The following is a 57,181-nucleotide window of genomic DNA, read 5'->3' on the forward strand; positions in this document are numbered from 1 at the left end:
CCCCTGCGCCACGCTGCGCCAGGAAATTATTGCCAAAATCAAGCCCGATGCGCCACTGCTCACCAACCAGGGCGGCGTGCTGAATAGCGGCGTCGACACCGAGTTGGATGAGTTGCGAGCCCTGGCTTTCTCGGGCAAAGACTACTTGCTGCAGTTGCAGCAGCGCGAGCAGCGCAATACCGGCATTTCGTCGCTGAAAGTGGCCTACAACAAGGTTTTTGGCTACTACCTGGAAGTAACAAATGCGCACAAAGACAAAGTGCCTAGCTCCTGGATTCGCAAGCAAACCTTGGTGAACGCCGAGCGATACGTGACCGAGGAGCTGAAAACGTATGAGGAGAAAATCCTCAACGCTGAAGAGCTACTGTTCGTCATTGAGCAGCGCATTTATAACGACCTGGTGCTGGCGGCGCTCGACTTCGTGCCCCAGATTCAGCAGAATGCCCGGGCCATTGGCGTGATGGACTGCCTGGCCAGCTTTGCCCTCACGGCGCGCCAGCAGCGCTACGTGCAGCCCGTAGTGAACGACGGCACCGTGCTCGACATCCGGGCCGGGCGCCACCCCGTGATTGAGCGCCAGCTGCCGCCCGGCGAAAGCTACATCCCCAACGACATTTGCCTGAACCAAGACGAGCAGCAGATTGTGGTGATAACCGGCCCCAACATGGCTGGCAAGTCGGCCCTGCTGCGCCAGACTGCCCTCATCGTGCTGTTGGCCCAAATTGGTTCTTTCGTGCCTGCCGATGCGGCCACCGTGGGCATCATCGACAAGATTTTCACCCGCGTCGGCGCTTCCGACAACCTGAGCAAAGGCGAAAGCACCTTTATGGTGGAGATGACCGAAACGGCTTCCATCCTCAACAACCTCTCCGACCGCAGCCTAGTGCTGATGGATGAAATTGGCCGCGGCACCAGCACCTACGACGGCATCAGCATTGCCTGGGCCATTGTGGAACACCTGCACAACAACCCCAAAGCCAAGGCCAAAACCCTCTTCGCCACCCACTACCACGAACTCAACCAGCTGGCCGACGAGTGCCCGCGCGTCCGCAACTACAACGTGGCCGTGAAGGAGGCCGACGGGCGCATCCTGTTCCTGCGCAAGCTGCAAGCCGGTGGGTCGGAGCACAGCTTCGGCATCCACGTGGCGCGGCTGGCGGGCATGCCCACCTCGGTGGTGCTGCGGGCCAACGAAATCATGCACCACCTGGAAGTGGAGCGCACCAGCGCGGGCGCCGACGACAGCCTGCCCACCGAGTTTGACGACGTATTGGCGGGCATTGATGGCAACGGCAGGCAGCAGGCCGTTGCGGTAGTCCCGCCGCCCGCCGCTCCCAAGCCCCGCGCTACCTCGGCCGTAGCCACTGCCCCGCGCCCCACGGTACAGCTCAGCATGTTCGAGCCTTCGGACCCGGCCTTGGAGCGCGTTCGGGAACTGCTCGAGCACCTCGACATTAACACCCTGACCCCAATCGAAGCCCTGATGAAGCTGAATGAATTGAAGCTGACGTTGGGGAAAGCGTAAATTTTTCGGCCTGAAAATGAAGCAAAAAGGCCGCCGCTGCGACAAATTCCGCACCCAGCACTTGCATTGCCCAAAAAACGCCTTACCTTTGTCGCACCATTCAGCGCTATGAAAGTAGCAATGAACCTCCCGCGAGAGTAGCTCAGTTGGTAGAGCGCGACCTTGCCAAGGTCGAGGTCGCGAGTTCGAACCTCGTCTCCCGCTCCAAATAGTTAAAAAAGACGTTGCTTTACCGCAACGTCTTTTTTGTTTGAACCCGCTGCTGCGGGCGCTTGCCAGAGTGGTGTAATGGTAGCCACGAGGGACTTAAAATCCCTTGTCTTCACGGACGTACGGGTTCGAGTCCCGTCTCTGGTACAACGAAAAAGGCCGCTGCTTCTGGGAAGCAGCGGCCTTTTTCGTTGCTTACATCGGCTCGGCGCGTAGCAGCACTTGGTCAATCACGTCAAGCACCTCGGCGTCTTGGGCAGTGTCAAACTTTCGGGCGAAAAGCTTGTCGGAATGGGTGAGCTTCTCGACGTCGGCCAAGGTCAGAGTTTTGGGATTCGGCAGGCCCTGCGACCAGTCCATGAACCGGCAGTTGTCGTTGATGATTTGGTCTTTCAGCGGCGAATTCATCAATATGGTGTGAATCATGAATTCGTCGGAGCAAAAAGTGAACCGGCCGAACCAGTTCACGCCCGGGTGCTCGTCCATAAACTGCACCACGTACGCCGCGCATTCGGCGCTCATAGTCCACCAAGCGCCGCCAGGACCGCCATAGAGCGTGTAAGAAAGCGGGAATTTGCGTTTGGGCAGCAGATTGCTAACAAGGCGCTGCACCCGGAATTGGCCTTTAAACTCGAAGTAGTGCGAGTGGTACAGTTCCACCCGCCCAGCGGCTATTTTCCACCAGTCTGAACCCTCCCGCTCGAAGGAAAGAAAGGAGTGGCCAATGTTTTCGGACAGAAACCGATGTATCGTATTAACGGGCTTGATGGGGTAGTCCTGGCCGCTCAATAGATTAATAAAATCGTACTGTACCCCAGTAGCTAAGATTTCACGAAACCCCTGGACCGAAGCCTCAGTGAATTGGTGCGAAGCCCAGCGCGTGGCTAGGCGCTTGCGTACGAACTGCACTCGTGGAAGGCGGCCCAGCGTAGAAAAAATCATGGCATCCGACCGTTTGTCGAGATGGATGTAGAAGTCGGCGTCCTCGTGCGCCAAAGCCCCAATCAACCGCCGTATTTGCTCCGGGTGCTTATGGGCCATGATAAGGTGCGCAATTCTCATACGGGTGATTTTTACGAGTCTTGGCTAAGCAGCAAGTTAATATAATGCCAATATGGGTAAACTACACCGGCGGTAAACCCAGAATAATTTAAATTTTGTGTCATAATATACGAAGCATAATTGCTGTTAGCACCATTTTTAGGGAGTTGCACAAGGGAATAATCGACAAGCTAGTTGAATACTACTGTACTGCCTCTTATAATTAATTAGCAAATGGCGAGGCGTTGAAAAGTAAGATAGTGCCGAAAATTGCAGGGCAAAAAACGAGAACGATTGTTTCGTTGGAATGAACTGGCCCGTGAAGTCAGTCCCAAGATTACACCCCCGCTTACGGTTCCGGCGCCTGTATGAAGGCCCGCTTCTAGCGGCGCTCTTCCTGCGGCCCAAAACCGGCTTGGAACAGCACATACAGTGCTGCCACGGGCAGTGGGCTTACCACGAAGTCGAGCAAGTGACGGGCAAGGCGATAGGCCCAGAACGCATCCCCAGCGAGTTTGCCCAGCAGCACGAGGGCCACGTATATGACCAGCGCACCGGCGTAGAGCTGCAAGGCCAGACGCCAATGGGCGGGGGAAGGCAGCAGCAGGCGCAGCAGCAGCAGGCAAATACCCAGGTAGAGGGCGGCGTAGGTGGCCACAGCCGGCAAGAAGCGTTTGGTGATGCCGCCGTTGATGCCGGCCTGCACGGATTGGGCCTGTTGGCCTAGCCCCACGGCTGCGAGCACCCCTTGCCACAGCCGCGTAAATGCTGCCAATACGGGCTCGTCGTAGACGCCCAACAGCAGCAGAACCACAATCAAAGTCCCAACCAAGGGCCAGTAGCGCGAACCGAAACGAACTTGGCTAAGCACTAGCTACGCTTGCGGAATGCTGGGTGGAACGAGGTACTGAGGGCAGGGCCAAGCGCCGGGCCCAGAGCATCCACAAGCCAAAAATGAAGGCGTACACCACGAAGGTGAACGTGTAATGGTGGTTGAAATCGACGGTTTGGTGGGAGTAGTGCTGGTTGAGGGCCAGCGCCGCCACCCGCAACACGTTGAGGCACCAGATGAGCAGGCTGCCCGCCGGAATAAACCACAGCTTGCGCTGCCATGGCCCCGGAAATGCCAGCACAAAGCCCCCAAACAGGGCGTACAGCACCAAGCCGTTGCAGGGCGGCCCTACCACCACGGACTGTTGCCCGTTCATGAGCACCAAATTGGGATACGTGGGGTCGATGGTGGCCGCGAACCCGCACAGGCGCAAGAGCGCCACACCCGCCCCGGTAATCTGGTTGCAAAGGGCGGCGTCGAGGCGTCCGTCCTGGGCCAGCCACTGTTCGTACCCAAAAAACCAGCCCAAATACATGAGCCCGGCCATGAGGATGAAGCGGAACAATAGCCGATTGCCCGAAGCGGGCGCACCGATGGGAGCCGTGGTTTGCATGAGCCGAGAAATGTTGGGTGCAAAAGTGCAAAAAAGGCGGCTCATCCCCTAGGGTTGGCCGCCTTTCTCCTTCTTAACCAGAAGGTGGTTATGCTTTTTTGCGACGATTGCGCAAGTGCTTGATGCCGTATGCCACGCCGCTGGCCAACAACAGCGAAACGCCGCCATCGAGGGGCACGGCTGTGGGGTCGGGCGGGGTGCCGGGCTGAGGACCGCCCGTGCCCGGTTGGGCCAATACGGTTTCACCAAAAGCCACCAACAGGGTCAACGCAGGCAGCAAACGAGACAGGAGAAATGATTTCATACAGGAAACGGGGGCGTAAAATGGATGGTAGGGCTCAACGCAACTAATGTAGACCCTGCTCGCAGTCGAAATGGTGGCCGGGCACTGACGCTTGCCAGCCTCACGATTAGCAAGCGCCCATGCTCGACAATTACGGGTTTGTTCCTCATTTGGTTTTCATAGATAAGCCGTCTCTCTCGACCCGCGGCTAGCTTGGGAACGAAACACCTCATCGGGCTGTAGAGTCCGGTAGCGGCGGCAGGCGCGGGGCTACTTCAACACGCGGCACAACCGCCAGATGCCTACCTTGCAACGGCTGTTTTGCCTGTTGTTTCCTATGCTGCCTGCCTCCGACGCTTCCTCGCCCTCCACCGCCCCGGTCGATTACCATCCGCTCATCCGCCAGGTTTTTGCCGAGATGGGCAAAGTGGTGGTGGGGCAGCAGCCGCTGCTCAGCCGCTTGCTCATTGGCCTGTTCACGGGCGGGCACATCCTGCTCGAGGGTGTGCCGGGACTGGCCAAGACCCTCACCATTTCCACGTTGGCCAAGGTGTTGCACCTGCACTTTCAACGCGTGCAGTTCACCCCCGACCTGCTGCCGTCGGACTTGGTGGGCACGATGATTTACAACCAGAACCAGTCGGTGTTCGAGGTGAAGAAAGGGCCCATATTTGCCAACCTGGTGCTGGCCGACGAAATCAACCGCTCGCCGGCCAAGGTGCAGAGCGCCCTGCTCGAAGCCATGCAGGAGAAGCAGGTCACCATTGGCGAAACCACCTACCCGCTCGACTTGCCTTTTCTGGTGCTGGCCACCCAAAACCCCGTGGAGCAGGAGGGCACCTACCCGCTCCCTGAAGCCCAAGTTGACCGGTTTATGATGAAAGTGCACGTTGACTACCTCAAGAAGGCCGACGAGTTGGAGGTAATGCGCCGCATGGCCAACCTCAGCTTCGTGGAAGACGTGCAGCCTGTGCTCACGCAGGCCGATATTTTCGGCATTCGCCAGCAAATCAATCAGGTGCAGATTTCGGAAACGCTGGAGAAATACCTCATCGAATTGGTTTTTGCCACCCGCCGCCCCGCCGATTACGAATTGCCAGAGTTCGCCCAAGCAGTGCAGTTTGGGGCCAGCCCGCGGGCCAGCATTGCCCTGCACCGTGCTTCGAAAGCCGTGGCCTACCTCGAAGGCCGCGACTACGTGCTACCCGAAGACATCAAAGAAGTAGCCGCCGACGTCCTCAACCACCGCATCCTGCTTACCTACGAAGCCGAAGCTGACGGCATCCGCACCCAAGACTTGATTGAGGCCATCCTGCGCAAGGTGCCCATCAGCTAGTTCGCCCTAGCGGGAGGAACAGGGCTAGTACAACATAAAAAAAGGGCTGACCATTTGGTCAGCCCTTTTCGGTTGGGAAGCGGGTAGGTTACTCAACCACCACGCGCTTCACCACGAGGTCATTGCCTGACTTCAGCGACAGCGAATACACGCCGGCGGCGAGACGGCTCACGTCGAAATCAGCCTTGCCACCAGCGGCGGGCAGGTTCAACTGGCGCGTCTGCACTACTTGGCCCAGCGCGTTGATGAGCGTAGCCGAAGCCGTGCGCAAGTTGCCAGCGGGCACGCCTAGCGTGAAAGTGCCATGCGCTGGGTTCGGCGACAGGCTCACGGTAGCGGCCAGGGCTTCGTTGCGGGTGGCGGTTGCTACGGCGATTGTTACGGCACCAAGGTTGAAGCGACCCAAATTAGAGCTAGCCACATCTAAAAGAGTAGGTCCAGTGTTGATTTGATAGAACGTGGCCGCACGGGTAGGCACCTCGGCTTGCGAGCCCAAGCTAGCTCCACCAGCCAAATTCAATCCGATAATGAAATCGCCCACGCCAATGCTGACCGGAGTTGCCAGCGTAAAAGTAACCACGGTTCCAGCATCAGCTGTAGTCAAAGTGCGAGCGGCCGAACGGCCTAGCTCAGCACCCGTTCCACTGAAAAGAACACCTGTTGCAGTTCCAGTGCCATTGGCAATAAAAGCTTGAATGCTTACTACCTGACGAGCTGTGGTTGTTGTGAATCGTGAACCTACATTACCAGTGCCCGCCGCGCCAAAGCTGAGGGCACCTGTATTAGCGGTAGTGGGCGAAGCATAATTTACCGTAGTTGTCGATACCACTTGGTTTAGCGTTTGCGTGTTATTGGCGGAATTATCATCGGCTGCCGAACTCACAGTCACGCTATTTGTGCCTGCATTGGCCATAGTTGCAGCATCATACGCGGGGAATACCACGGTTGTTGAAGCACCTGCTGCCAGTGCCGTTACAGTTTGTGTAGTTGTAAAGAGGGCTGTAGCACCTCGACTTACTGTTAAAGTAGTCGTGCCGGTGTATGCACTCGTGCCCACATTACTAACTCGCACTCGCACTACATGGTTTGGGCTAAAAGTAGCTAACTGCCCTTGCGTGTAAATTGCCTGTACAGCGAGGTCGTTGGCGTAAACAACCGTCGGTGCGAAGCGAAAGGTACGGCCCGCATCTGGGCGGACAGTGCCACGATAGTTGAATGCACCAGTGGTTTGAGTGTAGAAGCCAGTAATGAATACTGCTGTGCTCCAAGCAGTAGTACCAGTTCCGCCTTTGTTAACTAAAACAGTTTGACCGCTGGCTGAAGAAGAGCCTTTTAGCCCTACAATGGCAAAACGATAGTCGTCGGGGTTGGTTCCTTGAACAGCGGTATCGTAAACAAACTCAATATTTCCGGTCGTCTCGTATAACTTCACTTGGAAGCTAATGGAGTTGTATTGCAGGTCGTAAAGTACTGTTTTATCTGCCACATTCTTCCACTGAATAGTACAAACCCTATTTGGTGAAATACCAGTTGTCACTACCCGATATTCTGTGCCACCAGTAGCCGTTCCAGCACTCAAATCCATGTTGAAAGGGGCCACGATATTCACATCAGCCGCATTCGTACTGGAAATCGGATTAGGTATCGTGGGAGTGTTGCTTTCTTGAAGGAACAAAGCTGCAGCAGAAGGTGCTGTGGTTCCCAGCTTAAGAAACCCGTTGGTGTTCAATACAAAATCGGTGAATGCCGTGCCGTTGTAATTAAATGTGAAGCCAATAGGCGTCGCGGCCGAGTTAGCATCGTCGGTACTTGCGGTGGCAATGGCTGTGCCAGTAGTCCCTAAATCGGTGTAGGTGCCCGCTACGTTGGTAGCGTTTGCAGGGGCGTAATTCAGTTGTGCCTGCGCGGCAAATGGCAGCAAGGCCAATGGCAGCAACCGGCTGGCTTTTTTCAGCCGGGTTGGTAAGGATGTTAACATGAAGAGAGAGGAAAAGTGAGGAATAGAAAAATGAAAAAGGCGGGTGGTGGATAAAGGGGCTGCTCGCAAGTAGCCGAAAAGCTTCTTTCAAAGCTGCAAAGAAATTATGACATTGTTGGCCAGTGATGTAAACTGGGCGGTAGATGGGTCAGATTCTTAGCGGAAAAAGGGGCGATGTAGACGCAGCCCGCAGCAAAGTGGCGGCGTTTTCTTCGGGGTTGCACGAGGCCACGGGCACAAATGTGCGGTCGGGCTCGCCGGGGCGTTGGGCCAAGCCGTAGGTATAGGTCTTATCATAATAATCGAGCACCAGCTCCACCATCAGGGGGAAGTCCTTGGCCTCTATGGCAGCCAGGGCTTGCTGGGTGGCCAGGCCGCCCAGGCGCTTGTGCAGCCGCTCGATGGCCGCGGCCAGTCCGGCTGGGTCTTCGGCGCCGTACTCAGCCGCCAGTTTTGCTACGCGGGCGGCGCGGGGCACTTCCAGCACCCAGCGCGGGGCCGTGCGCAGCTGGGCAAACAGCGCGGGCGGAATGGTGAGCTTGCCAATCTGCCGGCTTTCGTCTTCCACCCAGATGGGGGCATCGGTGGGCAGTTCGGCCAGCACCGCGGCTAAGTTGTTCTCAAATTGCTCCTGCGTGGGCTGGACCGGCTGGCCAATGGACCCGAAAGCCGAGCCTTTGTGGTGGGCCAAGCCTTCGAGGTCGAGCACAAGCTGATTATGCGGAGGGGCGGCCAGTTGGTGCAGGACGTCGGTTTTGCCACTGCCGGTGAGGCCGCCCAGCACTCGCCACTGGCGGGGCTGCTCGAAAGAAGCCAGCACGGCCCGGCGGTAATCTTTGTAGCCTTGGTCGAGCAGGTGCACCTTGAAGCCGGCCAATTCCAGCAGCCACAGCACCGCGCCGCTCCGCATGCCGCCGCGCCAGCAATGCAGGCGCACTTCTTTGCCGGGCACCAGCTTTTGGGCCTGTTTCACCATGGCCGACATCTTTGGGCCGAAGAACTCCAGACCCAGGTGCACGGCGCGGTCCTGGCTTACCTGCTTGTAGGTGGTGCCGATGCGCGCCCGCTCTTCGTCGGTGAACAGGGGCAAGTTGAGGGCGCCCGGCACGTGCCCTTGCGCAAACTCAATGGGCGCCCGCACGTCGAGAACCGGGTAGGGCAGAGCCTGAAATTCGGCTAAGGGGTGGCGCGGCATAGCTAGTTCATTTAACAGTTAACATTTATCGTTTAACAGACCGTTAAATGGCATGCTTGCAGCAGTTCCAGTCCAAGTTCTACTCCCAAGGTACTGCCGGTGACAAACGCTAAATGCTATTCAGTTGAATGACTTCAACTGCCTTTTGTAGAGTTGTACGGTATTTTCAAGGCCCAAGTAGATGGCGTCGCACACCAGCGCGTGGCCAATGCTTACTTCGGCCAACTCGGGCAGCTGCTGGTGCAGCCAGGCCAGGTTGTCGAGGTCGAGGTCGTGGCCGGCGTTCACGCCCAGGCCCAGCTGGCCCGCGCGGGCCGAGGCGGCCCGGTACGGCGCCACGGCGGCTTCGCGGTCGGCGAGGTAGCGCTGGGCGTAGGCTTCAGTGTACAGCTCAATCCGGTCGGTGCCGGTGGCCACGGCCGCTTCCACCAAGCGGAGGTCGGGGTCCAGGAAAATGCTCACCCGGCAGCCCATGCCCTTTAGCTCGGCCACCACGTCCTGCAAGAAAGCGTGGTGGGTAATCACGTCCCAGCCCGCGTTGGAGGTGATGGCGTCGGGCGCGTCGGGTACCAGCGTCACTTGCTCGGGGCGCACCTCCCGCACCAGGTCCAGGAAATCGGGGGTGGGGTTGCCTTCCACGTTCAGTTCGGTGGTCACGATGCTCTTCAAGTCGCGCACGTCCTGGTAGCGAATGTGGCGCTCGTCGGGGCGCGGGTGCACCGTGATGCCTTCGGCGCCAAACTGCTCGATGTCGCGGGCGGCTTGCAAAATGTCGGGGCGGTTGTGGCCCCGGGCGTTGCGCAGGGTGGCCAGTTTGTTGATGTTGACGCTCAGCTTGGTCACGGAAAAAATCAGTAGGAGGGTGAAACGAGCAGGTGCGAACGAGGCTGTACGGCGTCTTACGCAGGGTTGCGCCAAAACGGCGCCGGGTGGCGCTTGCGGAACAGCCGCCGTAGCTTCGGGGCGAAATTACGCCGGTTGCCGCCGCTGCTTCGGAGCAGCGGCTCCCGCAAGCTGCACTTTACAACCGCCAAGCTGTTGCTGACCTTTGCCGAACCCAGGGCCTTCGCCGGGCCGTACGGAAGGCACGGTCCGGCTCGGCCGTAGCCACGCTCTGCCACCGGTTGCAAGTCTTCAGGGCCAATTTTGTTTCAGTTTTCCCACGCGCTACCGCGCCTATTTCCCCCGCCATGCTCAAAGACACCATCGACGCCGCCATCAAGCAAGCCATGCTGGCCAAAGACAAAGTGCGCCTCACCACCCTGCGCAGCATCAAGTCGCAGATTATGCTGGCCGAAACGGCCGAAGGTGCCCACGGAGCCGCCCTCACGCCCGACGCCGAGCTCAAACTGCTCAACAAAGCCGCCAAGCAGCGTCGCGACGCCGCCGCCATCTACAAAGAGCAGTTCCGCTCCGAGCTTGAGGAAAACGAGCTTGCCGAACTGGCCATTATCGAAGAATTCCTGCCCCAGCAGCTTTCCGAAGCCGATTTGGTGGAGAAGCTCGTGCACATCATCCAGCGCGTGGGCGCTCAAGGCCCTTCCGATTTGGGCAAGGTGATGGGCGTGGCTGCCCGGGAACTGTCGGGCCAAGCCGATGGCAAGCGCATTTCCGACGTTCTCAGCCACCTGCTCAACAACACCAACCTTTGATGTGCTGATTGGTCGATGTGCTGATGTGATGAGTGACGGTGTTTAAGTTAGTGCCCACCACATTAGCACATCACCACATCAACCAATCAGCACATCAACCCATCAGACAATTAGCAAATCAACATGACTGCCCTCGACATCTTGCTGTTGCTGCCGCTCGGCATTGGCGCCGTGAAAGGCTACCGTCGCGGGCTGGTGCTGGAAGTGGTGTCGCTGCTGGCGTTTGTCTTGGCCGTGGTAGGAGGCTTAAGCCTCCTGTCGGCGGCCGTGCCGCTGGTGCGGCACTACGTTGGCAGCGCATTTGGCCTGCTGCCACTAGTGTCGTTTGCCCTTGTCTTTGTGCTGATTATGTGGGGCGTGCATTTGCTGGGCGGCGTGCTCAAAACGGCCGTGCACCTCACGCCGCTGGGAGTGCTCGACAATTTGTTGGGTGGCGTCGCGGGCGTGCTCAAGTGGATATTGGGTTTGAGCCTGTTGCTGCATGGCACCCGCTTGGCGGGCCTGCATTTGCTTTCGCCTTCGCTGGTGGCGGGGTCGCAGGTGCTGCCCATCGTGCAGCAAGCCACGCCCATGGCCTTGCAAATCACCGGCTACGTGCTGCCTTTCGCGCAGGACCTGTTGGTGCGCATGCGCACGGCATTTGTCAAGTAATTATGAGTTATAAATTATTAATTATAAGTTCAGTGCAGGGAAATTCGAATGATAAATCTCCATTTATAACTCATAATTTTTAATTCATAATTCTCTCCCATGCGCCTGCTGTTGCTCGACAGTTTCGATTCGTTTACCTACACGCTGGCCGACAACTTGCGCCAGCTGGGGGCCGAAGTGTTGGTGCGTCGCAACGACGTGTCCTTGCCTGACCTACAGGCCCTCGACTTTGACGCCATTGTGCTGTCGCCCGGGCCCGGTACGCCCGCCCAAGCCGGCGTGATGCCCGCCCTCATTCAAGCCTTTCACCAAACCAAACCCATGCTGGGGGTATGCCTCGGCCATCAGGCGCTCGGTGAGTTCTTCGGCAGCACCGTGGTGCGCGCCGCCCGGCCCATGCACGGCAAGGTGGCCGAAATGCACTGCGCCCCCGACGAGCCACTTTTTGCCGGCCTGCCGCCCACCCAACTGGTTACGCGCTACCATTCGCTCATTCTGCGCAACCCCTTGCCGCCAGCAGTAGTGGCCCTGGCGCACACCACCGGAGAACAGCCCGAAATAATGGCGCTGCGGCACCGTTCGTTGCCGCTCTACGGCGTCCAATTTCACCCCGAAGCCCTGCTCACTCCGCACGGACTGGCAATTTTGGCCAATTGGCTTCGCTGTTGTATCATTGCCAAAACCGCCGGGAATTGACGAGAAACGAGATGGAATTGCGCCGCCAGCACCAGCAAGGGTACGAATACGTGGACGAGGGCCAAGGGCCCGTGCTCCTGTTGCTGCACGGCTTGTTCGGCGCGCTCAGCAATTGGCAGGACGTGGTAGACGAGTTCTCCGCCGACTACCGCGTCGTCATCCCCCTGCTGCCCATCTACGACATGCCCCTGACCCAGGCCGGTGTGCCGGGTTTGGTAGCCTACGTCGAAGGGTTTGTAGCGGCCCTAGAGTTACCGTCCACTTTCACGGTACTCGGCAACTCGCTGGGCGGGCACATCGCCTTGGTCTACACCCTCAACAACGCCGCCCGCGTCAGCCGGCTGGTGCTCACGGGCAGCAGCGGCTTGTTCGAAGACGGCATGGGCGGCTCGTTCCCCAAGCGCGGCAATTACGCCTACGTGCAGGAACGGGTCGGCTACACTTTTTACGACGCCTCCATTGCCACCCAGGACTTGGTCGACGAAGTGTTCAACGTCACCAATTCCAATTCCAAGTGCCTGCGCATCATTGCCATCGCCCGTTCGGCACAGCGTCATAACCTGAGCAAGGAGCTGGCCAAGATTGACATTCCCGTGTTGCTGGTGTGGGGCCTGAACGACACCATCACCCCGCCGCCGGTTGCGCACGAGTTTGCCCGTCTGTTGCCACAGGCCGAACTCCGCTTCCTCGACCATTGTTGCCATGCCCCCATGATGGAGCGCCCGGCCGGATTTAATGCTTACATGCGCCGGTTTTTGCGTGCCACGGAAGCCGCGCCGGCTTTTGCTGCGTAGGTTTGGTATCATTCTGCCGGCTCGATTGTTGCTACTATACCCATCGCCCCGGATGGCCTGTTATGCCCTTTTACCTATCCTTTCCGCTACGTCCTCCGTTACCCATTCGACATCCGTAACTACTTAAGCATATGCCTGCCCTGCTCGCCGAAGACTTACTCAACGAAATGATTCCGCCCCTGAAGGGCACCGATTCGGCGGGCAAAGCGGCACGCTGGCTCGATGAGTTTCACGTGGCCCAACTGCCGGTGCTCGATAATCGGCACTACCGGGGCCTGGTCACCGAAGCCGACTTGGCCGACTTCGACGACCCCGAAACCCTGCTCTCGGAATTGCCCTTGGGCTTCGCCGACACCTTCGTGCGCCCCGACCAGCACTTTTACCGCGTGATGGAGCTGGCCATTGAGAACAAGATTCAACTGGTGCCCGTGGTTGACGAGCGGCACGAGTACGCCGGCGTGGTCACCATCGCCGACGCCTTGGCCGCTTTCGGGCAGCAGCCGGCGGGTGGCCAGGGCGGCATCATCGTCCTCACCATGGAGGAGCGCGACTACTCGCTCACCCAAATCAGCCGCTACGTCGAGGAGAACAACGCCAAAATTGTCAGCGCCCTCGTGGCCCAGGACGAAATCGACCCCTACCGCATACGCCTCACCCTCAAGTTAAATACCGACAACCTGGCCCGCATCACGGCCACCCTCGAGCGGTTTGGCTACGTGGTAACGGCCCAGTTCAGCGGCACGGCCGTGGCCAGCGAAGACGAGCAGGACCGTTACGACGCCCTGCTCCGGTACCTGAGCGTGTAAGGGCGGCGGGTGTTAGGAATTTTATTGCCGTTGCGGGTGCTGCTGGCCAGCCTGAGCTTATGGCAGGCTCCGGCCGATACCACGTTGCCCCGCCGGCCCTTGCTCCCCGTGGTTGCGCCAGCCGACACGCTGGTGCGCATTGCGCCCTGCCCCGGTGCAGCCCGACTGGCCGTTGGGCCCTTGATTTTTGCGGGCAACAACGTCACCAAAGAGCGCATCCTGCGTGCCGAGCTGGATTTTCGCGAAGGCGACACCTTGGCAGTAGCCGACCTGCCGGCCCGGCTCGAAGCCAACCGCAGCCGCCTCTTCAACCTCCAACTGTTTCATGCCGTGGTGGTGCAGGCCAGCTGCGTAAGCGGCCGGCTGGCCATCGTGTTTGGGGTGCAAGAGCGCTGGTACACCTTCCCGGTGCCCATTGTTTCCCTGGCCGACCGCAACCTGCGGTCCTGGCTCGACCGGCCCGACCGGTGGCGTCGCCTCGACTACGGCGTGCACCTCACCCGTACCAATTTTCGGGGCCGCAACGAGGAAATCAACGCCAACCTGCAACTCGGCTTCAATCGCAAATACGAACTGTTTTACGAGGCGCCGGGCCTGGGCCGCTACCGCCGGCTGGGCTTTGGCGTAGGGGCGTCTTTTTCCCAAAGCCGGGCCCTGGACTACGTCACCCGCACCGACCGCCTCTTGGCGTTGCGGACCGATACAGGGTTTCCCATCCAGCGCTTTTATGTATTGGGCGGGCTGCGCCTGCGCCATACGGTTCAGTTCCTCACGGCTTTCGACGTATCGTATCACCGCGAGCGGATTAGTGATTCCGTTAATTATTACAACCCCACTTATTACCTCGGCCGTACGCAGCGCGAATACCTCGATTTCACCCTCACCAGCACGCGCAATCAACGCAACACCTTTGCCTATCCGCTTAGCGGCCAGTTCGTGCAGGCCTCGCTCACGCACCGCGTGTTCCTCGACGCCTTCACGCCCAGCCTCACCACCCTGCGCCTGAGCTATTCGCGGTACGTGCCACTCGGCCACGAGTTCTATTACTCCGTGGGGGTGCGGGGCCAGGCACGCCTCACGCAGCGCTTGGCCTACGCCGACAGCCGGGCCCTGGGCTACAACGATTTGGTGCGCGGCTACGACGAGTACGTAATCGACGGCCGCCATTACGGCTTGTTGCAGCAAGGCGTTTCCTACCGCGTGTTTCATCCGCCACCTGTTCGCGTGCCGTCGCTTGGCAGCCCCAAAATCAACACCATTCCACTCGCCCTCTACCTCAATACCTTTGCCGATGCCGGTTACGTTGCCACGCCCCGCGCCTTGCTTGAGAACCGCCTGCCCAATCGTTTACTCGGCGCCGTAGGGCTCGGTTTGCATCTTGTCACGTACTACGACCGGGTGTTCACGGCCGAATACACGTTCAATAGACTGGGCCAAACCGGTTATTTTTTTCGCGCTGAGTTCCCCATTTAGCAGTTCCGCTGCGTTCAATCGGTTATTTAATTGTTACGTACCCGCCCCGCTGATTACGTAATCTGGTCTCTTTCTGCGCATGAAAATCGCTCTTCTCGGCAAGCCATTCGATGACGCCGCCGCCCCGGCCATCCAAGCCCTGCTCGACGACCTGGCTGCCCGCCGCGCCGAAGTGCGCATCGGCGAAGCTTTCCGCACCTTCCTCGACAACCGCCTTCGCCTGCCCGAAGGCACCACCGAGTTTCGGCGCGGCGACTCGCTGCGCGGCGTGCAATACGTGCTCAGCATCGGCGGCGATGGCACCCTCCTCGACACGGTCACGTACGTGGGCAGTTTGCAAATCCCAATTCTAGGCATTCACACCGGTCGCCTGGGCTTTCTGGCCACCATCACCCCCGACCGCATCGCCCAAGCCATTGACGCGCTTTATAAAGGGCATTTCAACATCGAGGAACGCAGCCTGATTCGCGTCGACACCGACCCCGACGTGTTTGGAAGCCTCAATTTTGGGCTCAACGAGTTCAGCGTCCTCAAGCGCGACACCTCGTCCATGATTGTCGTACACACCTACATTGATGGAGAATACCTGAATTCGTATTGGGCCGATGGCTTGGTGGTGGCCACGCCCACCGGCTCCACGGGCTACTCCCTGAGTTGTGGTGGCCCCGTCATGCTGCCCCAAACAAACAATTTTATTATTGCTCCCGTATGCCCCCACAATTTGAACGTTCGCCCACTGGTGGTGTCCGACCAAAGTGTCATATCCTTCGAAATAGAAGGCCGCAGTACTAGCTATATGCTTGCGCTTGACTCTCGTTCTTTGCCGGTAGAAGCTTCCGTCCAAATTGCTGTCCGTCGAGAAAACTTCAATGCTCGGCTAGTAAAACTTAACCACGTCAACTTTTTGAGCACCTTGCGTAGCAAACTTAACTGGGGCCTCGACCGTCGCAATCCGGCGGGAATCCAATTATGATGGCGGAGCTTTTTTGCCCGAAAAATCAAGTAAAGTTTTTTTAGTTCCCAAAACCGCCTACTTTTGTCACCGTCTGAAACTGCGCATTAACTGCTCTTCTCTCAACACCTGCCCTTCGCATCCTCAATCCTAGTCGCCTTATGAAAAATATTTTCACTTATTCCACGGCATTTGTGCTCGGGTTAGCCTTAGTGGCGACGCCGGAGGCCGATGCCCAACAGTTCAGCAAGCGGAAGCAATATAACTCCGTAGGCTTCAGCCTGAACGCTATGAACTATTTCGGCGATGTTACGCCGGTTACCAACTTTACTAGCTTGCGTTTTGGCGCTACCCGCGTGGGCGCTGGCGTTTCCATCACCCGTCGCTTCTACCCGCGTGTGTCGGGCCGCTTCGGGCTTTCGTACGGCCGTATCTCGGGCGACGATACCAAAGCTGCTGACCCTAATGACCCAGACGCACGCTTCCGTTACAACCGAAACATGACGTTTCGCAATGACATTTTGGAAGCTTCTGCTGTTGCCATCGTTGACCTCATCGAGAACCGTAATAACTATCTCAAACGTCCGGACTTTGTACCGTATGTATTCGCAGGCGTTGCCGGTTTCTATCACAGCCCTAAAGGTTTAGTAGGCCCAAATTCGGCTGGTTTGTCTAGCGGCTCTTATGTGTCGCTAGCCGACTTAAAGACGGAAGGCCAAACCAGCGCGTATGGACAAACACAATTAGCTATTCCTTTTGGCGGTGGTATCCGCTATCGCATTAACCGTAACTTTGACGCTAGTCTTGAAATTGGCTGGCGCAAAACATTCACCGATTACATTGACGACGTAGGCGGTAGGTATGCTGACCGTGCTTCCCTAACGACTGAGGCGCAGAGATATTTCGGGAGTGACATCACGCGTAGCGTTTCCACGCCGGATGCTACTTTCAACCCGGGTAATTTCCCCGGTTTCAATGCAGCCGGTAGCCAACGCGGTGACGAAGGCAATAAAACGGACTGGTACATCGTAACGGGTGTAACTTTGAACTACATCTTGACGCCCCGCATCAAGAACCCCAAATTCCGCTAGCCAGCAGCCGCTGGCTGAAGGCAACCTTTCCAGTCAGCAGTTAGTCTAAATGACAAATTCAGTTTTCCAAAGCGCACTCCTCGTTTGCCTCGTGCAAGCGGGGAGTGCCTTTTTTTGCCCTTCCGCCAACGCGCAAAACACCAGTGAGCTAGGCCTTGGCGTAGGGGCTACCACTTACCGGGGCGAAATTTCCCCCCACTACCGCAGTCAGAACAACCGCCCCGGATTCACGGTCTTCTATCGCAAAGACGTTTCGGTGCCCGTTACCCTGCGCGGGGCCGTGACCGGAGGGTTCCTGCGCGCCGACGACGCCAACGTGGAGGGAGCAAACGGTAGCGCGGCTCCGTTGCACGCCTACCGGCAAGCCAATACCAAGGGTGGCGTACTGGAAGCTTCGGCAGTATTGGAATATAATTTCCTCGATTACCACTACCGCACCGACAAGCTGCACGTTACGCCTTATTTATTTGCTGGCCTTGCTGGTTTTTATGCCAGTACCACCACCGAGAGCAACAACCCGGCGCTGGGGCAGAGCTTCAACCGTGACGGTCCCACGGTAGGCTTTGCGATTCCGGCCGGGGTGGGTTTTAAATACGCATTATCGGAACATATCAATCTGGGCCTAGAAGTGGGGGTGCGCAAGACCTTCACGGACGAAATCGACCATTTGGGCGAGCAAGACCCTTTCCTGGTAAATCCCAACGACCAAGACTGGTACTATTACAGTGGCGTGAGCTTGTCCTACACGTTTTATAAGATACGCTGCCCCGACCAGTACAAGAAAAATAAAAAGCTGCTGAAGTAGTGCTGCGCGCGAAGGAACAGCTAAGGGGAGGCGCAGCAGGGCGCCGTGTGAAGACAAACAACGGCTAAATGCAACCATTTCCGTAACTTGCGGGCTCTTTTAGCGAAACCGCAAAGATGACCGGCAAGGCCGAATTAGATACTCAAAATATTCCTGCTCACGTGGCCGTTATCATGGATGGTAATGGGCGCTGGGCCAAGCAGCGAGGCGGGTTGCGCGTTTTTGGACACCAAAGCGCCATCACTGCCGTGCGCGAAACCGTAGAGGAAGCCGCCGAACTGGGGGTGCGCTACCTCACGCTGTATGCTTTTTCGACGGAGAACTGGAACCGGCCGGCTCTGGAAGTGATGGCGCTCATGCAATTGCTGGTGCACACCATTCGGAACGAGACGGCTACGTTGCTCAAGAACAGCATCCGACTGCAAGCCATTGGCGACATCAGCACGTTGCCGGACAAGTGCCAGCGAGAATTGGCTGAAGCCATAGACCTTACCAAGGCCGGCACTCGCATGACCCTGGTGCTGGCCCTGAGCTACAGTGGACGGTGGGACCTGACCCAGGCCGCCCAGCGCATGGCTGCCGACGTGGCCAGCGGCCGCCTGCAGCCCACCGCAGTGAACGAAAAGACCGTGGCTAACTATTTAGTGACAGCTGGTATGCCCGACCCCGAACTCCTTATTCGAACCAGCGGGGAGCAACGAATCAGTAATTTTTTGCTGTGGCAATTGGCTTATACTGAATTGTATATCACCGATTTGCTGTGGCCTGACTTTCGAAAACAGCATTTTCAAGAGGCCATTCTGGCTTATCAGCGCCGGGAGCGGCGCTTCGGCAAAACCAGTGAGCAACTCACTGTATCTTAAATTTTTGTAATGATTATTGTGCGTAGTTTATTTGTAAAGTTCGTTCTCGCTGTAGCCTTGTTTGGTGGCTTGGCAGTTCGGCCAGCAATAGCCCAGCAAGCGCCGGCGGGTGCCCCCGACGAGCCCAAACGGTACGAGCTAGGGGGCATTACGGTGAGCGGAGCCCGCTACCTGGACCCAAACACTCTTATTGGCCTGACCGGTCTGAAAATTGGGGACGCCATCACGGTTCCGGGCGAAGAAATCGGAAAATCAATCCGCAAGCTGTGGGCGCAGGGCATCTTGGGCGATGTGAGCGTGAGCATTGCGCGCACAGAGGGCAACAAGATTTTTCTGGATTACAACCTCAAGGAGCGGCCGCGCTTGTCAAAATTCACCTTCGATGGCATTCGCAAAGGCCAGACCGAAGAGCTAACCAAAAAGATTGCCCTGATTCGTGGCAAGGTGGTGACTGATGCACTCATCAACAACACCCGGACCCAGGTACGCAAATTCTACGTGAACAAGGGGTACCTTGATGCCAAAGTGAACATCATACAAGTGCCCGATTCGGCTTTGTCGAACAGCGTGGCCTTGCGCATTGATGTGGACAAAGGCTCTAAAGTTCGTATTCACGACATCGCGTTCGAGGGCAACAAGGCTTTTTCGGACCGCAAATTGAAAGGGAAGCTCAAGAAGACCAAGGAGCGCAAGCCGTACAAATTCCTGACAGCGGGCAAGTTCCAGCGTGCGGAGTACGAAGAAGACAAGAAAAAACTGCTGGAATTCTACAACGCCGAGGGCTACCGTGACGCAACCATCGTGTCAGACACCTTGGTGCGCGACGAGCAGGGCCTAGCTTTGCGCATTCGCGTCGATGAAGGGCCGAAATACTACTTCCGTCACATCACCTGGAACGGCAACTACCTCTACGACGACAAGACGCTAGCCAATGTACTCGGCATTAAGCCCGGCAGCCCGTACAGCAAGGAAACGCTTGACAAGCGCCTGAATTACAACCCGACGGGCCAAGACATTTCTTCGCTTTACCTAAACGATGGTTATCTGTTCTTCACCATTGACCCGGTAGAAACCAAGGTCGAGGGCGACTCGATTGACATTGAAATGCGCCTCAGCGAAGGCGTCCAGGCCCACATCAAGGACATCAGCATTGCGGGCAATACCAAGACCAGCGACCACGTGCTGCGCCGTACGCTGCGCACGCTGCCCGGCGACAAGTTCAACCGCGAATTGCTCATCCGCTCGCAGCGGGAAATTGCAACGCTGGGCTATTTCGACCCGGAAAAAATTGGCATCAACCCCATACCCAATCCTGTCGATGGCACGGTGGACATTAACTACACCGTGGTTGAAAAGCCTTCTGACCAGGTGACGCTTTCTGGTGGCTGGGGTGGTTATGCCGGCTTTATTGGCACCGTGGGGTTGGTATTCAACAACTTCTCGCTACGGAAAGCGGGCAACTTCCGGAACTGGACGCCGGTGCCCTCGGGCGACGGCCAGCGCCTGGCACTCAACGTGCAAGCCAATGGGGTGCAGTACCAGGCGTATTCGCTGTCCTTCACTGAGCCCTGGCTGGGCGGCCGGCGGCCAAACTCCTTCTCCTTCAGCTTGAACCACAGCGTGCAGCGCTTGGGCAGCAGCCTAGATGCTAATTCGGACAGCTTCATCAAGGTGAACAGCGCCACGGTGGGCCTGGGCCGCCAGCTGCGGGTGCCAGATGACTATTTTACCCTCAGCAACTCGCTGTCGATTAGCCAGTACCAGACGCAGAACTACGCGTTGTTGCCGGACTTTACGTCGGGTTATGCCACCAACATCACCCTCAACACCACGCTGGCGCGCAACAGCATCGACAACCCTACCTACACCCGTCGGGGTTCGGCGCTGAGCTTGAGTCTGAGCTTGACGCCGCCTTATTCTCTACTCAACCCCGACCATCCTAGCGCGAACCGGTTGATTGAGTTTCACAAGTGGATGTTCGACGCTTCGTGGTTCACCCCCATCGTTGGCAAACTGGTACTGAACACTCGCGCTCACTTCGGCTTCTTGGGCAGCTACAATGCTAACCGGGCGATTGGGCCGTTCGAACGTTTCAAAATGGGCGGCGCTGGACTGGGCGCCAACGGCGCTAACAACTTCCTGGCTGGTACCGACTACGTGGGCCTGCGGGGCTACGACGACCCCGAGCAACCTTTTGCCATCCCAACCGCTCAGCCCAGACAAGCGGGCGCCATTGCTTTCAACAAGTATGTGCTTGAAATGCGCTACCCCGTCAGCCTCAACCCGGCGGCTACGGTGTACGTGCTGGCCTTTGCCGAAGCGGGCAACGCCTACGATTCTTACCGTAACTACAACCCCTATAAGCTGTACCGTTCGGCTGGCGTAGGAGCCCGCATTTTCATGTCGGCCTTTGGCTTGCTCGGTTTTGACTACGGCCACGGCTTCGACAACGTGGTGCCGCAAGCCGGTACCGACCCTACCAGCAGGCGCGACCCAAACCACTTCCACTTCATTATTGGTCAGCAAATTCGCTAGCAGGGCACTTTGCAAGCGGCCTTTCACGTTTCAACGGTATGAAGAATTTTGGTGGCCTGCTGCTGGCCTTATTGTTGCTAGCTGGAGCTTTCGAAGCCCGTGCTCAAAAATTTGGCTGGGTCGATTCGGAGTTTATCATGGCCAAAATGCCTGATTATGCCAAGGCGCAGCAAGAGCTAAACGCGATGTCCGACACGTGGCAACGTGAGATTGAGGCGCAGAAGAAAGACTTAGATAAGCTCTACCGCAACTACCAGGCGGAAGAAGTGGTGCTAACTGAGCCCATGAAGAAAAAGCGCCAGGACGAAATCCTCAAAAAGGAGCAGGACATCAAGGCGTACCAGAACAAGCAGTTTGGCTACGAGGGCCAGCTGTTTAAAAAACGGCAGGAGCTCAACAAGCCCGTTCAGGACAAAGTATTTGAAGCCGTTGAGAAAGTGGCCAAAAAGAAGCAATTGGCGGTGTTGTTCGACAAGTCGGGCGACATGACCATGCTGTATACCAACCCGGCCCACGACTACACGGAATTTGTATTGGAGGAATTGGGTTTGGGAGCAGAAGACCGCAACCAGCCGGGCCCCAAAGGCGCCGTGAAAACGGTAACGCCACCCAAAACCCCCACCGACCCCAATTTCGAGTCCGACTCGGGCGCTCCAGAGCCGGCATCTGCCACCAAGCCCGTTGCCAAGCCGCAGCGTGCTACCAAGAAGAGCCCGAAGTAATTACCTTTGTATCAATAATTTTCTGACCCCTTTTTCTTTTTGATGAATCTCGTGAAAACCTTTCGTCTGACGCTCGCCGCCGCTCTGCTGACCGCCGGAACCCTGGCCGCCACCTCCGCGCAGGCCCAGGCCCCCTTGAAAATTGGTTATACCGACGTGCAGTACGTACTGGCTCGGATGCCCGAAAGCAAGCAAATTGAATCAGACCTCAAAGCGTACAACACCCAACTGGAGGGCCAGCTGAAGAGCAAAGCCACCGAATTGGAAACCAAATACAAGACATATCAGCAGGGCGAAGCCACCATGACTGATATCGTGAAAGCTGACAAGCAGAAAGAACTGCAGAGCATGCAACAGTCCATTCAGGAGTTTCAGCGCAGCGCCGAGCAGTCGCTGCAGCAGAAGCAGCAGACCCTGCTGAAGCCAGCTCTGGACAAGCTGCAGAAGAACATCGACGCCGTGGCCGAAGAAAACGGGTATACCTACGTGTTCAACTCGGACGGCGGCGGCAGCCCCCTGCTGTTGCACGCTCCCAAGGACGGTGACATTTCGGACTTGGTGCTGAAGAAAATGGGCATCAATCCCGCCGCTACTCCGGCGCCGGTTACTTCGGGCCCGAAGGCTGCGCCTGCCGCCGCCCCTGCTGCCTCGCCAACGGCTGGCAAGACCAAAACCAAGACCAAGAAATAAGCGGCGCTTTCCGCCAGAAACCGAAAAAGCCGAAGCACTTGCTTCGGCTTTTTTCATTTAATACATGCACTAGTAAATTAGCCATGGAAAGTAACGAGCTAAGCGCTGACGGCCCCGAAATCGAAGATTTTGATGAGGCCGAGGGTGGCGACGAACTCTACGAGCACCACCGCATTGTGGTAGACCGGGGGCAGGAGTTGCTGCGCATCGATAAGTTCTTGCAAAACCGGCTGCGCAATACCTCGCGCAATAAAATTCAAGAGGCCATTCGGGCCTTGGCCGTGGAAGTAAATGGGGCGCCGGTAAAGCCCAACTACCGCATCAAGCCCCAGGACACGATTACCATTACGTTGCCTGAGCCCCCGCGTGATAACCGCGTGGTCCCCGAGGAGATGCCCTTGGACATTCGGTATGAAGACGCAGAGCTTCTCATTGTCAATAAGCCGGCTGGGCTGGTGGTGCACCCTGCTTATGGCCACTGGCAGGGCACGCTGGTAAACGGCCTTGCTTTCCATTTGGCAAACCTGCCTACGGGGCGTAACGGCGAGATTCGTCCAGGTTTGGTGCACCGCATCGATAAAGATACTTCAGGCTTGTTGGTGATTGGCAAAACCGAGTTCGCGATGACGCATCTGTCGCTGCAGTTTTTCCATCATACCATCAAGCGGAGCTACTTGGCGCTGGTGTGGGGCACCCCGCCCGGGCCAACGGGCACCATTAGCGGCCACATAGGCCGCAGCCTGCGCGACCGCAAGGTGCAAGCAGTGTACCCAGGTGGCGAGCAGGGGAAGCCCGCTGTGACGCATTATGAGGTGCTGGAAAGCTTTGGGCCCGTCACGTTGGTGCGCTGCGTGCTCGAAACCGGGCGCACGCACCAAATCAGGGCGCACATGCAGCACATTGGCCACCCGCTGTTCTCGGATGCCACTTACGGGGGCGACCGTATTCGGGTAGGGCAGAACACTGGGGCGTACCGGGCGTTTGTCGAGAATGCGTTTCAACTAATGCCGCGGCAAGCACTGCACGCGCGTTCCCTGGGATTTACCCACCCAACCTCTGGCGAGCAGCTGTATTTCGAGGCAGAGTTGCCGCAGGATTTTGAACAGGTATTAGAAAAGTGGCGCGCGTGGGCAGCATAATACCTCGCACATGGACCAAAAAAAGCCCCGATGCACTTGCATCGGGGCTTTTTATTTCAGACAGTCGCGTTATTTCTTTTTAACCGTGGCTTTTGCAGGAGCTTTGCTGGGAGTACGGGGCTTAGCCGTCAGCACGTCGATGTTGTTCTTGGCACCTTCGTTGGTGGGGTCCAGGGCTAACACTTGCTCGAAGTTGGACTGCGCAGCGGCTTTGTCGCCTTTCTGGTAGTTGTACACGCCCAGGTAGCCATAAGCGGCCACGAGGCCTTCTTTGAACTTGGCCGGGTCAGCGCCTTCGGCCTTCGACAGCTCGATGTACTTTTCGTAGTGCGTCTTGGCCAAGCCTTGCTTGCCATCGGCGTCACGGGCGGCGTTCACGCGGGCACGAGCCAATACGGCCGGAGCGTAGGTAGGACGAGCGGTTTGGATGATGCCGAATACGCTGTCAGCCTGCGTGTACTGTTTGGCACTGCTAAAAGCAGAAGCCAAACGGAACTGGTCGGTAAGGTCACCGCCATTCTTCAGCTTTTCCTTGAAAATCCGAATGGCGCCCGTGTAGTCCTTCTTGGCCAGGTAAGCCGTGGCCAAGTCGTTCTGCAATTCGCTTTTCTTGGCTGGGTCGGTAGTGGCCGTGATGGCTTTGTTCAGGATGGCAATGCCTTCGTCGGCACGGCCAGCGCGTGCAAGAATACGGCCCTGGTAAGAGTAATCTTCCGGAATGATTTTCTCCGGAGGAGTAGTCTTCATGTAATTATCCATCGCCGTAGCCGCGGCAGCAAAATCGCCGGTTTCATACAGCAAGTAGGGCTTCAGACGGTTCATGGTGAGGTTTTTGGGGTCTTTCTCAAGAACCTTATTTACCTCGGCCAACGCTTCAGGATACTTTTTGGTCAAGTACAAGAACGACGCGTTCTGGGCATCCGTGGCAGGAGTACGTTCCGCCAATTCCAGGTATTTCTGGAAAGAGCTAGCTGCCAAATCGTACTGACCGGCGTAGTAGTACATGTCAGCCAGTTCGCGGTGAGCCGGTGCATAGCTAGGGTCCAGCTCGATGGCCTTGTTGAGGCTTTCGCGGGCGGCGTTGAAGTTGCGCGAACGCACGCTCAACTGGCCCTTCTTGTAGTGGGCTTGGGCGTAGCTCGGGTTGGCCGCAATGGCTTGGTCGTAGCTGGACATGGCTTGACCACCTCCTTGGTCAGAAAGCAAGAATACGTCGCCACGGGCCACCATCAAAGTGGGGTCCACTTTGCCTTTGCTAGCGGTTTGAGCTGCAGTGATGTACGTCTCGGCCTTGCCCATTTGTTTCAAGTCCGACTCCCCATAGGCTTGGGCAATCATCGTCAGCAACTTGGCATCCTTGTTTTTGGTCGCCTTGGCAGCAGCATCGAATTTAGATTCGGCGGGTCCCAGTTGGCCTTTGGCCAGCAGTGCGCGGCCGGCAGCTACTTGGCCAAACGGCGTCGAGCCAGCAGCTTTGTCGAAATAGAAGGCAGCCGAGTCCGGCATGTCGCGCATCTGATACAAACGGCCCATTTCGAAGGCTGTTTCGGGCGTGGTGCCCGGGCGTAGGGCGGCACGGGCTTCGTTGTACCGGCCCAGTTCAATGGCGCGTTGAGCAGTTTGCACGTTTTGGGCGGTGGCCGCCGTAGTGCCAGCTGCCAGTAGTGCGGCAGTGAGCAGCGGCTGTTTCCAGGGCTTGAAACTCATAGGAAATGAAAAAGATGAAAAGCGAAAATGAAAAATTAATACGCGCACGGGGCGCTTACAGTTTAGGTGTCGTCACGATGCGAGCTTGCATCTGCGCCGGGAGCAAGCCCGACTTTTGAAAAATCAGCTGACCGTTCTTGCCTGCCACAAAAGATGCAAACCCCGTGCCCAACCCGGCGCGTGCCTCGCGGCTGATGATGTAAAGGTTGCGGCGGAGTGGGTAGTTCTGCAAATCCGGGTATTCGGCCAACTGTGCCGGGGTTTTCTCGGCCAAGTATACTTGATACGGTTGAATAAAGTCGTTGGGCTTGGGATTGGGCCGTGCTGTAATGCTTGCCACCCGTACCTTGTTCATGAACTTCATGGCAGCGGGGTCGTCGCGGTCCGAAATCCAGTTCACCCCCACAACCCCAATCGCGCTCGGATGCGTTGCAACATAATCCAGCAGCGCCGGGTTCGACGTGGCCGCAAACACCCGCGGCGTCAGGGTCGTACCGCGCGTTATTGAGTCGCGCACATAACGGGCCGTGCTGCTGCGGTTGGCGTCAAACACCACGTTGATGTTGGCCAGTCCTTTCTTACCGCTGATTTTGTCCCACGTAGCGGTTTTACCCGTGAAAATATCGGCCAGCTGCGCCACCGTCAGCAAGGAGTCCGGGTTGTCGCGGTGAAGCACAATGGCCAGCCCGTCGATGCCAATGTGCGTGGTTCGGGGCACGATGCTCTGCTTGACAAAATCTGCCTTTTCCTCGGCATTGAGCTCCCGTGACACGACGGCCACTTTCACCTTGTCGTTGATAAGGTCCAGCATGACGTTTTCTTCGGGCTGGAACGTCATTTTCACATGGGCGTTGGGATACAGCTTCGAAAAAGTATCAATCTGAGCCTGCAGAATAGGCGCAAACGTCTCATCTACACTTAAGGCCACAGTGCCGCTGGTAGGCGTGTCCTGCGCGCCCGGCGAGCCCGGCCCATTGCATGCCACTACGGTCAGCGCACCAGCCACAACTACCGCGGCACTGGAAACTAACTTGTGGGCTGACTTAATCATGTTCGTCAAGGGTATTGGTTTTACTAAAATTAGTTTGATAGCCTCGGTAGAATCGCACTGCTCCGTACAGGACAAACACGGTCCCCAGTATTATGCGGCCAGTTGGGCCTAGCTGCAGCAAGCCACCACCTGCGGGTTGGGTGGCCGAGTACCACAGCCAAAAGCCCAGCCCCATGTACACCATGGCCATCACCAGGACAAAGTAACGCACTAGTCGCTGAGGCGACTTACCAAGCCGTTCCTCAGTAGTTGGACGATTAAGCATAAATATCAATGATGAGATAAAAAAGCCATTACACCTTCGCAAAGGCTGTTTTAAACCCTCATCACCTGTGTAAAGGTTCGCTGGCTTCGGTGGTGAAGCCGCAAGCAGGCTGCAAAAAAGCCAAGAATTAACGGGTTTTCATAACTGCGAATTGCTTCTATGTACTACTAGCGCGCTTTTATAGTTATAAAAAGAACGATTTATTTAAATGTATGCTGCCTCGCTTGTGGGGGCCTGTATTAAGTTGAACTGCACATAGGCTTGCATTTCACACGCCTGGCGGTGCCTTGAGTTGTTTTTACGTACAGCAATGGCCACCCCAAACGCGCCAGCCTAACTCGTTAGTATGAGTGGATGGAAAATGGGCATTCTTCCTGCGGCTAGCGCAACAAAAAACCCGAACCAAGCGGTGAAGCTTAATTCGGGTTTTAAGTAGAGGCGGCCGGAGCTACGCTCAGTTATTGAATTTTGAAGGTAATCGGTACAGTAAACGACACGCTAACTGCCCGGCCATTCTGCTTGCCCGGAACAAATTTGGGCAGGGTCTTTACCGCCCGAATCGTTTCCTCGTCCAAGCCCGAACCAAGGCCCTTTACCACTTTTACATCCGAAACGTCACCTTGGGCATTCACCGTGAAACTCACGAAAATACGCCCTTCGACTTGGTTACGGAGCGCCAGGGGAGGGTACTTGGTGGCTTTCTGGATGGCTGCTACGATGGCTGCGTTGCCGCCACCACCGGGTAGCTCAGGCATTTGCTCAACGTAGGTGTAGACTTTGTTCTCTACAACTTCCTCAACCACTTTGTCGCCTTCGCCCGAAAGCTCTGACAAATCTACTGCGTCCGTGTTGCCTTTTACGGTTACGGTCGCAACGGTTTTGTCTTTCAGCTCTTCCTGGTCGGGCACTTCCTCCTTTTTCACTTCCTCATCCTTCTTCACCACTGGAGGCGTGAACTTGATGGTCGTGAGTTTGGGGGGAGGGGGTGGTGGCGCCTCGGGCGGCGGCGGAGGGGGTGGCGGCTTGGTGTCGTCAAGAGGCGGGGCCTCCATCAGCACGTTTTCCTGGAGATTCTTTTTGGGCTCCTTCGGCAACCTGTCTTTCAGGTATTGCGAAATGAGCGGGAAAGCAATCAAGAGCAGGAAAACCGCCGTGGCAATAATCAGTGCCCGCGTAACGTGCCGCTGGTACAAGCGACGCAGTACGTAGGCCCCGTATGCCTTGTTGCGGCCTTCAAAAACGATGTCGTTTAAGCTGGCCTTGGCGATTTGCGCGTTATCCATCATAGGGCTGATTCTTTAATGAGGTCCAAGTCGTCTTTGGGTACCTTCACCAGCGCGTATTTTTTCTGGTTCGTGATGTTCATCTCGTCCAGAATGTCCACCATGTTTTTGTACTTGGCGTCCTCGGTTGGTTTGATGAGGATAATGGGCTCAGGGCGTTGGCGCTGACGCTCCAGCAGGACCTGACGGATGCCATTGGCCGAATAGTTGGTCACTTTCAGCTCGGGCTTCGGTACGGTCTTGTCGTTGGGCGTGTTCAGACCGAAGTAGTAGTACGCCTTGTTGTCTTTGCCGAGAAGGATGGTCATGGCTTGCGAGGCCTTGATTTTGGTATCCTCCACGTCGTCGGTCTTCTTCACCGGCATCGTGAGCTGCATCACGTTGGGCTTGGCGAAGGTGGTGGTCAGCATGAAGAAGGTGAGCAGTAGAAAGGCCAAATCTACCATCGGGGTCATGTCGATTTTGGTCGACATTTTCTTGGCCCGTTTTTTCCCACCTTTCCCACCGGAATCGGCTTTTCCTTGAATTTCTGCCATGGGATTTACTGAAGTGAATGAACGGAAGAATGTGTGGCTTGTGCGGCCTGCTCAGAACTACTGAGCAGATGCAACAGGCTTGTTCTCCAAGTCCGTGATAAGGTTGAAACGGTTGATGTCGCGTTCCTGCAGAAGCTTGATTACCTTCTGCACCGTCGGTACGTCGGCGTTGCCGTCGCCTTTGATGGCGATGTAAGTAGGCTTCTTAAAAATGGCCTGGTTAGCACGGCGAGCTTCCAGTACCCAGTCGATGAGCTGGTTGTTGAGCGAGTCGATGGGGACTCCGGGCTGCTGTGCATTCAGCGCCTTGCGCTCCTCCTTTTCAACGTTGAGGTAAGAACCCAGTTGGTTGATGGGGAGACCGAAGTTGGGTAGGTTACCGAACTCCTTGGCCTGCTCCGCAGTGAAGTTGACACCGTATTTGGCGCCGACGCGCTGCAGGGCCTGGATTTTGGTTTTGGGGTCATCAACGCCAAAAAACACTCTGTCTTTTTTTTTGTCGATGGTCAGCGTAATAACGTTGCTCTCGGGCAGTTTGAGTTCCGAGATAGACGATGGCGTATCTACTACCACGGTCTCTTCGGGGGCAAACTTGGTGGTGAGCATGAAGAACGTCACCAGCAAGAAGGCCAGGTCCACCATCGGCGTCATGTCGAGCGACGGCGAGGTACGGTGCGGTTTTACTTTAGGCATTGCGAGGTGGGATTAAAAGGGGGCAATTCGTTTGGTTTCTCTAAACGAACTGCCCCGCATTTTAGTGCATCAGTAATAGACGGAATTAAACCGCCCGAACCGGCTGACCCGTGTTCGCATTGCTACCATGCTGACCAGCGAAGGTCTGGATGATGCTGAAGCCAGCTTCGTCGATGCTGTAGGTCAGCTCGTCAATTTTGCTGGTGAAGTAGTTGTAGGCCACAATGGCGAGGGCCGACGTACCGATACCCAGAGCCGTGTTGATGAGTGCTTCCGAGATACCGTTTGCCAGAGCTACGGCGTCGGGGCTACCGGCCTGCGCCAGAGCGGCGAAGGCGTTAATCATGCCGAACACCGTGCCGAGCAGACCGGTCAGCGTGGCGATAGAAGCCAAGGTCGAGATGATAACGAGGTTTTTCTCCAGCATGGGCAATTCGAGCGCCGTGCTTTCTTCGATTTCTTTCTGGATGGCCAGCACGCGCTGGTCGGTGCCCATGCTCGTTTCGCGCGACATCTCGTTGTACTTCAGCAAGCCGGCTTTTACCACGTTGGCTACCGAACCTTTCTGCTGGTCGCAAGCGGCGAGGGCGCCGTTGATGTCGTTGGCGTTCAGTTTTTGACGCACGGAACGCACAAACGACTCGATGCTCTTGCTGCCTTTGGCCTTGCTGATGGTGAGGAAACGCTCAATGGAGAACGTAATCACGCAGAGCAACATGGTCATGAGGACCGGCACGATAACACCGCCTTTGTACACAATGCCGAGGTAGTCACCGGCCAGGGGGTTGTTCTTGTTGTCGCCTCCTTGGAAGTGGCTGCCGTCACCTAAGACAAATTTGTAAACGACAACGCTGACGATAAAGGCGAGGATGATAACCAGGACGGAGAACAGCGAGGCTCCACCGCTGCTTTGGGCGTCGGCTTTAGCGGCCGTAGCGGCGGGCCGGGGGCTCGTATTCATGGCATTTTTCTGTTCCATTGTTCCGGAGTGTTTGGGGTTGTTGTGTGAAGTAGTTGAATTGAGTGGGTAAATAAAAAGCAAAAAGTTGGTTAGGAGCGCAGGGCGCAGCAAAAGAACAATCGATAATCCCAGAGTGAAAAGGATTAGAAAGTGGCATTTACCGCATACCAAACTACACAACCGCCTTCCTTAGCTGGGCAAACCTAACCAAAAAGCACGGCCTGACCAAAGAAAAATTGGCCGGAGCCAACAGAAAGGCAAGGAAAGTAAGGTATATATATACCAACGCTAATTGGCGTTGTCGGGTTGGGCAGGGCGCTGTTTGGCCTGTTCCCAGTACACGTCCATTTGCGCCAATGTCAGGTCGGACAGCCGCTGATTGTTGGCAGTAGCCGCCGCCTCTAGATACTGAAAGCGGCTGATAAACTTGCGGTTGGTGCGTTCTAAGGCTTCTTCGGGGTTGATGCCAGCGAAGCGGGCGAAGTTGACCAGAGAAAATAACAAATCGCCGAACTCAGATGCTGCTTTATCGGCATCCATTTTCTCCGGATTGCCATGGCTATACTCTTCGCCAAATTCTCCCAACTCTTCGCGCACTTTCTCCCACACCTGCTCGGGCTGCTCCCAATCGAAGCCCGCACCGCGGGCTTTTTCCTGAATGCGCATGGCCTTTATCAGGGCTGGCAACGACGTGGGCACGCCGCCCAGCACCCCCGTAGTGGTGCCTTTTTCTCGGAGCTTGAGCTGCTCCCAGTTGCGCTTCACCGCCTCTTCGTCGTCGGCTTGCACATCGCCGTAAATGTGTGGGTGACGGTAAATCAGCTTTTCGCATTGCGCGTTGAGCACGTCGGCAATGTCAAAAGCGCCTTTTTCGGCGGCGATACGGGCATAAAAAACCAGGTGCAGCATCACATCGCCCAATTCTTTTTTGAGGTCGGGCAGGTCATCGCGCAAAATCGCGTCGCTGATTTCGTACGTCTCCTCGATGGTGAGGTGGCGCAATGATTGCAGGGTTTGTTTTTTGTCCCACGGGCATTCGGCCCGAAGGCGGTCCAAAACATCAAGCAAACGCCCAAAGGCTTCTAGTTGAGCGGGCCGGCGAGCGCTGGTAAGCAGGACGGTAGAGTCGTTGGGGGTGTTTTCCATCGTATCAAAGATAAAACTTGCCGCCGCCAAGCGGTTGATAGTACCTAATTTTGGCCTTTCAAATTTCTACTCCGTGACACTCATAAAATCTATTTCTGGCATTCGCGGCACCATTGGCGGCCCCGTTGGGCAAGGCCTGACTCCGCTTGACGTGGTGAAGTATGCCGCCGCTTACGGGAGCTGGGTTAAAACCCAGGCCACCGACAGCAAGCTCATCGTCATTGGCCGCGACGCCCGTATTTCCGGCGAAATGGTTAGCCGCCTCGTGGCGGCCACCCTCCAAGGCCTCGGACTTGACGTGTGCGACCTGGGCCTGAGCACCACGCCCACCGTGGAAATGGCCGTGCCCGCCAAAAAAGCTGCCGGGGGCATCATCCTCACGGCCTCGCACAACCCCAAGCAGTGGAATGCGCTGAAGCTGTTGAATGCCCACGGCGAATTTATTTCTGACACCGACGGGCAGCAGGTGCTCGCGTTGGCGGAGAGCGAAGGTTTTGAGTTTGCGCCCGTCACCAAGCTCGGTCAATACACCGTCGACACAACCTTCCTCAAAAAGCACATCAAGGCAATCTTGGCGCTGCCATTGGTCGACGTTGAAGCAATTAAAGCACGCAACTTCCGCATTGTGGTAGATGCGGTGAATTCTTCGGGTGGCTTTGCAGTGCCGCAACTGCTGGAGGCCCTGGGAGTAACAACCATTGAAAAACTGCACTGCGAGCCCACCGGCGACTTTGCGCACAACCCCGAGCCGCTGCCCGAACACCTGCGCGACATTGCCAAGGTGCTGGAAAAAGGCGGGTTCGACCTTGGCATCGTGGTAGACCCGGACGTTGACCGTCTGGCGCTTGTAAGCGAGAACGGCGAAATGTTCGGCGAAGAGTACACGCTGGTGGCCGTGGCCGACTACGTGCTGAAAGCCTTGGGCGGTGGCAACACCGTGAGCAACCTGAGCAGCACCCGGGCCCTGCGCGACGTGACCGAAAAAGCGGGCGGCCAATACGCCGCCGCCGCGGTGGGCGAGGTGAACGTGGTGACCAAAATGAAGGAAACCAACGCCGTAATTGGCGGCGAAGGCAACGGTGGCATCATTTACCCGGAGCTGCACTACGGCCGCGACGCCTTAGTGGGCATCGCGCTGTTCTTGACGCACGTGGCCAAGTCGGGCCTCACCATGACTCGGTTGCGCAACTCGTACCCGAAGTATTTCATCTCGAAAAACAAGATTGAGCTAACGCCGGAAATAAACACGGACGACGTGCTGGTGCAGATGGAGAAGCGCTACGCCAAGCAGCCGGTGAACACCATCGACGGCGTAAAAATCGAGTTCGACAAAGAGTGGGTGCACTTGCGCAAGTCCAACACGGAACCCATCATCCGGATTTACGCCGAATCGGATTCCAACGCCACGGCCGATTATTTGGCCCAGAAAATCATTGGCGACATCAAGGAAATTATTTCCGTGAAAGCGTAGTAATCGGTTGGTCGACAAACGACTGAGCCATTGGTGAGCGGTAGTATCGGAGCGGTTACGGCCAATCTATCCGAGCTTTGTATGACGATATTGCGAAACTGCTAGGTGCACCCACACCTTGCAGTTCCGGTCTTCACTTCTGTATATGACGCAAACCACCTCTTCCACCCCTTCATTCGTTTATTTCGACAACGCCGCCACCACCCCGCTCGACCCTGAGGTGCTGCAAGCCATGCTGCCTTTTCTGAGCCAGCACTACGGCAACCCCAGCAGCTTGCACGGTCCCGGCCGGCAGGTGCGGGCGGCCATTGAAAACGCCCGCAAAACCGTAGCCCACCTGCTCAATGCCGCGCCGGCCGAAATTATTTTTACCAGCGGCGGCACCGAAGCCGACAACTACGCCGCCTTCGGCAGTATCCGGACGCTGGGGCTGAAGCACGCCATCACGTCGCCGCTGGAACACCATGCGGTGCTGCATCCCTTGCAAGCACTGGCCAAGTCCGGTGAAATTGAGCTGCACTACGTGCGCCACAACGAGCAGGGCACCCTGGACATGGCCCATCTGGAAGAGCTGCTGGCCGGCCGGTCGCGCACGTTCGTCAGCCTGATGCACGCCAACAATGAGATTGGCAACCTCAACGACATTGTAACCATTGGGGAAATTTGTGCTCAGCACAATGCCGTATTCCATACCGACACGGTGCAGACCATGGGGCATTACCGGCACGATGTGCAGCAGCTGAAAAACCACTTTTTGGTAGGTTCGGCGCACAAGTTCCACGGCCCCAAAGGCGTTGGGTTCATCTATACGCGTAGCGGCGTGCAAGTGAGTCCGCTCATCCACGGCGGCGCGCAGGAGCGCAACGTGCGCTCGGGCACTGAGAACGTGTACGGCATTGTGGGCCTGGCCAAAGCGCTGGAAATTGCCGTTCGCGACCTAGCGGCGCACCAAACGCACGTGCAAGGGTTGAAAAACCGCTTCATCGAAAAGCTGCGGGCCGAAATTGACGACGTGCAGTTCAACGGCTGCTCAGAAATTGCTGATAAAAGCTTGTACACCGTGTTGAGCGTGAGCTTGCCGCCTTCAGCAATCAGTGAAATGCTGTTGTTCAATTTGGACATTAGCAAAGTAGCGGCGTCGGGAGGCTCGGCGTGTACCAGCGGGGCGCAGGCTGGCTCGCATGTACTTGAAGCATTGGGTTGCGACCCAGACCGGGCCACGGTACGCTTCTCGATGAGCAAGATGAACACCGAGGCCGAAGTAGACTATGCCGTAGCGGCGCTGGCCAAGCTGTACCGTCCGGTGACGGCGTAACTGGAGCTGTTGAGGGGCGAATAGTGGTGTCAACCCTCGCAAGCCGCAACTCTTCTAAAACTGCCCGGTAGCCCCACCGCCGCCCGATTGCCCGCCGCCAAACTCGAAGCCGCTGGTGACGGGAGCCTCCGGCGCGTGAGCGGTTTGGGCTTGAATCAGGTTTTCGAGGTTGAAATGGCGCGGCTCGTCGGGCAGGGAGGTGAGGCCGAAGCGGGCCGGCCGTAGCACCCGCAGCAGCCCGCCGGCCAGCACCGTGAGCACAACCCCGCCCACCAGGGCCGCAATTTCGGGCGGCAGCAGCGAGCGGTAGTACCGCAGGGTAAAGAGCGAAAACGCCAGCGCCAGCAGGCCCAGCAGGAGCAGGGCACGGTCGGCCCGGCGCAGTCCCAGCGTCACGTAAAGCAGGGGAATGCCGGCCGTGAGCGCATAAAACATCGGCGCAAACGGAATTTGGGTGGAGGTAAACTGGTGGCGCAGTTCCGCGTTGCCTTCCCGCACCACCAGGTAGTTGCCGGCGAGGTACAGCACCGCTAGCCCCAGCACCTTGAGCACAAGTAGGCAATTGGCGTAGCAGTCGGCGAGGTACGTGCTGGCTAGGCGCCGGGCCAGTGCACGGTACAGCAGCAGCAGGCCCCCGGCGGCGGCCATCAGGAGGAAGGGAAGCAGCATCTGGCCCAACGCACTGTTGAACCCAAGCAGCGCGACTAATAGCAGTGTCACGGTAACGGCCGCTGCCGTCACGATGGCATCGGCGTAGCGTAGGACGGCGGCTCCCAACAGGGCAAGTACCAACAGAAACACCGGGTAGCTGGCCCCTAGACTGAGGTAATAGCGACCGCTCAGGGGCCACAGGTGTTCCGAAAAAGCGTAGTAGATGAGCCCGCCAGCGCTGGTTAGCCCCGCGTATAGCAAGGCATTGTCGACCCCGGCGTGGTAGAAGCGTCGCTCTTTAATCATCAGCTCCAGGATACCGAAACAGGCTGCGCAAAAGAACAGCCCCGCGGCGAACGGCGAATTGCCCCCCACAACCAGAAAGACAAAGCCGCTGCCCAGCGCCAGCCCGATGGCCGCGAAAATAAACAGCCCCACGCGCAGGGGCCAGGCCGGCCGGTAGTATTCCAGTGGGTAGGCCGCTTCGATGGCGGTCAGTTGGTCGGCGCTGACCAGCTGCTGGCGCTGCCATCGCGCCGCCCGGTTCCGCACCGCCGCATTGAAGGCCCAATCTAGGTTGTAAGCCGGTATTTTCATGCTTGCGGAGAGGACGTGGGCGACTTAGGCACGTCGGTTGGTCCGCGCATGATTTTCTTGATGTTGATAAAGAAAACCACCACCAGTATGGCTGACAGCGGAAACTGAAAGAACGCAGCCATGAAAACGAGTTCGGAAGGCAACAGCATCACGACCTGCACCAGCACGTAGCCCACCGCGAAGTAGGCGTAGCCGGCCGCCAGCACCAGAAACCAATACGACTGCGTGCGCCGGGCATACCAGTACAGGCCCGCGCACAGCGCCAGTATCACCACCACGTAGCTCAGCCCCAGTATCGGCTGGTCGTGCAAGGCTGCCTGGACCAGCAAAGTAGCCAGTGCGGCCAGTGCCAGGTTGCTACCCAGCAGCAGGTAGGTGAAAGCAAAATGCGCTTTGCGGTCCCGGTATTCGGAGTAGAAACCCGCCGCCATCAATAGCAGTCCCAAGCCGATAGCTGCCCCGCGAATGCGGTCGTTCCAAAACTCGTTCTCGGTGAGCACGGCCAGGGGCGCCACCGTAAGGCCCACCCACGAGGCCAGCGCCGTGAGGCCCATGGCAAGTACGCCGCGGTGGTCGAATGCATAAGCGAGCGGTAGAAATACCAGCGCAGGTACCGCCGTAGCCAGCCCGTAGCGCGTACCAAAAACGTTGTATTGATACTGCGCGTAGCCTTCCAATACCACAAACAGCAGACAGCCGAGCAGCAGCAGGTAGTCGGCCCCAACGGAAGTGCGCGAACTCATTCCCCAAGTAAAAGGCGCCCGGTGCCGGGCCGCATAGCCGAAGCAGGCAGCCATTAGGGCAGCAATTACTAAGATGATAAAGCCGTGCCCAATGCTATCGATATTCTGGTAAATGAGCACGCCCAAGCCACCCGCCAGCAGCGTGATGCCCAGGTAGAGCAGCGCCCGCAGCTCGTAGTGCAGCGAAAAGGGGCGGGCTTCGTCGGCCGCCGCAATGGCGGCCGCCTGCTCGGGCAGAAACAGGCCCCGGGCCTGCAAATCGGCCAGGTAAGGGTTAGACTCAGGCGAGAACGGCATGGGAGGGAACCGGTTGTTGTGGCACCGGGGCGGCTGCAATTACAGCATTTGTAGGGGCAACTGTGCCGCTACGGCTCCGTACTTTGGGCCGGGCATTAGTAGCAGGCCGTGGAAGTAGGCCGACTATTTTTGCCTTGTTTCGTAAGTCAACGCATCACCCATCATCTGACATGGCCGACATCAATATTCAACGCAAGAAATCGGCTCCGAGTCCGTGGATTCTGGTGCTGCTGGCAGCTATAGTGCTGGCTGCGGCGGCCTATTTCTTTTTACGGCCTAACCCAGCCGATGAAACTGCCCCGGCAGCGACTACCGCTCAGGAGGGAATCGTTGACACCGCCGTAACGGCCACCTCTACCCAATTAGCTATTGATTCTGCAACGGCTGCGCCTGATAGGAACAGCACTTCCAGCGTTGGCGAGTCGGAAACGGCGGCTTCGCTAGCGACTCAGGCGTCGTCGGACCCGTCCGCTCCTGACTACGCGCTCAACGGCCTGCAAAAGCTGACGGGCGTGCTGGTGGCACTGGCCGACCGGGACGACCTTCGCGACCCAACCGTCATCGAGCAGCGCGACAACTTAACCAGTGCCACCAACCGCTTGGGCGAACCCAATGCGGGGCTGCGCGCCGGATTTGTGGCCGCGGCTTCGCTCATCCGCGCCATGCAGCAAAAGGCCTATCCGGAATTGGGCGACGTGGCAGACGATTTGGTGCGCCAGGCCAACCAGCTTTCTGGCCGCAGCGCAACCGCCGCCGAACAGCAGCAGAACAAGCAATTTCTTGCCCAGGCCGCCGACGCCGTGCGCGTGCTGAGCGAGCCTGCCAAATAACGTACCCTTAGGTTATGGATACTCCCGTGCTACGTCGCTTGCGCGACCTGACCGATTTTGAAGTGGCCGACGGCAACCCCGACGTACGCGGGTGGACCGTGCGCGGCGGCGATGGCCAAGCCCTGGGCGTGGTACACGAGCTGATTGTGGACCTTCAAGCGCTGAAAGTGCGCTACCTCGACATCGAGCTAGACACCCGCTTTCACATAAACGAGCACGAAAACCACATTTTGCTGCCCATTGGGGTGGCCTCCCTCGATAGCGACGGCGACAACGTTTTTGTGCCCGCGCTCAATGCGGAGTCGGTGTTGAACTACCCGCCCTACGTCGAAATTCAGATTACGCGCGAGTACGAAACCGCCATGATGCGCGCGCTAGGGTTAGAGCCGGTGCCCGACGGTGACTTCTACGGCAGCCCCGCGCATGATGTAAGTGCGTTTTATCGCCGCCGCTAGGCTCACCGCACGCAACCTTTTGGGTATGAAGTAGCTCTTGCTGCCATGAACCTACTTGTACTCTTTTCATTGGCCGCTTTCTTACTGGCAGGGTGCGCCCGTACGCTGGTGCCTCACACTGCCTATATCCCGCTCACCCGCGACCAAGGCCAAGCCGAGATACGGATTTCGACGGGCACCAACGCCAGTGAATTGCAAGCCGGTTATCAAGTCACCAACAAACTGGTAGTGCATACCGCTTTACTCAGCAAGGGACGCTTGAGCACCGCCAAGGGCTTTCGCTCCGCGGACCTGGGCCTGGGGTATTACTACGAGTCGCCGAATGGCTTGTGGCGACTGGGTGGGCACGCGGGTTTGGCTACGGGGGGTGGCAGCTCGGGCAGCACTGGCGCATGTTTCGAGTGCACTGGCACTGGTTCTGCTACGGAATACCGGGTACGTTATACCTATGGCTATGTCCAGCCCACTGTGATATTAGTAGAGGACAACCGAAGCTGGGGCTTTGGCTTGCGGGTGGGCCGAGCCTATTACCACCGCTTCGAAAGGATGCGCGCTGATACGCTCGGTGGCCCGGTCCAGACCACGTCCTTTGCCGGGCGCCAAATCACCTTTATTCAACCAACCTTTCAATACGGCTACCAGGTGTCGCGCTGGTTTGCGCTTTCCGGCGTCTTGGGCCTGCAAGGGTTCGTCGAGACGCCACAAATTGGAAACGACATGAGCCTTTTTGTGGGGCAGGTGAGCGCACACATAGTGCTAAACAAGCGCGGGACCGAAAAACCTTAGCTGCGTTTAATCATCTCCACCACGGTGTCAACCCACTGCGGCTCGGAGTTTAGGGAGGGTACAAGCTGCCAATGGCCTCCACCTGATTCCTCAAATAGGTCCTTGAATTCCTCGCCCACTTCGATGGTCGTCTCCAAGCAGTCGGCAACGAAGGCGGGGCTGAAAGCCAGCACGTTTTTGATGCCTTTGGCCGGGAATTCCTTCAGTACCTCGTCCGTGTAAGGCTGCAGCCACGGGTCGCGCAAACGGCTTTGCAAGCGGCTCTGGAAGCTGACGGTATACTGCTCGGGCTTCAGGCCCAACTCTGCCGCAACTAAGCGCGACGTGGCAAAGCATTGCGCGCGGTAGCAGTACTGGTTCTGGTCGGTGAGGGTGTCGCAGCAGCTGCCGAAGCGGCAGTAATTGGTCGGGTCTCCTTTCTTGACGTGGCGCTCGGGGATGCCGTGGTAACTGAACACCACGTGGTCGTAGTCGTGCTTAGCCATCTCGGCCCGGCCGCGCGCCGCAATGGTGGCAATGAAGCCCGGCTCGGTGGCAAACTGGCTGATGAAGCTGATGCTGGGCACTATCCACCAGTCTTTCACAATGTCCATCACCTTTTCCTGTACCGACCCGGTGCTGGCCGAGGCATACTGCGGAAACAGCGGCAGCACCACAATGCGCTCCACGGCTGCATCCTGCAGTTCCTTCAGCGCGCTCGCAATGCTGGGGTTCTGGTAACGCATACCAAAGGCCACCACGTAGCCAGGGCCCAGCGCAGCCTGTACTTTCTTCTGAAGGTCAAGCCCGTGGAACAGCAGGGGAGAGCCGCGCTCCGTCCAAAGCTCCTGGTAGATTTTGGCCGACTTGGGCGCGCGCAACGGCACCACCAAGCCCTGAAACAGTGGGTAGCGAATGGCCGCTGGCATGTCTACCACTCGGCCATCGGTGAGAAATTCGTTGAGGTAACGGCGCACGTCCGGCGTTTTCGGCGAGTCGGGCGTGCCAAGGTTGACGAGCAAAACGCCAACGCGGCGGGCGGTAATAGTGGCCGCAGCCGCAGCAGGCGTTGGCGCAGCAGCGGTGTTGGGAGCAGAGGTAAGAGGATTCATCGGTGCAAAGTTCAGCAGCAGCGCGCGGACTACCGGCCGTGCGGCTAAGCAACCGTTTTGGCAGGGCCTTGGTTTGCCTGCTTCAGCAAAGGCCATGTGGCTGCGCTGCCAAAGCCGCGTTTTGGGCACTGGCAGCCGGTGCCACCTCCTGCCTTCTTTGGGGCAGTAATAGCTTTTGCCATGCAAATCTCGTACCTTTGCGGCCCTGATTATCAAACCCATCCATCGTGAACCCCGAAATTAAACCCCATCGTGCCGGCTTCGTGAGCATCATCGGCAAGCCCAACGTGGGCAAGTCCACGCTCATGAACGCGCTGGTGGGCGAGCGGCTCAGCATCGTTACCAGCAAGGCCCAAACCACCCGCCACCGCATCCTAGGGATTCTCAACGGCGAAGATTTTCAGCTCATTTATTCCGATACGCCGGGCATCATTCAGCCGAAGTACGAGCTCCACAACGCCATGATGTCGTTTGTGTACTCCTCGCTCGAAGACGCCGACGTGGTCCTGTTCGTGACGGATATTTATGAAAAGCACGACGAAGAACCTGTGGTGGAGCGGCTGCGCAAAATGGTGGACACGCCTATTATTCTGCTGGTTAACAAAATCGACCAGGCCGACCAAGCAGAAGTAGAAGCCAAGCTGGCCTACTGGAAAGAACAGCTTCCCAACGCCACCGAGGTATTGCCCATTTCAGCCCTCAATGCATTCGGCACCGAGAAGGTGTTGCAGATGGTGCTGGAGCGCCTGCCTATTCACCCCGAATACTATCCAAAAGACGAACTAACTGACAAGCCAGAGCGTTTTTTTGCTGCAGAGATGGTTCGCGAGAAAATCTTCAAGCTGTATAAAAAGGAGATTCCCTACAGCTGCGAGGTTGTCATCGAAGAGTTCAAAGAAGAAGAAACCATCATCCGCATTCGCGGCATCATTTACGTGGAACGCAGCAGCCAAAAAGGCATCATCATCGGTGCGGGCGGCGAGGCGCTGAAGAAAGTTGGCACCTGGGCCCGGGAGGAAATGGAGAAGTTTTTCCTGAAGAAGGTGTTCCTCGAACTCCACGTAAAAGTGAACGAGAACTGGCGCACCGACCCCAAGGCCCTGAGCCGTTTCGGCTACCAGTAAAGTAGCGCGGACTTTTAGTCCGCGACGCAATAGCACTACCACGCGCGGACTAAAAGTCCGCGCTACATCAAATCCGACCATCTATAACCTAAATAACCCCGGGCACTGCCGAATCTAGGTCGGGTCGGCGGCTGGGGCACACAACATGTCTAAGCAAAACACCATCGCCATCGTGGGGCGGCCCAACGTGGGCAAATCCACGCTATTCAACCGCCTCGTGGGCCAGCGCAAGGCCATCATGGACAACGAGAGCGGCGTTACCCGCGACCGCCATTATGGCTACGGCGACTGGATTGGCAAGAACTTCACCGTCATCGACACGGGAGGTTACGTGCACAATTCGGAAGATATTTTCGAAGGTGAAATCAACAAGCAGGTAAAGCTAGCCATTGAAGAGGCCGACGTGGTCCTGTTCATGGTAGACGCGGAAGCCGGCGTGCACGGCCTCGACGAAGAGTTTGCGCACGTGTTGCGGCGCTACATGGGCAAAAAGCCCATCTACCTGGTGGCCAACAAGGCCGACACTAACCTGCGCGCCCACGGCGCTGGCGAGTTTTACTCGTTGGGTCTGGGCGAGGGCGAGATTTTTGCCATCAGCAGCCAGAACGGCCACGGCACCGGCGAATTGCTGGACGCTGTGGTGAGCCACTTCGACGACCCAGGCGTAGAAGAGCCCGAGTCGGAAATCCCGCGCATTGCCGTGGTCGGCCGCCCCAATGTGGGCAAGTCGAGCCTGGTAAACCTGCTGTTGGGCGAAGACCGCAGCATTGTGACCGACATTGCCGGCACCACCCGTGACTCGATTTCGGCGCGCTACAACGCGTTTGGCAACGAGTTTATCTTGGTGGACACGGCCGGTTTGCGCCGCAAGGCCAAAGTGACCGAGGACATCGAATTCTACGCCAACATGCGCAGCCTGCGTGCACTGGAAGAGTGCGACGTCTGCATTGTGATGCTCGACGCCAGCCGCGGCATTGAGGCCCAGGACGTGAACATCATCACCCTGGCCGACAAGAACCGCAAAGGCATTGTCATCTTGGTGAACAAGTGGGACTTGGTGGAAGATAAAAATACCAACACCGCCAAGGAGTTCGAAGCGAAAATCCTGGAGAAGATTGCGCCCATCGCGTACATCCCCGTCATTTTCGTGTCGGTGCTCAACAAGCAGCGCGTGCACAAGGCCATAGAAACGGCCATTGAGGTGTACCACAACAAGCGCCGCAAAATCCCGACTTCGCAGCTGAACGACATCATGCTGAAGGAGATTGAGAAGTACGGCCCGCCGGCGCTGAAAGGCAAGATGATTCGCATCAAGTACGTGACGCAATTGCCCACGCACAACCCGGTGTTTGCCTTCTTCTGCAACCTGCCGCAGTACGTGCAAGCCAACTACACGCGCTACCTGGAAAACCGCATGCGTGAGCATTTTGACTTCAGCGGCGTGCCCATTGGCATTGTGTTCCGGAAAAAATAGCGCGGCGCGGCGGTAACGTCCAAAAGGCTCTTTTTGTCAATTTCTTATAAACCTTGGTTGGGGTGGGTTACCTTCTATAAGCTCGGGTATAAAGCCCCGAATTTGGAACCCGTCGCTGGTGGGTGCTCGAAGGTTAACTCGATTTAACATCAATATCTAACCCAACCCAAGATGAAAAAAGTATTGTTCCTCGCCCTGGCCGCTGCCTCGTTCTCGTTCACCGCTTGCGAAAGCAAGAAAGAAGAGGCTGTTGAACAGTCGGCTGACAACGTAGAAGCAGCTGGCGAAGCCAAAGCTGAAGGCATGGAAGCCTCTGCTGACTCGGTACGCGAAAGCGCCGATGCTAGCGCCGACAAAATGGAAGCTGGTGCCGACAAAATGGCTCCTGCTACCGAGACTCCCGCTGAAGAAGTTAAGAAGTAATTCTTGCTTCCAAGAGCACAAAAAAGCCCCACCGGCAACGGTGGGGCTTTTTTTTTATTCCCCCAAGGTTGTTTCGGGGGTGCCCAGGCGCCGGTTCAGCAAGTTGTCGACCACCTCAAATAGGCGGCGCGGCTCGTAGGTGCGCCATGGCAAATCGTCGAGCTGGCCACCAAAATTGATGTAGTTGTCGACGTTGTATTGGTGCATTTCGCGTTGCACGTGCTCCTGGAAGTTCACGCCCGCAATCCAGCCTTCTTCCACGTCCTCAAACCATTCCTCGTAGTACGAATCGTCGGAGCCGTGGAAATTGAACACGTTCTCGCCCACCAGCACAAACTTGCGCACGCCCTCGTGCACCAGCACGTCCACGATGTTGCGCTTCAGCTCCATGATGTCGTTTTCGATGGCGTCGTTCCATTCTCCAATGAATTCGAGCACGGCCACGCCGTCCTCGTAGTCCACAAACAGTATTTTCAGGAACAGCGTGTCCGACCCCAGGCTGTCCCATTGCGGGTGGATGTAGTACCCGTATATGGTATTGGTGAAGCTCTCGAGACTATTCTCGGCTTCAAACAACGGAGAACGAGGGTCTTCCGAAGCCGAATATTGGTCAATCCAGTTGTAGTGGGGCTCGATGGTGTGCATGATAGGGAAGGAGGGGTTTGCTTAAAACGCACCATCGTGCGTCCGGTTACCCATTTCGCTGCCAAGCGAACGGCGTTTTCTAACGCCAAACCTGCCCACCCGCGTTCCTGTTCGGGCTTAGCGCGCCATCAAGGCGGCGCGCACGCTGCCGTGTTGTTTCAGCAGGGCAGCCGCTTCCGCTTCGTCAATGCCGAGCTCGTCCATCAGCATCCGTTCGCCGCGCTCCACCAACTTCACGTTGGAAAGTTTCATGTCGACCATCTTGTTGCCCCGCACGTAACCCAACCGCACAAACGTGGCCGTGGTGAGCATGTTGAGCACCATTTTCTGCGCCGAACCAGCCTTGAGGCGGGTGCTACCGGTCAGAAACTCCGGGCCCGTCACCACTTCCACGGGGAATTCCGCAGCCGCAGCCACGGCCGAGCCCGCATTGCAGACCACGCAGCCCGTGGCCACGCCCATGGCGCGCGCCTGCGTGAGGCCTCCTATCACGTAAGGAGTGCGGCCCGATGCGGCAATGCCCACCAGCACGTCCTTGCTGCTGATGCTGTGCGCCTGCAAGTCCTTCCAGGCTTGTTCGGCGTCGTCTTCCGCGCCCTCCACCGCCACCCGAATGGCCGAGTCGCCGCCCGCCATGATGCCCACTACCATTTCGGCGGGCACTCCAAACGTGGGCGGGCACTCCGAGGCATCCACCACACCCAACCGGCCACTGGTGCCAGCACCAATGTAAAAGAGCCGTCCGCCCGCCCCGAGCCGCGCCACCGTCACTTCGACCAACTGCTCTATCTGAGGCAGTGATTTGGCCACCGTTTGGGGCACTGTGTGGTCGAGCTGGTTCATGGCTTCCAGCACAGCGGTGGTGGAAAGGGTCTCGAGGTGGTCGTAGTAGGAGGGGGATTCGGTGGTCATGCGGTGGGATTATATCAAGTGGCCAATGACGGCAAAATTATCAAATACATTGGCCGTGTGCGGCGCGTCCTTGTCAAGCTCCGCCGTGAGGTCTTGCCCCGCCCAGTGCTCGTAGTGGTTGCCGCGCCGCCACAGGCGCGACTTGCTCACATCATAAATCTTGCCCTGGTACGCCACCCAGATTTCGTCGCGGTCCTGCCCGTTGCGCAGGGCCAGCTGGCCTTTGGTATAAGTTTTAGTTGTCAGTTGTTCGTTGTCAGTTGTCTGGCTCATGAGGTAACAGGTGGGCAATGCAATGCTAACAACTGACAACGAACAACTGACAACTAAAACCTAACTCAGCAGGGCTTGCAGCCGAATCCAGCGTTGCGGCAAGTCGCCCTGGGAGGCGTTCAGGTAGTCTTCGTAAGTGCAGGGCACCACGCGTTTCACGGCGTTGTCGCCTAGGCGCTCTACCTCCATCCACCACTTGTCGGCGCGGCGCGATTTGTAGAACACCAGCTTGTCGGGATTGCCGGGCAATACCACGGTGTAGGTAAGAAAGCGAAACGTGCCGAAGCCGGTTTCGGGGCGGCGGTGGTAGAAGCCTTCCACGAAATACCACAGCATGGTGGCCAGCGTGGCAGCGGCCAAGCCGTTGGGGTCGATGTCGGCCCGGTAGCCGTACAGGCCAAAAGAGCTGAGCTGCTCGTTGTGCCCGGCATACCAGCACAACTGGGCCGCGTCTTCGTTGCTGAGGCCAAAAGGGTTGGCCGGGTAGTAGCCGGGCGCGTCCTGCCACCGCAATGCCGCAATGTCCACGCTCATAAAGTCGGCCTGGCGCACCAGTGGCTCGGCCTGGCGGCGGTCCGCCCGCACTTCGCCCACGCTCATGGTTTCAAAATGCAGCTTTTCCAGCGCCACCAGCACTTCCGGGGGCGTGAGGTACTGCTGGTGCGCCAGATGCGCCAGGCTGAATATGAAATTGGGCTCGTGCACCAATTGGCGGCGCAAGTGGCTTTCCTCGGGCGCAACGCTGGAGTTGGGCTCGGCCATGTCGGCCCGCGAGTCTACTACCGTAAAGCTGATGGGGCGGTCCTGCGCTTCGTAGGCCAGGAACTGGCCGTAGTCCAGGTCGTGGCTGCCGCCAAGCAGCACCGGCACCGTGTTTTCTTCCAGCAGGGCGCCGATGATTTCGCGCAGGCGCTGGTAGGTGTCCTCCAGCGTGAGGCCGGGCCGCAGGTTGCCCAAGTCCACCAGCCGCACGTTGCCCGTCCCTTTTTGCAATTGGTAAAACCGCTGGCGCACCTCGTTGGCGCCGTGGCGCCGCGCCGACGGGGGCCCTGCCGCGCTGCCCCGCCACTCGTCCAAGCCCACAAGGGCCACGTCAGCAGCGCGCCAGTCGGGGAAGTTCTCGGTGAAGCGGGTAGCGTAGGCCGCCAGCGTAGTGGGCACGGGGGCGGCTTCGGTGAGCGTTTCCGGCAGAGGGTCAAAAAACAGGGCCAGGTTCATCAGGGACGGAAAGGCAAGCGCCCAAAATTACGCAGGAAAAAGGCGCATTTGTGGGCTTTTTGACTGTTTTTGCTCCCCGTTTGGTTTTTGCTTGTAGGCACAACGCTAGGACAACCGAAACGTTGCCGTAGCATTGCCCGAAAAAAAGCTCTTTATTTAAACTGAAATTCACTCATTCCGCTTTTTCCACCCCCACCCATGGACGTTCGCCGCGCTTTCGATATCCTGCCTCACCAACTGGCCACTTCGCCTAAAAGTGACGCTTTAGCCGCCAAGACTGACGGTCAATGGGTACCCAAAAGCACCCAGCAACTGCAAGACGAGGCCAACCTGGTCAGCCTGGGCTTGGTGGCCTTGGGCCTCAAGCACGGCGACAAAGTGGCCATCATCAGCATGAACCGGCCCGAGTGGATGCTGGCCGATTTCGGCATCTCGCAGATTGGCGCCGTGAGCGTGCCTATGTACCCGAGCATCACCGTCGAAGACTACAAATACATTTTCACCGATGCCGGCGTACGCGCCGTGTTCGTGGCCGACGAAAAGCTATACGACAAGGTGAAAGAGGCCACGGCTGGCCTCGACATTCCGGCGGAAAACATCTTTACTTTCGACCGCATTGCCGGCGCTCGTCATTTCGACGAATTGCTGGCTTTGGGCAAGAAAGGCAACGCCGCCGACCTAGAGCCCCTGAAAGCCGCCGTGCAGCCCGACGACTTGCTGACCCTCATCTACACCAGCGGCACGACCGGCAGCCCTAAGGGCGTCATGCTCAGCCACGACAACATCTTGAGCAATTGCCGCAGCTCGCAGCGCTTCGTACCCGTTACCAAGGATGATAAGGCGCTGAGCTTTCTGCCTTTGTGCCACATTTTCGAGCGGATGGTTACCTATCTCTACATGTTTAACGGCGTGAGCATTTACTACGCCGAGAGCATGGAAGTCATTGCCGACAACCTGCGCGAGGTGAAGCCCCAGATTTTCACCACCGTGCCGCGTTTGCTGGAGAAGGTGTACGACAAGATTGTGGCCAAAGGCCACGAGCAGGAAGGCGTGAAGAAAAGCCTGTTCTTCTGGGCGTTGGACTTGGGCTTGAAGTTCGACACGCAGAAGAACCAGGGCTTCATGTACAACACACAGCTGGCCCTGGCGAACAAAATCATCTTTAATAAGTGGCGCGACGCCTTGGGCGGCAACTTGCGCTGCATCGTGAGCGGCGGCGGTGCCTTGCAGCCGCGCTTAGCGCGCGTGTTCTGGGCCGCTGGTATTCGGGTGATGGAGGGCTACGGGCTGACGGAAACTTCGCCCGTGATTGCGGTGGGCGGCTACGAGCCCGAAAACAACATGATTGGTACCGTGGGGCCGATTATTGACAACGTTGAGGTCAAGATTGCGAGCGACGGCGAGATTCTTACTAAGTCGGCCTCGGTAATGAAGGGCTACTACAACAAGCCCGACCTCACGGCCAAGGAGTTCGACGAGGAAGGCTGGTTCCACACCGGCGACATTGGCGAACTGGTGAATGGCAAGTTCTTAAAAATCACCGACCGCAAGAAGGAAATGTTCAAGACCTCGGGCGGCAAGTACATTGCCCCGCAGGTTATTGAGGGCAAGCTGAAAGAAGACCCGCTCATCGAGCAAGCCATGGTGGTGGGCGCCGACCAGAAGTTTCCTTCGGCCTTGGTCATCCCCTCATTTGCCGACCTAAAAGGCTGGTGCAAGCGCAACGACGTTGACTGCAACTGCTCCAACGAGGAACTGATTAAGAACGAGAAGGTAGTGGACCTCTACGAGGACCTGGTGAAGAAGTACAACAAGAGCTTCGCGCAATGGGAGCAGGTGAAGCGCATTGTGCTGCTGCCGGAGCTGTGGAGCGTGGAGACTGGCGAACTAACGCCTACCATGAAGGTGAAGCGCAAGGTCATCACCGAGAACAACAAAGACTTGATAGAGGGCCTGTACCATCACGCCGAGAAGCGGTAGGAGTAAGAAGAGGTAGGGAGTGAGAAGCTTGAAGCCGAAGGATTGGGTTATACCTTTATGGCAAACTATCATTTCTTATTTCTTTTTAATGAAACACTCTCTACTCTTTGTGTCTGCCATCTGTGTGGGAACATTGCTTAATGGCTGTAAAGGCAAAGACGGCGACCCCGGACCCGCAGGTCCGGCCGGACCAAGCCTCACCGGTGGCATCGTAGGCTTCATGGATACCATGGACGAATTTGGTGTCACACAGGCAAAAAATGGAGTAACGGTGACTTTGGAGAACGTCACACCTGCCGTCACGGTTACTACCGATGCCAGCGGCCGTTACGAACTGGCCAATGTAAAAAGTGGTACCTACACCATGGTATATACCAAGCCCGGCTATGGTACCATCAAGGTGCAAGGCTACCCGCACGTTGGTGGCAGCCAGCCCAGTTTTCTTTACACGCGCCAGCTTATGGGCGTTTCGGGTACCACGGTTACCTCGACAGCGGTAGGTCCGATTCAAGGCACGGGAGCAAACCGGTATCGTCTGATAACGGCCGCTCTTGCCAATCCTAGCCAGTCCATAAACCGGGGGCTTCGTGCCCACATGTTCCTTGGGACTTCGGCCACCGTCACCTCAGCAACCGGGGTTAGCTACTTTAGCGGCTCTTCGAATGGCTCTACCAGTGATTTCTATATGGAAGGCCCGGCTCTTAATCAGCAGGGCTTCGCCAGCGGCTCAACCGTATATGCTATCATTTACGGTGCTCCTTACGGATACGGAGAAGACAGCTACACCGACATCATGACGGGTCGCCGGGTATACACTTGCCTGAACCCGAACGGTACGCGCGTGGTGTCGTTCATTGTACCCTAGTTTGGGTATTAGGATTTGCTGTATTTGAAAAAAGTCGTCTGAATTTTCAGACGGCTTTTTTTGTTATAAATGTTATGCAAGCCTAACAAATTATTCGTAAGTTTACCGCTCTTACAGCCCGCTTATGAAACCCGAAGAAACCGTAGACTACAACATTAAAGTGGCCTGGCACGCGATTTCGCGGATGTATAACACCCAGGCGGCGCAAAACGACATCACTACCAGCATCGGCTTCGTGTTGTTGAACATCGACCAGGAGAAGGGCACGCCGGCCACCAAAATTGCGCCGCTGCTCGGCCTCGAAACCCGCAGCCTCACCCGCATTTTGCGAAGCATGGAGGAAAAGGGCCTCATCTACAAGCAGGCCGACTCGGTGGACAAACGCTCGGTGCGCATTTTCCTCACGCCGCTTGGCTTGGAGAAAAAGGAAGTGTCGCGGCAGACCGTGCGCCACTTCAACCTGAAAATGCGGGAAAAAATCTCGCAGAGCCAGCTTGACAACTTCTTCAAAGTGGCCGCCCAGATTACGGGCATGATTGAGGGCAAGACCCTCTTCGAAGACTTTGTGCTGAAACCCTTGCGGCAGGAGCCCTCGGCAGCCTAAAAGCAGGCGGCGAACGGCTTTTGCCACCCCACTTCATTTCTTTCCCACCCCTTCACCCCATCAGAGGATGAATAGAACCATCAAGAAAGTTGCCGTGCTCGGTTCCGGCGTCATGGGCTCGCGCATTGCCTGCCACTTCGCCAACATTGGCGTGCAGGTGCTCTTGCTCGACATCGCGCCGAAAGAATTGCTGCCCGACGAAGAGAAAAAAGGCTTGAAGCTAGACGCGCCAGCGGTGAAAAACCGCTTGGTGAACGCCGCGCTGCAAGCCGCCATCACTTCCAACCCGTCGCCGCTCTACCGCAAGGCCGACGCCAGCCGCATCAAGACCGGCAACTTCGACGACAACCTGAAGGAAATTGCGGGCTGCGACTGGACCATTGAAGTGGTTGTGGAGCGCCTCGACATCAAAAAGAGCCTGTTTGAGCGCGTGGAGCAATTCCGCAAGCCCGGCACGCTCATCACCAGCAACACGAGCGGCATCCCAATTCACTTGATGACGGAAGGTCGCTCCGACGATTTCAAGAAGCATTTCTGCGGCACGCACTTCTTCAACCCGCCGCGCTACCTGAAGCTGCTCGAAATCATCCCGACGCCGGACACCGACCCGGCCATCGTGGATTTCCTGCTGCATTACGGCGACCTGTACCTGGGCAAAACCACGGTACTGGCCAAGGACACCCCGGCGTTCATCGCCAACCGGGTGGGCGTGTTCGCCATCATGGACGTGCTGCGCATCATGCAGGAGCTGGGCCTGACGGTGGAGGAAGTGGACAAGCTCACCGGCCCGGTAATTGGCCACGCCAAGTCGGCCACCTTCCGCACTTCCGACGTGGTAGGCCTTGATACCTTGATGAACGTGGCCAATGGCCTGGCCCAGGGCCTGCCAAACGACGAAGCCAAGGACGTATTCCAGCTGCCCGATTTCCTCAAGAAAATGGGCGAGAACAAGTGGCTGGGCGACAAAACCGGCCAGGGATTCTACAAGAAAGTAAAAGGCGAAGGCGGCAAGTCGGAAATTCAGGCGCTGGACCTTGCTACGCTGGAATACAAGCCCAGCGCCAAGGTGAAGTTCACGACGTTGGAGCTAACGAAGAGCATGGATACCCTGGCGCCGCGCTTTGCGGTGCTGGTAACGGGTAAGGACAAAGCCGGCGAATTCTACCGCAAGAGCTTCGGCAGCCTGTTTGCCTACGTGACCAACCGCGTGCCCGAAATCACCGACGCGCTCTACAAGATTGACGACGCCCTCCGCGCCGGTTTCGGCTGGGAAATGGGGCCGTTTGAAACCTGGGACGCCATGGGTGTGCAAAAAGGCATCGAGCTGATGCAAGCCGAAGGCAAGCAGCCCGCTGCCTGGGTTACTGAAATGCTGGCCGCCGGCCACACCACGTTCTACAAAGTAAACGCGGCCGGCAGTAAGGAATACTACGACGCCGAGACCAAGAGCTACCAGCCCATCCGCGGCGTGGAGAATTTCATCATTCTTGACAACCTGCGGACCACCGGCAAGGTGCTGTGGAAAAACGCTGGCGCCTCAATCATCGACCTCGGCGATGGCATCCTGAACGTGGAGTTCCATTCCAAGATGAACTCGCTGGGGCAGGACGTTATCGAAGGCGTGCTGCGCGGCGTTGACATGGCTGAAGCCGGCTACCGCGGCCTCGTGATTGGCAACGACGCGCCGAACTTCTCGGCCGGCGCTAACCTGGGCTTGGTGTACATGCAGGCGCTCGAGCAGGAGTTTGAGGAGCTGAACATGATGATTGCGCAGTTCCAGAACGCCATGATGCGCATGCGCTACAGCAGCATTCCGGTGGTGGGCGCCCCGCACGGCCTCGCGCTGGGCGGCGGTTGCGAAATCAACCTGCACTGCGACCGGGTGGTGGCCGCGGCCGAAACCTATATGGGCCTCGTTGAATTCGGCGTGGGCCTGATTCCGGCCGGCGGCGGTACCAAGGAAATGACCTTGCGCACGGCGGCCAAGTACGAAGAAGGCGAGCCCGAGCTCAACCTGATTCGCAATACCTACATGACTATCAGCACGGCCAAAGTTTCGACGTCGGCCGCTGAGGCGTTCGACCTTGGCTTCATGCGCCGCGGCGACGAGATTGTGGTGAACAGCAACCGCGTGATTGCCGCCGCCAAAGCCGCCGCCCTCGACCTGGCCGATGCCGGCTACACCCAGCCGATGCCGAAAACCAACATCAAAGTGCACGGCAAGGGCGCGCTGGCCATGTTCAAAACCGGCGTGTACGCCATGCAGCAGGGCAACTACATCTCGACGCACGACCAGCTCATTGCCGACAAACTGGCTTACGTGATGTGCGGCGGCGACCTCTCGTCGCCCACGGAAGTGAGCGAGCAGTACCTGCTGGATTTGGAGCGCGAAGCCTTCCTCAGCCTCTGCGGCGAGCGCAAGACGCTGGAGCGCATCCAGAGCATCCTGACCACCGGCAAGCCGCTGCGCAACTAATCATTTGTCATGCTAACAAAGGCGGCATCTTATCACAGCCGCTTTTGTTAGCGTTTTAACAACCCCCAGCAGCGCCGGCGTGATAAGGGCCTTCGCTGCACTCAGGATGACAATCAACTTAACATGTCTAACACTGCATATATCGTAGCCGGTTACCGCACGGCCGTGGGCAAAGCCACCCGCGGCGGTTTCCGCTTCACTCGGCCCGACGACCTCGCAGCCACCGTTATCAAGCACCTCGTGGCCCAAGTGCCGGCGCTTGACCCCGCGCGCATCGACGACGTACTGGTGGGCAATGCCGTGCCCGAAGCCGAGCAAGGCCTGCAAATGGGCCGCCTCATTTCGCTGCTGGCGTTGCCCATCAACGTGCCCGGCCTCATCGTGAACCGCTACTGCGGCTCCGGCGTGGAAACCATTGCCATGGCCGTGGGCAAAATCTCGGCCGGTATGGCCGACTGCATCATTGCCGGCGGCACCGAGAGCATGAGCATGGTGCCCACCGTGGGCTGGAAAACCGTGCCCAACTACAACTTGGCCACCAAGCACCCCGACTACTACATGGGTATGGGCCTCACGGCCGAAGCCGTGGCCAACGACTACAAAATCAGCCGCCAGGACCAGGACGAATTCTCTTACAACTCGCACCAGAAGGCCATCAAGGCCATCGAAGGCGGCAAGTTTAAGAAGCAAATTGTGCCCGTGACTGTGGACGAAACCTACGTGGACCAGGCCACCGGCAAGAAGAAAACCCGCTCGTTCGTGGTGGATACCGACGAAGGTCCGCGCGCCGACACCTCGGTGGAAGCCCTCGCCAAACTGCGCCCCGTGTTCGCCGCCAACGGCACCGTGACAGCCGGCAACTCTTCCCAAACTTCCGACGGTGCTGCCTTCGTGCTGGTAATGTCGGAGCGCATGGTGAAAGAATTGAACCTGGAGCCCATTGCCCGCATGGTCAATTACGCTTCCGAAGGCGTTGACCCGCGCATCATGGGCATGGGCCCGATGGTGGCTGTGCCCAAAGTGCTGAAACAAGCCGGCATGAAGCTCGAGGACATCGATTTGATTGAAATGAACGAGGCGTTTGCCTCACAGTCCATCGCCGTGATGCGCGAACTGGACATGAACCCCGAAAAGCTGAACGTGAACGGCGGCGCCATTGCCTTGGGCCACCCCCTGGGCTGCTCCGGTGCCAAGCTCTCCATCCAGCTATTCGACGAGCTGCGCGAGCGCGGCCAGAAGTACGGCATGGTCACTGCCTGCGTGGGCGGCGGCCAAGGCGTGGCCGGTATTTACGAGTTGCTAAAGTAGCCAAGGCAGTTATCGGCGAAAGAAAGCCCCGCTCACCCGGGGTTTTCTTTCGCCGATATAGTAGGCGTGCCTAACATTTTTTCTTATATTGCAACACTAAAACCGCTGGCTCATTGTTTGTCTAAATAGTAGGCTAGCCTAACAATTTTTAATCTTAATCCCCACCTTAACCGTCATGGAAGTAACGCAGCAAGCCAGCCTGAAGGGCGGCGAATTCATCATTAAACCGACGGATGCGCAGAGCGTCTTCACGCCGGCTGATTTCACCGAGGAGCAGAATTACATGCACCAAACCTGCCTGGATTTCGTGCAGGCTGAAGTGCACCCGCTGCTCGAGCGCCTCGACAACCACGAGGAGGGCCTGATGCGCGGCCTGATGGAAAAGGCTGGTCAACTCGGCCTGTTTGGGGTGAGCGTGCCCGAGCAATTCGGCGGCCTCGACATGGATTTCCCCACGGCCCTGCGCGTGACCGAAGGCGTGGGCGGCGGCCACTCGTTCCCCGTAGCGTTTGCGGCCCACACGGGCATTGCCCTGCTGCCTATTCTGTATTTCGGCAACGACGAGCAGAAGGCCAAGTACCTGCCCGGCCTCACCAGTGGCGAGCTGATGGGTGCTTACTGCCTCACCGAGCCCGGCTCCGGTTCCGACGCCCTGGGCGCCAAAACCAAAGCTGTGCTCAACGCCGAAGGCACGCACTACGTGCTGAATGGCCAGAAAATGTGGATTACGAACGCCGGTTTTGCCGACGTATTCATCGTGTTTGCCCAGATTGACGGCGACAAGTTCACCGGTTTCATCGTGGAGAAAAACACGCCCGGCCTGAGCCTTGGCAACGAGGAGCACAAGATGGGCATCAAGGGCAGCAGCACGCGTCAGGTGTTCCTGGCTGATGCCTTGGTGCCGAAAGAGAACGTGCTGGGCGAGATTGGCAAAGGCCACCTCATCGCCTTCAACGTGCTGAACATCGGTCGCATCAAGCTGGCCGCTGCCTGCTTGGGCGCAGCTAAAATGGCGGCTACGTTGAGCGTGAAGTATGCCAACGAGCGGGTGCAGTTCAAACTGCCCATCTCCAAGTTTGGCGCCATTCGGCACAAGCTGGCGCAGCAGGCCGTGCGTCTCTACGCTGTCGAGTCGGCTATTTACCGCGCGGGCTCCGACATCTACCGCATGGAGCAGCAACTCATGGCGGAGGGCAAAGGCTCGAACGAGGCCTTGCTAGGCGCTGCCCGCGAGTTTGCCGTGGAGTGCGCCATTCTGAAAGTGGAAGGCTCGGAAGTGCTTGATTATGTAGTGGACGAAGGCGTGCAGGTGTACGGTGGCTACGGCTTCTCGGCCGACTACCCCATGGACCGTGCCTACCGCGACTCACGCATCAACCGCATTTTCGAAGGCACCAACGAAATCAACCGCCTCCTGGCCGTTGACATGATTTTGAAGAAAGGCCTGAAAGGTGAAATCGACCTGATGGGCCCGGCCCAGGCGGTGCAGCAAGAGCTGCTGAGCATCCCCAGCCTGAGCCAGGACGAGGCCACCGGCCTGTTCAGCAAGGAGTACAAGACCATTGCCAACCTGAAGAAGGCGGTGCTCATGGTTGCTGGTTCGGCTGTGCAGAAGTTTACTGCCACCCTCGCCAAGGAGCAGGAGTTGTTGATGAACATCGCCGACATGGCCATCAAGGTGTACATCGCCGAGAGCACCCTGTTGCGCGTGGAGAAGGAAGCCGCGGCCAAGGGCGAAGAAGTCCTGGCTGCCGAGATTGACATTGCCCGCGTGTACCTAGCCGATGCCGTGGACATTGTGGAGAAGGCCGGCAAAGACGCCGTTGGCAGCATGGCCGAGGGCGACGAGCAGCGCCTGTTGCTCATGGGCCTGAAGCGCTTCACCAAGACCGAGCTGTTGAACGTGAAGGAATCGCGCCGCCGCATCGCCGCCAAGCTGATTGAAGCCAACGAGTACAGCTTCTAATCCACCTTTTGGTCTAGTAAACAAGAAAGCCGCTCCCGACTGGGAGCGGCTTTCTTGTTTTTAGGACAGTCCAGAGGCTACTTCACTACCACCTTTTCCAGCTGCAACGCGGCCGATTTTTTGCTCGGTCGGCTCACGGCGATGATGGTTTTCTCGTTGAGCCAGCCCGTAAAGTCTTTCACGTAAGCCAATTGCTGGTCGGCCGCCACGTTTAGCTTGAGGCGTTCGGGAGCGCCTACCACGCCGGTTTGCGCATTGATGCGGCGCAGGTAGAGGTCCGATTTTTTGTCAATGCTTTCGAGGGTAACCAGCTGGATGGTGTTGCCGAACACCGCCGCCCGGAAACCAATGCCGGTGAAACTGTCCACGGCCGGCGCAACTTGGTTTTTGGCCACAATGCTGTGCCAGGTGGGCTGGCCGTATTCGTTGTAGCCGAACACGTGCAGCTCACGGGCGTGTACGGGCGATTCGCTGCCGCCTTCCTCAAAATGCCGCTCGGCAATCACCACCAGTTGCTTCTCGGGCGTGAGCAGCAACTCGCCCAGATATACATCCTGCAGCTGTTTCACGTCCACGCCACTGGCTTTGCTTACTTCGGCCAGGTAGGCAGGCGTGAAGCGAAACTCCGGCGAGAACTTCATGTCGCCGGCGCCGCTAAAGTCGTATTTCACCACCTTCAGGCTGTAGTATTCTCCGCTCACGTAGTCGGCGCACAGCGCGGCGGCGTACAGGCTGCCATCGTTGAGCACGGTGAAGCGGGCATCGCGGATGGTGACGGCCTTGCCGCCAAAAGTGCCGCCCACGGGCACTCCCAGGACTTTAATTTCGGGAGAATTGTCGGCGGTGTAGCGGCGCACGGTCAGCTTCTTCATGCCGTCGCTAACCATTGTCACGTACTGCGTGCCGTCGTTGGCCACGTGCACGGTCGGGGAGAAGAAGTCGCCCTGGTCGCGGAAATTGTAGGCCTTCTGTTGCAGCTGATTCAAGTTCTGGTCGAACAGCGTGGACGCAATGCTTACCACCTGCTGCCCGCGGGTGAGGTAGCGAAACGCCAGCAGCCGCGACCCATCGGGCGAGATGGAAACGCTGGGACGCCGGTCGCGGGGTGCCACCGCCATCACCATTTTAGCCGGGCTGCGCTGGCCGTTTTGCATGTTCACGGCCACCACGCTAAGGTTTTGGCCGCCATCGTCTTTGTGATGCAGCACCACCAAGGCTTGCTGCGGGCCCCGCCCGAAGGCTTCCAACGTTTCGCCTGGGTTGATGGGAATGGTGGTGCTCCATTGCTTTTTCAACTCGACGTCGTAGCGCTCCACGGAGTAGCCGCCTGCGCTTTGGTGCGCCAGAATCACAAACCCCGAACCATCGGCCAGGGGCAGCGTCTTGCGCGGCACGCGCATGTCGTACCGGTCGGGCCCTTGCTCCGGCAGGTAGCTAAAAGGGGCGGACTTTACTTTTTGAGCCATCACCGGGGCTGCGCTGCCCGTCAGCATCCATCCCGTCAATCCAATCAGCAATGCTCTATGCAACATATAAGGTGGCTAAGGTTGAAAATAAACACAGGTTTCGGCCCAATGGCCTGGCCAAAAGTACCGCCCGCAGGCTGCATTGGCCCACTTTGGCCAGCTTGTAGCTCAGCCAACAGGTGGAGCTAACAAAAAAATGTTCTAAGCATAACACTAATAGGGTCACTTCCGTACAGGGACACCGTTTACTTCGTGTCGGCTCCCGGAAGCCCCAAATCAGCAACCTGGATTAGACAGAAATAGGGACAATTCAACGTGCGTCAGCGGCCTTTAAACGTCTGGTTTCACGATTTCAACCAACACCTACCCACTTAGCCTGCATATAGGCTTACCTTTGCACCCGCATTACGTTATACTAGCATGAAATCATTACTCAAGTTTAGTCTCTTGTCTGCCCTGATTATCAGCGGCAAACTCACCAAACAGGCCGCTCCGGTGGCCGTGGCCCAGACCGTAGAGACTACTACCATCCCCGATACTTCGGTTGTATTTGTTCATCACATGCTGCCCAACGAAACGGTAAAGCCTGTTCGACAGCAAAGCCAGACTCGGCAGAGCAATCCATCGTTTGTCTCCCAAATGTTTTAGGTTAAAGCAACGACTTGCAAGTAAGTCGTTTTTTTTTGC

General features: G+C 57.5%; 53 protein-coding genes and 2 tRNA genes. 33 read left to right on the plus strand and 22 right to left on the minus strand.

Translation table 11 applies throughout. The annotated features are described in order from the left end of the window. The 3 genes from mutS to VF629_RS20290 form a co-directional block, all read left to right on the plus strand. The coding region (gene mutS, locus VF629_RS20280) for a DNA mismatch repair protein MutS (RefSeq protein WP_331060330.1) at positions 1-1,525 on the plus strand (1,525 nt) is incomplete at its 5' end. A 131-nt stretch (positions 1,526-1,656) separates the two neighbouring features. Next, positions 1,657-1,732, plus strand: a tRNA-Gly gene (locus tag VF629_RS20285). Between the two features lie 67 nt (positions 1,733-1,799). Then, positions 1,800-1,882, plus strand: a tRNA-Leu gene (locus tag VF629_RS20290). 48 nt (positions 1,883-1,930) lie between these two features. On the opposite strand, the gene VF629_RS20295 is transcribed toward VF629_RS20290, so the two are convergent. The 4 genes from VF629_RS20295 to VF629_RS20310 form a co-directional block, all read right to left on the minus strand. Then, a complete protein-coding gene (locus VF629_RS20295; protein WP_331060331.1) occupies positions 1,931-2,797 on the minus strand; it encodes a beta-1,6-N-acetylglucosaminyltransferase in 867 nt (288 codons plus the stop codon). A gap of 361 nt (positions 2,798-3,158) precedes the next feature. Next, the gene (locus VF629_RS20300; RefSeq protein ID WP_414653910.1) at positions 3,159-3,647 is read right to left on the minus strand and encodes an XrtX-associated membrane protein; all 489 of its coding nucleotides are present in this window, start codon (positions 3,645-3,647) and stop codon (positions 3,159-3,161) included. Then, positions 3,640-4,221 (minus strand): exosortase X, encoded by a 582-nt coding sequence (gene xrtX / locus VF629_RS20305; RefSeq protein ID WP_331060333.1) that lies wholly within the window; start codon positions 4,219-4,221, stop codon positions 3,640-3,642. The genes VF629_RS20300 and xrtX overlap by 8 nt, the downstream gene beginning before the upstream one ends. A gap of 88 nt (positions 4,222-4,309) precedes the next feature. After that, the gene (locus VF629_RS20310) at positions 4,310-4,525 is read right to left on the minus strand and encodes a PID-CTERM protein-sorting domain-containing protein (RefSeq protein ID WP_331060334.1); all 216 of its coding nucleotides are present in this window, start codon (positions 4,523-4,525) and stop codon (positions 4,310-4,312) included. Between the two features lie 316 nt (positions 4,526-4,841). Between VF629_RS20310 and VF629_RS20315 the strand changes: the two genes are divergently transcribed. Further along, complete coding sequence (locus VF629_RS20315; RefSeq protein WP_331060335.1) at positions 4,842-5,840, plus strand: MoxR family ATPase; 999 nt, start codon at positions 4,842-4,844, stop codon at positions 5,838-5,840. An 88-nt stretch (positions 5,841-5,928) separates the two neighbouring features. On the opposite strand, the gene VF629_RS20320 is transcribed toward VF629_RS20315, so the two are convergent. The 3 genes from VF629_RS20320 to VF629_RS20330 form a co-directional block, all read right to left on the minus strand. Beyond that, positions 5,929-7,818 carry a T9SS type A sorting domain-containing protein gene (locus tag VF629_RS20320; protein ID WP_331060336.1) on the minus strand — a complete coding sequence of 630 codons (1,890 nt, stop codon included), beginning with the start codon at positions 7,816-7,818 and terminating at the stop codon, positions 5,929-5,931. A 148-nt stretch (positions 7,819-7,966) separates the two neighbouring features. After that, positions 7,967-9,013 (minus strand): tRNA 2-selenouridine(34) synthase MnmH, encoded by a 1,047-nt coding sequence (gene mnmH, locus VF629_RS20325; RefSeq protein WP_331060337.1) that lies wholly within the window; start codon positions 9,011-9,013, stop codon positions 7,967-7,969. Positions 9,014-9,133: 120 nt separating this feature from the next. Beyond that, positions 9,134-9,856: a pyridoxine 5'-phosphate synthase gene (locus VF629_RS20330; protein ID WP_331060338.1), complete on the minus strand. Its 723-nt coding sequence runs from the start codon at positions 9,854-9,856 to the stop codon at positions 9,134-9,136. Positions 9,857-10,203: 347 nt separating this feature from the next. On the opposite strand from VF629_RS20330, the gene VF629_RS20335 reads away from it, so the two are divergent. The 14 genes from VF629_RS20335 (at position 10,204) to VF629_RS20400 (ending at position 23,882) form a co-directional block, all read left to right on the plus strand. Further along, entirely contained in the window at positions 10,204-10,665 is a 462-nt protein-coding gene (locus VF629_RS20335; protein WP_331060339.1) for a GatB/YqeY domain-containing protein, read from the plus strand. Between the two features lie 123 nt (positions 10,666-10,788). Then, positions 10,789-11,316, plus strand: a complete 528-nt coding sequence (locus VF629_RS20340; RefSeq protein WP_331060340.1) for a CvpA family protein — start codon at positions 10,789-10,791, stop codon at positions 11,314-11,316. A 99-nt stretch (positions 11,317-11,415) separates the two neighbouring features. Continuing rightward, positions 11,416-12,012: an aminodeoxychorismate/anthranilate synthase component II gene (locus tag VF629_RS20345; protein WP_331060341.1), complete on the plus strand. Its 597-nt coding sequence runs from the start codon at positions 11,416-11,418 to the stop codon at positions 12,010-12,012. An 11-nt stretch (positions 12,013-12,023) separates the two neighbouring features. Continuing rightward, positions 12,024-12,806 (plus strand): alpha/beta fold hydrolase, encoded by a 783-nt coding sequence (locus tag VF629_RS20350; RefSeq protein WP_331060429.1) that lies wholly within the window; start codon positions 12,024-12,026, stop codon positions 12,804-12,806. A gap of 131 nt (positions 12,807-12,937) precedes the next feature. Beyond that, on the plus strand, positions 12,938-13,612 hold the full coding sequence (locus VF629_RS20355) for a CBS domain-containing protein (protein ID WP_331060342.1): 675 nt from the start codon (positions 12,938-12,940) through the stop codon (positions 13,610-13,612). A gap of 36 nt (positions 13,613-13,648) precedes the next feature. Further along, positions 13,649-15,085, plus strand: coding sequence for a BamA/TamA family outer membrane protein (locus VF629_RS20360; protein WP_331060430.1), 1,437 nt, complete (start codon positions 13,649-13,651; stop codon positions 15,083-15,085). Between the two features lie 79 nt (positions 15,086-15,164). Continuing rightward, the gene (locus VF629_RS20365; protein WP_331060343.1) at positions 15,165-16,058 is read left to right on the plus strand and encodes an NAD kinase; all 894 of its coding nucleotides are present in this window, start codon (positions 15,165-15,167) and stop codon (positions 16,056-16,058) included. Between the two features lie 140 nt (positions 16,059-16,198). Beyond that, positions 16,199-17,128 carry a DUF6089 family protein gene (locus VF629_RS20370; RefSeq protein WP_331060344.1) on the plus strand — a complete coding sequence of 310 codons (930 nt, stop codon included), beginning with the start codon at positions 16,199-16,201 and terminating at the stop codon, positions 17,126-17,128. Between the two features lie 91 nt (positions 17,129-17,219). Then, on the plus strand, positions 17,220-17,933 hold the full coding sequence (locus VF629_RS20375; RefSeq protein ID WP_331060345.1) for a DUF6089 family protein: 714 nt from the start codon (positions 17,220-17,222) through the stop codon (positions 17,931-17,933). 116 nt (positions 17,934-18,049) lie between these two features. Continuing rightward, entirely contained in the window at positions 18,050-18,796 is a 747-nt protein-coding gene (locus VF629_RS20380; protein WP_331060346.1) for an isoprenyl transferase, read from the plus strand. Positions 18,797-18,805: 9 nt separating this feature from the next. After that, positions 18,806-21,331: an outer membrane protein assembly factor BamA gene (gene bamA / locus VF629_RS20385; RefSeq protein WP_414653913.1), complete on the plus strand. Its 2,526-nt coding sequence runs from the start codon at positions 18,806-18,808 to the stop codon at positions 21,329-21,331. A 38-nt stretch (positions 21,332-21,369) separates the two neighbouring features. After that, positions 21,370-22,053, plus strand: a complete 684-nt coding sequence (locus tag VF629_RS20390; protein WP_331060348.1) for an OmpH family outer membrane protein — start codon at positions 21,370-21,372, stop codon at positions 22,051-22,053. A 42-nt stretch (positions 22,054-22,095) separates the two neighbouring features. Beyond that, the gene (locus tag VF629_RS20395; protein WP_414653914.1) at positions 22,096-22,743 is read left to right on the plus strand and encodes an OmpH family outer membrane protein; all 648 of its coding nucleotides are present in this window, start codon (positions 22,096-22,098) and stop codon (positions 22,741-22,743) included. An 83-nt stretch (positions 22,744-22,826) separates the two neighbouring features. After that, positions 22,827-23,882 carry an RluA family pseudouridine synthase gene (locus VF629_RS20400; protein ID WP_331060350.1) on the plus strand — a complete coding sequence of 352 codons (1,056 nt, stop codon included), beginning with the start codon at positions 22,827-22,829 and terminating at the stop codon, positions 23,880-23,882. Positions 23,883-23,951: 69 nt separating this feature from the next. Here VF629_RS20400 and VF629_RS20405 read toward each other — a convergent pair whose 3' ends face one another. The 7 genes from VF629_RS20405 to mazG form a co-directional block, all read right to left on the minus strand. Further along, positions 23,952-25,589: a tetratricopeptide repeat protein gene (locus VF629_RS20405; protein WP_331060351.1), complete on the minus strand. Its 1,638-nt coding sequence runs from the start codon at positions 25,587-25,589 to the stop codon at positions 23,952-23,954. Between the two features lie 55 nt (positions 25,590-25,644). Continuing rightward, positions 25,645-26,640, minus strand: a complete 996-nt coding sequence (locus VF629_RS20410) for a substrate-binding domain-containing protein (protein ID WP_331060352.1) — start codon at positions 26,638-26,640, stop codon at positions 25,645-25,647. A gap of 723 nt (positions 26,641-27,363) precedes the next feature. Continuing rightward, positions 27,364-28,191, minus strand: a complete 828-nt coding sequence (locus VF629_RS20415) for an energy transducer TonB (RefSeq protein ID WP_331060353.1) — start codon at positions 28,189-28,191, stop codon at positions 27,364-27,366. After that, entirely contained in the window at positions 28,188-28,724 is a 537-nt protein-coding gene (locus VF629_RS20420) for a biopolymer transporter ExbD (RefSeq protein WP_331060354.1), read from the minus strand. Before VF629_RS20420 ends, VF629_RS20415 begins: the two co-directional genes overlap by 4 nt. Positions 28,725-28,781: 57 nt before the next feature. Next, on the minus strand, positions 28,782-29,417 hold the full coding sequence (locus VF629_RS20425) for an ExbD/TolR family protein (protein ID WP_331060355.1): 636 nt from the start codon (positions 29,415-29,417) through the stop codon (positions 28,782-28,784). An 85-nt stretch (positions 29,418-29,502) separates the two neighbouring features. Beyond that, a complete protein-coding gene (locus VF629_RS20430) occupies positions 29,503-30,396 on the minus strand; it encodes a MotA/TolQ/ExbB proton channel family protein (protein ID WP_414653915.1) in 894 nt (297 codons plus the stop codon). A gap of 270 nt (positions 30,397-30,666) precedes the next feature. Further along, the gene (mazG, locus tag VF629_RS20435) at positions 30,667-31,524 is read right to left on the minus strand and encodes a nucleoside triphosphate pyrophosphohydrolase (protein WP_331060356.1); all 858 of its coding nucleotides are present in this window, start codon (positions 31,522-31,524) and stop codon (positions 30,667-30,669) included. Between the two features lie 73 nt (positions 31,525-31,597). Here mazG and glmM point away from each other — a divergent pair, with 73 nt between their 5' ends. Together glmM and VF629_RS20445 are read left to right on the plus strand one after the other, a co-directional pair. Further along, entirely contained in the window at positions 31,598-32,995 is a 1,398-nt protein-coding gene (gene glmM, locus VF629_RS20440) for a phosphoglucosamine mutase (RefSeq protein WP_331060357.1), read from the plus strand. Positions 32,996-33,140: 145 nt separating this feature from the next. Continuing rightward, a complete protein-coding gene (locus tag VF629_RS20445; protein ID WP_331060358.1) occupies positions 33,141-34,310 on the plus strand; it encodes a cysteine desulfurase family protein in 1,170 nt (389 codons plus the stop codon). 54 nt (positions 34,311-34,364) lie between these two features. On the opposite strand, the gene VF629_RS20450 is transcribed toward VF629_RS20445, so the two are convergent. Both VF629_RS20450 and VF629_RS20455 read right to left on the minus strand, forming a co-directional pair. Beyond that, complete coding sequence (locus tag VF629_RS20450; RefSeq protein ID WP_331060359.1) at positions 34,365-35,558, minus strand: hypothetical protein; 1,194 nt, start codon at positions 35,556-35,558, stop codon at positions 34,365-34,367. Then, on the minus strand, positions 35,555-36,598 hold the full coding sequence (locus VF629_RS20455; protein WP_331060360.1) for a DUF2157 domain-containing protein: 1,044 nt from the start codon (positions 36,596-36,598) through the stop codon (positions 35,555-35,557). The genes VF629_RS20450 and VF629_RS20455 overlap by 4 nt, the downstream gene beginning before the upstream one ends. A 170-nt stretch (positions 36,599-36,768) precedes the next feature. On the opposite strand from VF629_RS20455, the gene VF629_RS20460 reads away from it, so the two are divergent. The 3 genes from VF629_RS20460 (at position 36,769) to VF629_RS20470 (ending at position 38,669) form a co-directional block, all read left to right on the plus strand. Then, complete coding sequence (locus VF629_RS20460) at positions 36,769-37,428, plus strand: hypothetical protein (RefSeq protein ID WP_331060361.1); 660 nt, start codon at positions 36,769-36,771, stop codon at positions 37,426-37,428. A 14-nt stretch (positions 37,429-37,442) separates the two neighbouring features. After that, positions 37,443-37,883 carry a PRC-barrel domain-containing protein gene (locus VF629_RS20465; protein WP_331060362.1) on the plus strand — a complete coding sequence of 147 codons (441 nt, stop codon included), beginning with the start codon at positions 37,443-37,445 and terminating at the stop codon, positions 37,881-37,883. 69 nt (positions 37,884-37,952) lie between these two features. After that, on the plus strand, positions 37,953-38,669 hold the full coding sequence (locus VF629_RS20470) for a hypothetical protein (protein WP_331060363.1): 717 nt from the start codon (positions 37,953-37,955) through the stop codon (positions 38,667-38,669). Here the strand turns inward: VF629_RS20470 and hemH are convergent. Next, complete coding sequence (hemH, locus tag VF629_RS20475; protein ID WP_331060364.1) at positions 38,666-39,760, minus strand: ferrochelatase; 1,095 nt, start codon at positions 39,758-39,760, stop codon at positions 38,666-38,668. The genes VF629_RS20470 and hemH overlap by 4 nt on opposite strands. Before the next feature lie 227 nt (positions 39,761-39,987). On the opposite strand from hemH, the gene era reads away from it, so the two are divergent. The 3 genes from era to VF629_RS20490 all read left to right on the plus strand — a co-directional run bounded on the left by era (position 39,988) and on the right by VF629_RS20490 (position 42,781). Continuing rightward, positions 39,988-40,884, plus strand: coding sequence for a GTPase Era (gene era / locus VF629_RS20480; protein WP_331060365.1), 897 nt, complete (start codon positions 39,988-39,990; stop codon positions 40,882-40,884). Between the two features lie 145 nt (positions 40,885-41,029). Then, positions 41,030-42,358: a ribosome biogenesis GTPase Der gene (der, locus tag VF629_RS20485; RefSeq protein ID WP_331060366.1), complete on the plus strand. Its 1,329-nt coding sequence runs from the start codon at positions 41,030-41,032 to the stop codon at positions 42,356-42,358. A 171-nt stretch (positions 42,359-42,529) separates the two neighbouring features. Beyond that, complete coding sequence (locus VF629_RS20490) at positions 42,530-42,781, plus strand: hypothetical protein (RefSeq protein WP_331060367.1); 252 nt, start codon at positions 42,530-42,532, stop codon at positions 42,779-42,781. Between the two features lie 54 nt (positions 42,782-42,835). On the opposite strand, the gene VF629_RS20495 is transcribed toward VF629_RS20490, so the two are convergent. The 4 genes from VF629_RS20495 to VF629_RS20510 form a co-directional block, all read right to left on the minus strand. Then, complete coding sequence (locus tag VF629_RS20495; RefSeq protein ID WP_331060368.1) at positions 42,836-43,426, minus strand: hypothetical protein; 591 nt, start codon at positions 43,424-43,426, stop codon at positions 42,836-42,838. Between the two features lie 117 nt (positions 43,427-43,543). After that, on the minus strand, positions 43,544-44,338 hold the full coding sequence (gene murQ / locus VF629_RS20500) for an N-acetylmuramic acid 6-phosphate etherase (protein WP_331060369.1): 795 nt from the start codon (positions 44,336-44,338) through the stop codon (positions 43,544-43,546). 9 nt (positions 44,339-44,347) lie between these two features. Further along, positions 44,348-44,611, minus strand: coding sequence for a cytochrome b5 domain-containing protein (locus VF629_RS20505; protein ID WP_331060370.1), 264 nt, complete (start codon positions 44,609-44,611; stop codon positions 44,348-44,350). Between the two features lie 60 nt (positions 44,612-44,671). Beyond that, a complete protein-coding gene (locus tag VF629_RS20510) occupies positions 44,672-45,829 on the minus strand; it encodes a formimidoylglutamase (RefSeq protein WP_331060371.1) in 1,158 nt (385 codons plus the stop codon). Positions 45,830-46,027: 198 nt separating this feature from the next. Here VF629_RS20510 and VF629_RS20515 point away from each other — a divergent pair, with 198 nt between their 5' ends. From VF629_RS20515 to VF629_RS20540, 6 genes are all read left to right on the plus strand, one after another. Beyond that, positions 46,028-47,809 (plus strand): long-chain fatty acid--CoA ligase, encoded by a 1,782-nt coding sequence (locus tag VF629_RS20515; protein WP_331060372.1) that lies wholly within the window; start codon positions 46,028-46,030, stop codon positions 47,807-47,809. Positions 47,810-47,897: 88 nt separating this feature from the next. After that, complete coding sequence (locus VF629_RS20520) at positions 47,898-48,674, plus strand: carboxypeptidase-like regulatory domain-containing protein (RefSeq protein ID WP_331060373.1); 777 nt, start codon at positions 47,898-47,900, stop codon at positions 48,672-48,674. A gap of 124 nt (positions 48,675-48,798) precedes the next feature. Next, a complete protein-coding gene (locus VF629_RS20525) occupies positions 48,799-49,278 on the plus strand; it encodes a MarR family winged helix-turn-helix transcriptional regulator (protein ID WP_331060374.1) in 480 nt (159 codons plus the stop codon). 67 nt (positions 49,279-49,345) lie between these two features. After that, positions 49,346-51,754 (plus strand): 3-hydroxyacyl-CoA dehydrogenase/enoyl-CoA hydratase family protein, encoded by a 2,409-nt coding sequence (locus tag VF629_RS20530; RefSeq protein WP_331060375.1) that lies wholly within the window; start codon positions 49,346-49,348, stop codon positions 51,752-51,754. A 123-nt stretch (positions 51,755-51,877) separates the two neighbouring features. Next, positions 51,878-53,062, plus strand: coding sequence for an acetyl-CoA C-acyltransferase (locus VF629_RS20535; protein ID WP_331060376.1), 1,185 nt, complete (start codon positions 51,878-51,880; stop codon positions 53,060-53,062). 175 nt (positions 53,063-53,237) lie between these two features. After that, the gene (locus VF629_RS20540) at positions 53,238-55,028 is read left to right on the plus strand and encodes an acyl-CoA dehydrogenase family protein (protein ID WP_331060377.1); all 1,791 of its coding nucleotides are present in this window, start codon (positions 53,238-53,240) and stop codon (positions 55,026-55,028) included. A 77-nt stretch (positions 55,029-55,105) separates the two neighbouring features. Here VF629_RS20540 and VF629_RS20545 read toward each other — a convergent pair whose 3' ends face one another. Continuing rightward, on the minus strand, positions 55,106-56,560 hold the full coding sequence (locus tag VF629_RS20545) for a hypothetical protein (RefSeq protein ID WP_331060378.1): 1,455 nt from the start codon (positions 56,558-56,560) through the stop codon (positions 55,106-55,108). A gap of 381 nt (positions 56,561-56,941) precedes the next feature. On the opposite strand from VF629_RS20545, the gene VF629_RS20550 reads away from it, so the two are divergent. Beyond that, the gene (locus VF629_RS20550; RefSeq protein ID WP_331060379.1) at positions 56,942-57,142 is read left to right on the plus strand and encodes a hypothetical protein; all 201 of its coding nucleotides are present in this window, start codon (positions 56,942-56,944) and stop codon (positions 57,140-57,142) included. Positions 57,143-57,181 lie beyond the last annotated feature (39 nt).

It is taken from the genome of Hymenobacter sp. (assembly GCF_036388155.1).
GTDB lineage: Bacteria > Bacteroidota > Bacteroidia > Cytophagales > Hymenobacteraceae > Hymenobacter.

Bases quoted from the DNA above. Each gene is read 5' to 3' on its own strand.
- VF629_RS20295 (WP_331060331.1), bottom strand. From the start codon at position 2,797: ATGAGAATTGCGCACCTTATCATGGCCCATAAGCACCCGGAGCAAATA.
- xrtX (WP_331060333.1), bottom strand. From the start codon at position 4,221: ATGCAAACCACGGCTCCCATCGGTGCGCCCGCTTCGGGCAATCGGCTA.
- VF629_RS20310 (WP_331060334.1), bottom strand. From the start codon at position 4,525: ATGAAATCATTTCTCCTGTCTCGTTTGCTGCCTGCGTTGACCCTGTTG.
- VF629_RS20315 (WP_331060335.1), top strand. From the start codon at position 4,842: ATGCTGCCTGCCTCCGACGCTTCCTCGCCCTCCACCGCCCCGGTCGAT.
- VF629_RS20320 (WP_331060336.1), bottom strand. From the start codon at position 7,818: ATGTTAACATCCTTACCAACCCGGCTGAAAAAAGCCAGCCGGTTGCTG.
- mnmH (WP_331060337.1), bottom strand. From the start codon at position 9,013: ATGCCGCGCCACCCCTTAGCCGAATTTCAGGCTCTGCCCTACCCGGTT.
- VF629_RS20335 (WP_331060339.1), top strand. From the start codon at position 10,204: ATGCTCAAAGACACCATCGACGCCGCCATCAAGCAAGCCATGCTGGCC.
- VF629_RS20340 (WP_331060340.1), top strand. From the start codon at position 10,789: ATGACTGCCCTCGACATCTTGCTGTTGCTGCCGCTCGGCATTGGCGCC.
- VF629_RS20345 (WP_331060341.1), top strand. From the start codon at position 11,416: ATGCGCCTGCTGTTGCTCGACAGTTTCGATTCGTTTACCTACACGCTG.
- VF629_RS20350 (WP_331060429.1), top strand. From the start codon at position 12,024: ATGGAATTGCGCCGCCAGCACCAGCAAGGGTACGAATACGTGGACGAG.
- VF629_RS20355 (WP_331060342.1), top strand. From the start codon at position 12,938: ATGCCTGCCCTGCTCGCCGAAGACTTACTCAACGAAATGATTCCGCCC.
- VF629_RS20365 (WP_331060343.1), top strand. From the start codon at position 15,165: ATGAAAATCGCTCTTCTCGGCAAGCCATTCGATGACGCCGCCGCCCCG.
- VF629_RS20370 (WP_331060344.1), top strand. From the start codon at position 16,199: ATGAAAAATATTTTCACTTATTCCACGGCATTTGTGCTCGGGTTAGCC.
- VF629_RS20380 (WP_331060346.1), top strand. From the start codon at position 18,050: ATGACCGGCAAGGCCGAATTAGATACTCAAAATATTCCTGCTCACGTG.
- bamA (WP_414653913.1), top strand. From the start codon at position 18,806: ATGATTATTGTGCGTAGTTTATTTGTAAAGTTCGTTCTCGCTGTAGCC.
- VF629_RS20390 (WP_331060348.1), top strand. From the start codon at position 21,370: ATGAAGAATTTTGGTGGCCTGCTGCTGGCCTTATTGTTGCTAGCTGGA.
- VF629_RS20395 (WP_414653914.1), top strand. From the start codon at position 22,096: ATGAATCTCGTGAAAACCTTTCGTCTGACGCTCGCCGCCGCTCTGCTG.
- VF629_RS20400 (WP_331060350.1), top strand. From the start codon at position 22,827: ATGGAAAGTAACGAGCTAAGCGCTGACGGCCCCGAAATCGAAGATTTT.
- VF629_RS20405 (WP_331060351.1), bottom strand. From the start codon at position 25,589: ATGAGTTTCAAGCCCTGGAAACAGCCGCTGCTCACTGCCGCACTACTG.
- VF629_RS20410 (WP_331060352.1), bottom strand. From the start codon at position 26,640: ATGATTAAGTCAGCCCACAAGTTAGTTTCCAGTGCCGCGGTAGTTGTG.
- VF629_RS20415 (WP_331060353.1), bottom strand. From the start codon at position 28,191: ATGATGGATAACGCGCAAATCGCCAAGGCCAGCTTAAACGACATCGTT.
- VF629_RS20420 (WP_331060354.1), bottom strand. From the start codon at position 28,724: ATGGCAGAAATTCAAGGAAAAGCCGATTCCGGTGGGAAAGGTGGGAAA.
- VF629_RS20425 (WP_331060355.1), bottom strand. From the start codon at position 29,417: ATGCCTAAAGTAAAACCGCACCGTACCTCGCCGTCGCTCGACATGACG.
- VF629_RS20430 (WP_414653915.1), bottom strand. From the start codon at position 30,396: ATGGAACAGAAAAATGCCATGAATACGAGCCCCCGGCCCGCCGCTACG.
- mazG (WP_331060356.1), bottom strand. From the start codon at position 31,524: ATGGAAAACACCCCCAACGACTCTACCGTCCTGCTTACCAGCGCTCGC.
- VF629_RS20445 (WP_331060358.1), top strand. From the start codon at position 33,141: ATGACGCAAACCACCTCTTCCACCCCTTCATTCGTTTATTTCGACAAC.
- VF629_RS20450 (WP_331060359.1), bottom strand. From the start codon at position 35,558: ATGAAAATACCGGCTTACAACCTAGATTGGGCCTTCAATGCGGCGGTG.
- VF629_RS20455 (WP_331060360.1), bottom strand. From the start codon at position 36,598: ATGCCGTTCTCGCCTGAGTCTAACCCTTACCTGGCCGATTTGCAGGCC.
- VF629_RS20460 (WP_331060361.1), top strand. From the start codon at position 36,769: ATGGCCGACATCAATATTCAACGCAAGAAATCGGCTCCGAGTCCGTGG.
- VF629_RS20465 (WP_331060362.1), top strand. From the start codon at position 37,443: ATGGATACTCCCGTGCTACGTCGCTTGCGCGACCTGACCGATTTTGAA.
- hemH (WP_331060364.1), bottom strand. From the start codon at position 39,760: ATGAATCCTCTTACCTCTGCTCCCAACACCGCTGCTGCGCCAACGCCT.
- der (WP_331060366.1), top strand. From the start codon at position 41,030: ATGTCTAAGCAAAACACCATCGCCATCGTGGGGCGGCCCAACGTGGGC.
- VF629_RS20490 (WP_331060367.1), top strand. From the start codon at position 42,530: ATGAAAAAAGTATTGTTCCTCGCCCTGGCCGCTGCCTCGTTCTCGTTC.
- VF629_RS20495 (WP_331060368.1), bottom strand. From the start codon at position 43,426: ATGCACACCATCGAGCCCCACTACAACTGGATTGACCAATATTCGGCT.
- murQ (WP_331060369.1), bottom strand. From the start codon at position 44,338: ATGACCACCGAATCCCCCTCCTACTACGACCACCTCGAGACCCTTTCC.
- VF629_RS20505 (WP_331060370.1), bottom strand. From the start codon at position 44,611: ATGAGCCAGACAACTGACAACGAACAACTGACAACTAAAACTTATACC.
- VF629_RS20510 (WP_331060371.1), bottom strand. From the start codon at position 45,829: ATGAACCTGGCCCTGTTTTTTGACCCTCTGCCGGAAACGCTCACCGAA.
- VF629_RS20515 (WP_331060372.1), top strand. From the start codon at position 46,028: ATGGACGTTCGCCGCGCTTTCGATATCCTGCCTCACCAACTGGCCACT.
- VF629_RS20520 (WP_331060373.1), top strand. From the start codon at position 47,898: ATGAAACACTCTCTACTCTTTGTGTCTGCCATCTGTGTGGGAACATTG.
- VF629_RS20525 (WP_331060374.1), top strand. From the start codon at position 48,799: ATGAAACCCGAAGAAACCGTAGACTACAACATTAAAGTGGCCTGGCAC.
- VF629_RS20530 (WP_331060375.1), top strand. From the start codon at position 49,346: ATGAATAGAACCATCAAGAAAGTTGCCGTGCTCGGTTCCGGCGTCATG.
- VF629_RS20535 (WP_331060376.1), top strand. From the start codon at position 51,878: ATGTCTAACACTGCATATATCGTAGCCGGTTACCGCACGGCCGTGGGC.
- VF629_RS20540 (WP_331060377.1), top strand. From the start codon at position 53,238: ATGGAAGTAACGCAGCAAGCCAGCCTGAAGGGCGGCGAATTCATCATT.
- VF629_RS20545 (WP_331060378.1), bottom strand. From the start codon at position 56,560: ATGTTGCATAGAGCATTGCTGATTGGATTGACGGGATGGATGCTGACG.